Genomic DNA, 55580 nt, shown 5'->3' with positions numbered 1-55580 from the left:
TGCTCCCAGGCCCGGGCGGGCGGCTCGCCGAGCGAGGTTCCGCCGGCGGCGAGCAGTACCTCGCGGGTGAGGTCGTGCCGGGCGGCGACCTGTTCGGCGGTGCCCTCGAAGACGGTGACGGCCAGGCAGCCGGTGACGGTGGGGGCGCCGCCGATCTGCTCGGTCGTGGCGAGGTTGACCATGGTCTCGGCCTCGTCGGAGAGCCGGATCACCGTCGGGCCGGTGCCCTGCTGCTCGACGGCGCGCAGCGCGGCCGTCCCGGTGGCGAAGTCGGGGAAGCTCCACGCCTCGTAGGCCTTGACGGCGGGCAGCGGGTGGACCCGCAGGCGCACGGCGGTGATCACGCCGAGGGTGCCCTCGGAGCCGAGGAACAGCTGGCGCAGGTCGGGCCCGGCGGCGGAGGCGGGGGCCCGGCCGAGGTCGAGCGTCCCGGCGGGGGTGACCACGCGCAGGCCCCGGACCATCTCGTCGAAGCGCCCGTACCCGGCCGAGTCCTGGCCCGAGGAGCGGGTGGCGGCGAAGCCGCCGATGGTGGCGTAGCGGAAGCTCTGCGGGTAGTGGCCGAGCTCCCAGCCGTGTTCGGCGAGCAGCGCCTCCGCCGCGGGACCGGTGAGACCGGCGCCGAGGACGGCCTCGCCGGAGGTCTCGTCGAGGGCGAGCAGCTGGTCGAGGCGGCGCAGGTCGAGCGAGATGACAGCCTGGAAGGGGCCGCGCTCGGGGTCGAGCCCGCCGACGACGCTGGTGCCGCCGCCGAACGGGACGACGGCGATCCGGCGTTCGGCGCAGACGGCGAGGACGGCGGCGATCTCGGCCTCGTCGCCGGGCAGCACGACGGCGTCGGGGGCGTCCTGGGCCTCGCGGCTGCGGCGGCGCAGCAGGTCGGGGGTGGACTTACCGCCGGCCCGGGGCAGCCGGTCGGCGTCGGCGGCGCTGACGTGGGTCTCACCGACGGCGTCGGCCAGGGCCTTGAGGTCCTCGGCGGTGATCCGGGACGGACGCAGGACGACCTCGGCGGCGCTCGGCCCGGGGACGGCGTCGCCGGTGACGCCGAGGGCGGCGGCGAGCAGTCCCTTGATGTCCGCGGACAGTTCCTTGGCGAGGGCCGGGTCGCCCCAGGCGTTCCACTTCATCGGGGGGAGGGGCAGGGCGGCGTCGGCCGGTCCCGCTTGCGTCTCAGGTGCCATGCGTTACAGTTTCACACATCATGTCAAGTAGTAACGCCACGGCCGGAGAGCCGGTCAAGGCTGCGAAGCCCCGCAGCGCCGAGCCGCACGGCGCCGAGCCGCGCAGCACCGATGACGCGATCCTGGACGCCGCCGCCGACCTGGTCGTGCACCTCGGCGTGCGCCGCACCCAGCTGGCGGAGATCGCCCGCCGCGCCGGGGTCAGCCGCCCGACCGTCTACCGGCGCTGGCCGGACGTCCAGGCGGTGATCGGGGCGCTGCTCACCCGCGAGATCCTGGCCACCCTGGAGCGCGCCTCGTTGGCGGTGGACGGCCGGGAGGCCTTCGTGGACCGGGTGGTGGAGGTCGCCGTCCGGCTGCGCGACCACCCGGTGCTCGGCGCGCTGCTCCACTCCGACGACTCCGACCTGCTGCTCCAGTACGTCGTCGAGCGCCTCGGCGCCAGCCAGCGCGGCCTGCTGGAGGCGCTGCGCTCCGGCATCGAGCGGGGCCAGGCCGACGGCTCCGTCCGGGCCGGCGAGCCGACCGAACTGGCCGCCATGGTCCTGCTGATCGCCCAGTCCACCGTCCAGTCGCACCGCATGGTGGCCTCCCTGCTACCGGAGGCGGCCTGGCGGCGCGAACTGGCCCGAGCGCTGAACGGATACCTCGCACCATGACGCCCGAGGCCGGCCCGTACGCGGGAACCGCCCAGTTGAACGCCGTCCGCCGGCTGCGCCAGCTCGACGCGCTCGCCGACGATCCGCACATCGACCTGCTGGTGATCGGCGGCGGGGTGACCGGCGCCGGGGTGGCGCTGGACGCCGCCGCGCGCGGCCTGCGGACGGTACTCGTGGAGTCCCGCGACCTCGCCTTCGGCACCAGCCGCTGGAGTTCCAAGCTGGTGCACGGCGGCCTGCGCTACCTCGCCTCCGGGCGGGTCAAGGTGGCCCGGGAGAGCGCCGTCGAGCGCGGTGTGCTGATGACCCGCACCGCCCCGCACCTGGTCCGCGCGCTGCCCCAACTGGTGCCGTTGCTGCCCGACTTGCTGCGCCCGGGGCAGGCCTCGCTGATCCGCGCGGGCTTCCACGCGGGCGACGCCCTGCGGCTGAGCGCCGGCACGCCGGGCGCCCTGCTGCCGCGGATGCGCCGGATCGACGCGGCCCGGACCAGGCAACTGGCGCCGGCCGTCCGGACCGCCGGACTGCGCGGCGCCCTGGTCGCCCACGACGGCCAACTCGTCGACGACGCGCGGCTGGTGGTCGCCCTGGCGCGCACCGCCGCGCAGTACGGGGCGAGCGTGCTGACCCGGGTGCGGGCCGAGTCCGTCACCGGGACGTCGGCCCGGCTGGTCGACGCGCTGAGCGGGCAGACGCTGACCGTCACCGCGGGCGCGGTGATCAACGCCACCGGGGTGTGGGCCGGCGAGGTGGACACCTCGATCAAGCTGCGTCCCAGCCGCGGCACCCACCTGCTGGTGGACGCCGCGGTCCTGGGCCACCCGGCGGCCGCGCTCACCGTGCCGGTGCCCGGCTCCACCAGCCGCTTCGTGTTCGCGCTGCCGCAGCAGCTCGGCCGGGTCGCGATCGGCCTGACCGACGAGGACGCCCCCGGCCCCGTCCCGGACGAGCCGCAGCCCACCGAGGCCGAGCTGACCTTCCTCCTCGACACCGTCAACGCCGCCCTGGCCACCGCGCTGACCAGGGCGGACGTCCGCGGCGCCTACGCCGGGCTGCGCCCGTTGATCGACACCGGGGGCGGCAGCACCGCCGACATCTCCCGGGAGCACGCGGTGCTGGAGTCCCCGTCCGGGGTGGTCACCGTGGTCGGCGGCAAGCTCACCACCTACCGGCGGATGGCCGAGGACGCGGTGGACGCCGCCGTCCGGCTGCGCGGCCTGCCCGCCCGTACCTGCTGGACGGCCCGGCTGCCGCTGGTCGGTGCCCCCGGCCACCGGGACAGCCGCCCGCTGCCGATCCAGGGGGTGCCCGCCTCGTTGGTCGCCCGGCACGGCGGCCTGTCCCACGAGGTGCTGGCGGCGGGGGAGTCGGTGCCGGTGGCGGAGGGCATCGACGTGACCCGCGCGGAGGTCGCGTACGCGATCACCCACGAGGGCGCCCTGGACGCCGCCGACGTGCTGGACCGGCGGACCAGGATCGGGCTGGTGGCGGAGGACGCCGAGCGGGCCCGGAAGGCGGTCGAGGAGATCCTCGGGGACACCGCCGCGCGGTAGCGGGGCCGCCCCGGCTGCGGACGGAAGTGCGCCCGGGGGCCTCAGCGGGCGGTGAGTTCCGGCATCGGGTGCTCGGCGCCCGCGAACTCCAGCACGCAGGCCAGCGGGTGCTCCGCCCGGCCGGTCCGGTCCAGCCGGACGGCCAGCGGCCGTGGCGGCTCCTCGGCGAGCTGCCCGGACAGTGTCAGCGGGTAGCCGCCGTGGCCGTGGGTGCGGTGGAAGGCGCACTCCTTGCCGTCCACCAGCAGCTCGGTCTCGGTGATCCAGCCGGAGCGGACGTTGACGGTGACCGAGTGACCGTCCTGGTCGAGGTGGAAGCTGTACCGCTGGCGCATGGGAACCTCCCGCGGGGGCCTCGGAACGGGGACGGCCAGGGATCCACCGCCAGTGTATGAGGGCCGTACCCTCCCGGCGCCCCGGCCGGTACGGTGGCCGGGGCGCGGAGGGATCACGGCCGGGGGCGATCGGTTCCCTCCCCGGCCCCTGAGAAATCCCCGGGGCGGGGCCAGCCCGCAGGCGGATTCTCGTGATCTCTACAGTGTTGTAGATTCGTCCGCAGGGAGAGATCCGAGGAGGGCATTGTGGGAGTTTCGCTGGCCAAGGGCGGCAACGTCTCGCTGAGCAAGGAGGCGCCCGGTCTGAGCGCCGTGATCGTGGGTCTCGGCTGGGCCGTCCGCACCACCACCGGGGCCGACTACGACCTGGACGCCAGTGCGCTGCTCTGCAACGCGCTCGGCAAGGTCGTCTCGGACCAGCACTTCGTCTTCTTCAACAACCTCCGCAGCCCCGAGGGTTCGGTCGAGCACAGCGGCGACAACCTGACCGGTGGCGGCGACGGCGACGACGAGCAGATCAAGGTCGACCTGGACCGGGTGCCGGCCGACGTCGCCAAGGTGGTCTTCCCGGTGTCGATCTACGACGCCGACGCCCGGCTGCAGAACTTCGGGCAGGTCCGCAACGCCTTCATCCGGATCGTCAACCAGGCCAACGGCCAGGAGATCGCCCGCTACGATCTCACCGAGGACGCCTCCACCGAGACCGCGATGGTCTTCGGTGAGCTGTACCGCAACGGCGCCGAGTGGAAGTTCCGCGCGATAGGCCAGGGTTACGCCTCCGGTCTGCGTGGCATCGCCACCGACTACGGCGTCAACGTCTGATCCCTCCCCGAGGGTTGCGCCCGGGCGGGCCGGCTCAGCCGGCCCGCCCGGCGGCATGTCCGGAGGCGTGTCCGAGTGCGTGGCCGCCGAAGCCCGCGCCGGGGGCGAGCTGGCCCCGCCACCAGGCGTCCATCGCCGGTTCGTCCATCGCCGACCAGTCCGGCGCCGCGGTCACCTGCGCCCGGCCCAGCGTGCGGCCCAGGTCCACCAACTCCAGCCCGGCGGCGGTCCGTTCACGGTCGTACGCGGCCAGCAGCGGCGCCCAGGAGCCACCGCCCAGCCGCAGCCCGGCTTGCTCGAAGGCGTACGCGTCCTGTAGCGCCTTCACCGCGCCGCTGGTGTTGTGCGGGCGGACGATGGTCGCCGCGTCCCCGCCGATGAGCAGCCGTCCGGCCGTGCGGTGCGGGGCCGCCAGGTCGTAGACCGGCTGCAGCAGGGTCCGCTCGGGCGGAGTCAGCGCGATCACCCCGGCCCAGTACGGCGGCAGCTGCCGCTCGGCGAACTCCCGCATCCCGTCCAGCTGTTCTCCGGTGAGGGCGCCGGCCGCGACGGCGGTCGGGCCGTCCAGGCGCAGCCAGTCCGGGGTGGGCGCGTAGAAGACCCAGTTCACCTGGGTGCGTCCGGGGGTGAGCCCGGGGATCCGGTAGAGCACCACCTGGCCGCCGCCGTAGCAGACGGTGGCGCACTCCTCCTCCGGCCAGGCCGCGCCGCCGCCGGGCAGCCCGTCCAGCAGTGCGGAGTCGTAGCTGCCGCGCCAGCAGACGTACCCGGCGTACTCGGGCTCGGCCTGCGGGCAGACGGCGGCGCGCACCACGGAGCGGTAGCCGTCCGCACCGATCACCAGGTCGTACGGGGTGCGGGTGCCGTCGGCCTGCTCCGTCCAGGCGCCGTCCGGGTCGCCGCCGACCGCCGTCACGGTGGTGCCCAGCCGGTACTCCACCGCCGCCGGGGCCTTCTCGCGCAAGGCCTGCCAGAGCACCGCCCAGTGGTGGGAGTGGAACGGGAAGGGCTGCGCCCAGAGCAGCCGCCCGCGCCCGTACGGGCCGTCGCCCTCGCCGGCCGGCCCCCGGGTGACCCAGCGGCGCACGGTGAGCCGGTGGCGGCGGGTGTCCGGGGCGAGGTGGCCGGCGTCGACCAGTTCGGCGAAGCGGTCGTTGTGGGTGCAGATCCCCAGGCCGCGGTCCTCCAGCCGGCCCGGGCTGCGTTCCAGCACCACGACCCGCTCCGCACCGAGCCGGGCGGCCGCCCCGGCGAAGGCGCTTCCGGCGATGCTGCCGCCGACCACGACCACCGAGCCACCCCGCACGGTCGTCCCCTCTCCCGGGTCCCTGTTGCGTCTGCTGCGTGCCCCCGCGTGCCCCTGCGTGCCCGCGCATCTCGGCGTGTCCGGCGCTCTCGGCGTCCGTGCCGTCGGCGCGCGACGGCGGGTTCCGACAGGCGACGGCACGACGATACGCCGCCCGGCCGCGGTGTGCCGGGGCTTCTCCGACGGCCCTATGCAACTAGTTGCATAGCGCGTCGACCGTCGCCTACTCTGCGGTAACCATCCCCACTGGCCGCCCCCTCAGGAGACGTCGATGAGCTCGACCCCCGGCAGCAGCCGCTACCCGCACCTGCTCAGCCCGCTCGACCTGGGCTTCACCACCCTCCCCAACCGGGTGGTCATGGGCTCGATGCACGTCGGCCTGGAGGAGGCCCCCGGCGGCTACCAGCGGATGGCCGCCTTCTACGCCGAGCGCGCCCGCGGCGGCGTCGGCCTGATCGTCACCGGCGGCATCGCCCCCAACGAGGCCGGGCGCCCCTGGGAGGGCGGCGCCATGCTGACCACCGAGGCGGAGGCCGACGAGCACCGGGTGGTCACCGACGCCGTGCACGCCGCAGGCGGCAAGATCGCCCTGCAGATCCTGCACTTCGGCCGCTACGCCTACCACCGCGACCTGGTCGCCCCCAGCGCCCTCCAGGCCCCGATCAGCCCCTTCGTGCCCAACGAGCTCACCACCGAACAGGTCGAGCAGACCATCGAGGACTTCGCCCGCTGCGCCGAACTCGCCCGCCGGGCCGGCTACGACGGCGTCGAGATCATGGGCTCCGAGGGCTACCTGATCAACGAGTTCATCGTCGCCGCCACCAACCACCGCCAGGACGAGTGGGGCGGCGACTACGAGCGGCGGACGCGCTTCCCGGTGGAGATCGTCCGCCGGGTCCGCGAGCGGGTCGGCGAGGACTTCATCATCGTCTACCGGCTCTCCATGCTCGACCTCGTCCCCGGCGGCTCCACCCTCGACGAGGTGGTCCAGCTCGCCCAGGCCGTCGAGGCCGCCGGCGCGAGCATCATCAACACCGGCATCGGCTGGCACGAGGCCCGCATCCCCACCATCGCCACCTCGGTGCCGCGCGGCGCCTTCGCCTGGGTCACCCGGCGGGTGATGGGCCGGGTCGGCATCCCGCTGGTCACCACCAACCGCATCAACACCCCCGAGATCGCCGAGCAGTTGCTCGCCGACGGCTGCGCCGACCTGGTCTCGATGGCCCGCCCGCTGCTCGCCGACGCCGACTTCGTCGCCAAGGCGCGCGAGGACCGCGCCGACGCCATCAACACCTGCATCGGCTGCAACCAGGCCTGCCTGGACCACACCTTCAACCTCCAGATCACCTCCTGCCTGGTCAACCCGCGCGCCTGCCACGAGACCGAACTCGTCCTCGCCCCCACCAAGGTGCGCAAGTCCATCGGGGTCGTCGGCGCCGGCCCGGCCGGCCTCGCCTTCGCCGTCTCCGCCGCCGAACGCGGCCACACCGTCACGCTCTACGACGCCGCCGACACCATCGGCGGCCAGCTGAACATCGCCCGGCGGATCCCCGGCAAGGAGGAGTTCACCGAGACGCTGCGCTACTACCGCACCCGGCTGGCAGAGTTGGGCGTCACCCAGCGCCTCGGCGCCGTCCTGACCGCCGAACAGCTCGCCGCGGCCGAGCACGACGAGATCGTCCTCGCCACCGGCGTCACGCCCCGGACTCCCGCCGACATCCCCGGAATCGACCACCCCAGCGTGCTCGGCTACCTCGACGTGCTGCGCGACGGCGCGCCGGTCGGCGAGCGGGTCGCCATCCTCGGCGCGGGCGGGATCGGCTTCGACGTGGCCGAGTTCCTCACCGACCAGGGCGACCAGGCCAGCCTCAACCCGCCCGTGTTCCAGGCGAAGTGGGGCATCGACCCGGAGTACCGCGAGCGCGGCGGCCTGCGCGCCCCCGAGCGGCCGAAGCCCCCGCGCAGCGTCCACCTGCTGCAGCGCAAGACCGGCAAGGTCGGCGCCGGACTCGGCAAGACCACCGGCTGGATCCACCGCACCGAACTCAAGCACCGCGGCGTGGTGATGGTCGCCGGCGCCACGTACGACCTCATCGACGACGCCGGACTGCACTACACCGTCGACGGCGAACGCCAACTGCTGCCCGTGGACACCGTGGTGCTCTGTACCGGCCAGGAACCGCGCCGCGACCTCGCGGACGCGCTGCGCGAGCGCGGCCTGTCCGTGCACGTCATCGGCGGCGCGGACGTGGCCGCCGAACTGGACGCCAAGCGGGCCATCAAGCAGGGCACCGAACTGGCCGCGGCCATCTGACGTCGGGCAGTCGGGGGGCTACCCGGTGCGCCGGGTAGCCCGCTGACCTGCGAGGACGCCTGCCCGCGCGCCCCGCCCCGGCCCCGGTGGGACACTGGTTGCCTGTCCCTGCCCGACCACTCGACCGGGGGCCAGCATGTCCCTCCCGAGGCCACTCCACGCCCTCACCACCGCGGCCCTGGTCGCGGCGGCCGCCCTGGGCCCCGCGGGCACCGCAGGTGCCGTCGGCGGCGCGGCCGTACCGCCGCTACCGTCCGCCGACCAGCTGAAGTCGGCGCTGCTCACCGCGAACGACCTCGGCCCGGGCTACGCCGAGGCGCCCGCCACCCCCAGCCCCGGCCCGAGCGCCAACCCGACCCCCGTCACCGGCTGCGACGCGCTCAACGCCCTCATCAACATGCACGCCACTGCCCCCGATCCGGCGACCCCGCGCGCCGAAACCGAACTGGACGGCCCCGACGGCAACCCGATGGTCACCGAGGCCCTCGCCGCCGAGGACTCCGGCAAGCTCACCGCCGACGTCAACACCGTCGCCGACGCGCTGAAGACCTGCCACACCATCACCTTCGGCTCCGCCATCGGGGAGACGGTGACCTTCACCGTCACCCCCGTCACCCTCGGAGACCGCCCCGACGCCCCCGCCGCCCGCCTCGACGGCACCCTCGCCGGCGTCCAGCTCAACGCCTTCGTCGGCGTCGAACGCTTCGGCACCGTCGGCCTCGCCTACGGCTACTTCCAACGCCAGGGCGCCGACCCCCAGGCCGCCGCCATGCAGTACCGCAGCGCGGTCGCCAAGATCGAACGCACCCTCGGCACCACCGCCGGCAGCACCACCCCACCCACCGCCACCGCCACTGCCACCCAGGGCATGTCGGTCTGACCACCCCGGGACACCCAGCGGCCCCCGTCGAGCACACCGCTCGACGGGGGCCGCTGCGCGGTCGATTAGTACCAGCCGGTCCGGTGGACACCGTTGCTGCCGTGGGAGCTGGCCTGCGACTGGATGCCCGCGTCGTTGTCCATCGCGGACCAGATCGCGCCGCCCGAGTACGTGAAGGTGGAGTAGTCGGCGTCCTGGCCCGGGTGGTTCTGGATCGACACGGACTCACCGGCGACCGCGTTCCTGTCCCGCGCCCAGGCGGCCCGGCAGGACGGGCTGTAGCGCAGCTCCAGCGGACCGTCGGTGGAGACGGTGATGGCGTCGTTGGCACAGGTGGTGGTGGCCGGGTCCAGCCCGGTGCAGCTGCTCGCGTAGCAGCTGGTGGCGGCGGAGGCCGGGCCGGCCGCGAGCATCGCCCCGGACACAGCCAGGGCCAGGGTGGCGCCGATCGTGGCGGCCTTTCGGGTGATGGAACGCATGGAGTCCTCCGGGCGGTACGGGAGCGATGGATCAGCGCTCCCACTCTCGGGCTCCGAGTCACCGTCCCTCCACCGTCCCGGCTTCCCAGGGACGTCCCCCGCCCGTCCCGGGAAGCGGGGCGGCCGCACCCCCGTGGCGTCCGCCCCCGTACCGGCCTCCCCGTTTCCGGCCTCACGGCAGGAACTTGACCTCCGGGAACTTCGGGGACGGGCCGTCCAGGAGGGCGCCGCGGCGGTGCCGGAGGTGGCGGTCGAAGAAGGCGAGCGGGTAGGCCTGCTGGATGCGGGCCGAGCTGTCGGGGGGGCAGGGTGCCGACCTGCTGCTGGATCTGCTGCTCGGGGATGCCGAGCAGCTTGCCGACCTGGGGAAGCAGGACGGCGGCGTCCTCGTAGGAGCCGTGGACGACGCCGTCGGCCTGGATGTTGAGCCGCCAGCCGTGCAGGTGGTTCCAGAAGGTGACGGCGTCCGGGTTGCGGTCGCGGCCGAACTCGGCGGTCATCATCATGAACGGCCGGTCGAGGTCGGTGATGGTGATCGCCGCCATCGGGCCGTCGATGGCGAAGCCGGCCCGGACCCGGCGGTCGGCCATGATGACGGCGGCGGTGGCCGAACCGCCCTTGGACCAGCCGAACATGCCGACGTCGAGCGGGTCGGGGGCGCCGAGCAGGCCCTCGGGGAGAGTCTTGCCGTCGACGTCGGGGTTGTGTCCGGCGGCGAGTTCCTCGACGCAGTCCAGCACGAAGCGGGCGTCGGCGGCGCAGTCGTTCGGGCCGATCCGGGGGGCGCCCTCGATCCACGGGGTGAGCACGCGGCCGTCGGGGAACTCGGTGAAGGCGTCCCAGGTGTGGTCGACGGTGACCACGACGTAGCCGTGGCTGGCGAGTTCCTGGACGATGACGGTGTTGACGGCCCGGTGGGCGTGGGCACCGTGCGAGTAGACGATGACGGGCAGCCGGTGGCCGGGGCGGTGGACGGGCGCGCCAAGGCGGGCCGCGGTGAGCGGGGCAAGGGTGAGCGGGAGCCGGTAGCCGGCGTCGTCCAGGAAGGCCTTCAGGGCGCCGTCGCTCAGCCAGGGGGCGAGCGGGAGTTCGTCGGCCTTCCGGGCCGGGTACCAGACGGCGGCCATCAGCTCGCGGTACCGGCCGGCGCCGGCGAACGGGTCCGGCCGGGAGGTGTCGCGCAGGTGCAGGGCGACGGTGCCGACGCGGTGCGGGCCGGTGGGCTCGGGCAGGGTGAGCCGGCTCGGCGTGGGAGCGGGTGCCGGGGTGGGGGCGTCCGCCCGGGCGGTGGAGGCCAGGCCGAGCGGGGCGGCGGCGCCCAGGGCCACTGCGGTGCCCAGTACGCGACGGCGGGTCAGTCCGGTGGGGCCGGTGAACGGCGTGGTGTCCATGGCGAGGACGCTGTCACGCGCTGCCGGACGGCGGCATCGGCCCACCGATTGATCTCCCGCCCGCCCGCATCGGCCCACGGGTTTACATCCCCGGGCTGATGCGGCGTCAGGCATGGAAGCGACAGAGTGGGAAGTCGGCCGGGCCGACTTCCCACTCCTGGTGTTCCGCTTGTTCCGTGCGCGTTGTTCCGTGCGCGCCGGAGGTCCGGTCAGTTGAAGACCAGGACGTCGGTGCGCATCGGCAGCGAGCTGCCCCAGTCGATGTTGATCTTGAAGGTGACGACCCCGTTGCCCGGGGCGATGCTCGACACCTGGAAGGCGGCGGCGCCGACGAACCGGTGCCCGTTGGAGTCGATCTCGGAGGCGGTGATGACGACGGTCGAGTCGATCCCGATGACGTTCCACGGGATCTGGAGGTTGAAGGTCCCGTGCGACGGGGTCCAGGTCCACCAGGCCCGGTACACGGAGCCGACGTTGCCGCCGATCGCCGCGAGGTCCTGGCCGTGGCCGGTGGGCTCGGAGTGGCCCGCGATCTGCGGGATCTCGGAGGTGGAGGATTCGGCTGCGGTCATGGCGTCACTCCTTGCGCCGGGAGAGCCTCATGAGCTCTCCGGATGCTCCGAGTGTCGGTCCGTGTGCATACCGTAGGCAATCACTCGTGCGAGTGAACAGCGGCGCGTCCCCGGCGTGTCAGCGCCCGTTCCGCCTGCCCGCGTGCGCCGGTCCCGTTTCCGGCTCATTGCCTTGTCGGCCCGGTTTCTGGTTACGCCGGCTCGTACGTCGTCCGGCGGACCAGGGCGCGGGCCTGGGGGCCGTCCATCGGGTGGGCGAAGAGGTAGCCCTGGCCCAGGGGGCAGCCCATGGCGGCGAGCAGGTCGCGCTGGTCGGGGTGTTCGATGCCCTCGGCGATGACCTGGACGCCGAGGGTGTCGGCGATCCGGGTGATGCCCTCGACCAGGGCGTACTGCTGGGGGGAGAGGCCGAGGCCGTCGATGAAGGACTTGTCGATCTTCAGCAGGGAGATGGGGAACTCCCGCAGGTACGACAGCGAGGAGTAGCCGGTGCCGAAGTCGTCGATGGCGAGGCCGATGCCGAGGTCGCCGAGGGTGGCCATGTCGGCGCGCAGGCGGTCGTCGCGGCGCATCAGGACGGATTCGGTGAGTTCCAGGACGAGGGTGCGCGGGTCGATGCCGGAGGTGTCCAGGGCGTGGCGCACCACGTCGACGAAGCCGGCGTCGCGGAACTGGCGGGCGGAGACGTTGACGTTGACCCGCAGTGGGGGGCGGCCGGTGGCGGTGCGGGCGGCGGAGCTGGCGGCGTGCCAGGCGGCGGCCTCCTCGGCGGCGCGTTCCAGGACCCAGGCGCCGAGCGGGACGATCTGGCCGCTCTCCTCGGCGAGCGAGATGAACTCGTCGGGGAGCACCATGCCGCGCCGGTCGTGGGGCCAGCGGACGAGGGCTTCGAAGGCGACCAGGTCGCCGGTGCGCAGGTCGACGATCGGCTGGTAGTACAGCTGGAAGGCCGATTCGGCGATGGCGGAGTCCAGGTTCTCGTTCATCTCGTGCCGCTCGACCATCCCGGCCTGCAGGGCCGGCCGGTAGTGGCACCACTGGCGGCGGCCGGCTGCCTTCGCCGAGTAGAGCGCGAGGTCGGCGTGGGCGAGCAGTTCGGTGGAGTCCACGCTGTCCTCGGTGGTCGCGACGCCGATGCTGGCGCTGACCCGGACGGCGCCCGCGCTGAGCTTGAACGGTTCGGCGAACACTGAGAGCACGCCGGCCGCGATGGTGTCCACGTCGCCGGGGCAGTAGGCGTCCTCGACCAGGACGGCGAACTCGTCGCCGCCGAGCCGGGCTGCGGTGTCGGAGCTGCGCAGCGCGGTGGAGATCCGCAGCGAGACGGCGACCAGCAGTTCGTCGCCGACCGCGTGGCCCTGGGTGTCGTTGACCACCTTGAAGTCGTCCAGGTCGATGAACAGCACCCCGGTGACGGCCCCGCTGCGCTCGCCTCGGGAGAGCGCGTGGCCGACCCGGTCCTGGAACAGCACCCGGTTGGCGAGGCCGGTCAGCGAGTCGTGGAAGGCCCGGTGGGTCAGCTCGCGCTCCATCTGGCGCTGCTCGGTGACGTCGCGCAGGGTGAGCACCAGGCCGCCGACCGTCGGGTCGTCACGAAGGTCGGTGTAGCGGACCTCGGCCTCGATCGGGGTGTGGTCCAGGCGCAGCAGCCGCCAGTGCTCGCGCGGCTGGTCGCCGCGGGGCGGCTCGCCGGGGTCACGCATCCGGGCCAGCGCCTTGCCGACCTCCCGGCTGTCCTCGGGCGGGACGAGGTCGGTCAGCAGGGTGCCGTCCAGGCTTGGGTGGCCGAGCACCCGCTGGGCGGAGGAGGAGGCGTAGCGGATGCCGTCGTCGGCGTCGAGGATCAGGATGACGTCGCTGGCGTTCTGCACCAGGGTGCGGAAGTACAGCTCGCTGTTGCGCCGGGTGACCTCCTGGCTCAGCATCACGCGTTCGACGGCCAGCGCCGCCTGGGCGGCCAGGATCTCCAGCGAGCCCCAGAGGCTGGTGAGTTCCTGCTCGGTGCCGGTGACGACGAGCGAGCCGATCAGCGGGTCGCCGGAGGGGCGTTCGGCCAGCATGAGCGGGCAGACCAGGGCGGCGGGCATGCCGCCGAGCTGGCCGGGCAGGTCGACGGAGCCGGCGGGCAGCAGCCGGGTCTCGCGGTGGGCGGCGAGGCCGGCGAGGACCTCGTCCTCCTGCAGGGTGGGGAGGTGCGGAGTGGGGCGGTGCGGGGAGGCGCCCCCGGGGCCGCTGAGGCTCTTGGCCGGCTCCCCGGCCGGGCCTCCACCGTCCGTACGGTCGCCGGCCCGCCGGACGTGCAGCACCCCGGACTCCGCCACCGCCAGCAGGGCGACGTGCCCGCGCTCGGCCGGCATCAGGGTGGAGGCGGCGGCCTGGACGGCGTCCGCGACCTCCGCCACCGTGACGGCCGCGGTCAGCCGGGCGCCCGCCTGGCGCAGGGCCCGTTCCCGGGCCACCGCCTGCCGGCGGGCGACCACGACGACGGCCAGCCGGGCCAGCACCAGCAGGTACAGCAGGGCGGAGAAGGCGCCGATCACGCCGGCGTTGCTGGTGCTCCCGTCCAGCGAATCGATGATCAGCATGCCGGGCGCGATCAGCGAGGCGAGGGTCAGCAGGACGAGCCGGCCGGCCGAGAGGTCGGGCTGCTGGGTGGGGACGGGTCTGGTCAGTTCGACCATCGAGGGGTGCAGCGCGGCCGCACCCCAGGCGGTGTAGAACGCGGCCCAGCCGAGTTCCACGCCGGTGCCGATCCGCCAGTGCCCGTGCAGCTGGATCAGCCCGTAGAGGATGTCGGAGGTGAGCAGGCCGAGGGCGCCGACGGTGAGCAGTTGCAGCGAGCGGGAGTTGCCGCCGCGCGGGGTCAACAGCCGTAGCAGCAGGGCGAGGACGACCACGTCGCCGAGCGGGTAGGCGATCGAGACGGCCTTCTGCACCCAGGTGAGGTCCGGGTTCCGGGCGTACGGGAGGATCAGGTAGATCCAGGCGAGCAGTGCCAGGCCGAGCGTGATGATCAGGGCGTCCAGTAGCCCGGCGCGGTCCTGGCGGGCGGTGCGCCAGCGGATGAAGCCGAGCAGCCCGGCCGCGTACAGCAGGAACTGGGCGAGGTAGAAGCCGTCGGCGACGGACGGGAACGGGTTGTCCAGGTGCAGGATGTCGAGTTGCAGGGCCTGCACCGCCTCGCCGGTGGTGAAGCTGAGGTTGGCGAGTGCCAGCAGGTACCAGAACAGCGGGTGACGGGGTCGGTTGAGCCGGACGCCGACCACGACGGCGGCGACGCCGCCCAGGCCCATGCCCGTCCACCAGATGATCCGGAGGCCGGGGTCGGCGAAGTAGATGCCGGTGAACAGCACCATCCAGAGCAGGTAACAGACCATCAGGCGTTGTCGCCGGCGAGTCAACGAGGCTACCTCCTCCGCGGCACCACCCCGCCGGTCGGGCGGGGGAGTTCGGGCGAGGGCGGAACTGGTGTACGGGCCCCGCGGCCGGTTCGGCCCACGGGAGAGTGACGTCCGGCGGTCCGTGCGACGGACGTTGTCGGTGTCCCCTGAGTGCGTATAGTCGGAAATGTCGCACCTCCCAGCATTCTGCCGCTCAAGCACGAGGTCAAGCCGGTGGACGACGCAGCCGACAGCGCACTGGGCGCACGCACGGATGTGAACTCCGGGCGTCACGCCGTGGTAGCCAACGACGACGGTCAGTACGGGCTCTGGCCCGTGGAGCCCGGGGACCTGCCACTGCCCGCCGGGTGGCGGCAAGTTTACGGGCCGGCCGGGCGGGCCCGGTGCCGGGCCTGGGTGGAGCGGAACGCGTCCGCCCCGGCAGGGGGGTCCGCGCGCGCGGGGTCCGGCCGCGCCGGGTTCGTCCGTGCGGAGTATGCCCGCGCCGGGTTCGCGGAGACCGTGCACGGGCTGTTCCGGGCCCGGGCCGCCCACGACCCGACGGCGATCGCGGTGGTGGGGGAGGAGGCCACACTGAGCTACCGCGAACTGGACGCGCGCAGCGACCGGCTGGCCGCCGAACTGCGCGCCCGGGGGGTGGGGCCGGAGCAGGTGGTGCCGGTCTGCCTGGGGCGCGGGGTGGAGCTGGTGGTGGCCTGGCTGGGGGTGCTCAAGGCGGGCGGTGCGTTCCTGCCACTGGATCCGGCGCATCCGGAGCGGCGGCTCGCGGGGCTGGTGGCGGACAGCGGGGCGCGGGTGGCGGTCACGGACGGTCGCGGGTTCGACGGGGTGGAGCGGGTGGCGCCGGACGTCGCTGGAGCGGCACCGGACGTCCCCGGAGCGGCGCCGCCGGTGCCGGACGAAGCCGCCACGCCCGACGACCTCGCCTACCTGATCTACACCTCCGGCACCACCGGCCGCCCCAAGGGCGTCCCCGTCACGCACCGTTCGCTGGTGTTCACCCTCGACCGGGTCATCCACGCCTACCGCCTCGCTCCCGGCGAGCGGGTGCTCCAGCTGGCCGCGCTAGGTGCCGACACCGCGCTGGAGCAGGTGTTCTCGGCGCTGCTCGCCGGAGCGACGGTGGTGCTCGGCGGCCGCGACACCTGGGCGCCCACCGAGTTGGTCCACCGGCTGCCCCGGCTCGGCCTGGCCGTCGCCGACTTCACGCCCGCCTACTGGCACCACGTGCTGGACCTGCTGCCGCCCGGCGGCCCGGCCCCGGACGGGCTGCGGCTGGTGGTGGTCGGCGGGGACGTGGTGCACGCCGACGACTGCCGGGCCTGCGCGGACCGGCTGCCGGGCGTGCGGCTGCTCAACGCGTACGGGGTGACCGAGGCCGCCGTCACCTCCCTGCACGGCGAGGTCACCCCGGAGCTGCTGGACTCCCCGACCGCGCCGGTGCCGATCGGGCGGCCGCTGCCGGGGGTGCGGGTGCACGTGCTGGACGAGCGGCTGCGACCGGTGCGGCCCGGCGAGCGGGGCGAGATACACCTCGGCGGGCCCGGCCTCGCCCGCGGCTACTGGCGGCAGGCCGGGCTCACCGCCGAATCGTTCCGGCCCGATCCGTACGCGCCGCTGCCCGGCGAGCGGATGTACCGCACCGGGGACGCCGGGCGCTGGCGGACGGACGGGCAGTTGGAGATCCTCGGGCGCTTCGACGACCAGGTGAAGGTGCGCGGGCACCGGGTCGACCCGGCCGAAGTGGAGGCGGTGCTGGCCGCCCACCCGGCGGTGCGGCAGGCCCGGGTCGCGGCCGACGGCAGCGCGCCGGACGGCAGCCGGGTGCTCACCGCGTACTACACGCTCGGCGACCGGGCGGTGCCCCCCGAGGGGCTGCGGGGGTTCCTCGCGGAGCGGCTTCCGGAGTACCTCGTCCCGGCGGAGTTCGTGCCGCTGGAGGCCATGCCGCTCACGGCTGCGGGGAAGATCGACCGGCGCTCGCTGCCGCACGCCCCGGTCCGGACGGCGGGCCCGGCCTCTGCCCCGGCCGCCGTTGCTGCCGCCGCTGCCGGACCGAGCGCCGTGGAGGCCGCCGTCGGCCACCTCTGGGCGGAGCTGCTCGGCGCCGAACTCGTCGGTCCCGAGGACGACTTCTTCGCCCTCGGCGGCACCTCGCTGCTCGCCATGGAGATGCTCGCCCGGGCCCGGATGATGTTCGGCCTGGACGTCGGCCACGTCCGCACCCTCACCCGGGCGCTGCTGCGCTCGCCCGTCCTGCGCGACTTCACCGCCGCCCTACAGGCCGCCCGGGCCGGCGCCGCCCCGGGGGAGGCCGCCGTCGACTGGCACGCCGAGGCCCGACTCACCGAACCCGTCGGCCAGTCCTGGAGCCCGGCGCCGTCCCGGGCCGAGCCCGCCGAGATCCTGCTCACCGGCGCCACCGGCTTCTGCGGCGCCCACCTGCTGCACGTGCTGCTCGCCACCACCCGGGCGCGGATCCACTGCCTGGTCCGCGCGCCGGACGAGGAACACGCGCTGGAACGGCTACGCGCCACCCAACAGCGTTTCCTGCGGCACGACTTGGCGGACCACCGGGTGGTGCCGCTGGTCGGGGACCTCGCCGCCGAGCGGCTCGGGCTGGCGGAGCGCCGCTTCGACTGGCTGGCCGGGCACCTGGACGCGGTCTACCACCTCGGCGGGCTGGTCAACTTCCTCTACCCGTACCACCAGTTGCGCGCGCCCAACGTCGGCGGCACCCGGGAGTTGATCCGGCTCGCCGGGCACAGCCGGGGCGTGCCCGTGCACTACCTTTCCACCCTCGCCGTGCTGGCCGGGTTCGGCGCGGCCGGTGTCCGGGAGGTCACCGAACGCACCCCGCTCGCCCACCCCGAGCGGCTCGGCGTCGGCTACGTGGAGAGCAAGTGGGTCGCCGAGCAGCTGCTGCACAACGCGGCGGCGGGCGGGCTGCCGGTGACCGTGCTGCGCACCAACGACGTCACCGGGGACCTCGCGGCCGGGGTGATGAACACCGGGACCGAACTCTGCGCGCTGATCAAGTACTTTGCAGACAGCGGCAGTTACCCGGACGTCCAGCTGCCGCTGGACTTCGTGCCCGCCGACCGGTTCGCCCGCGCGGTCGCCCACATCGCCGCGCACGCACCCGCCGACGGCGAGGTCTATCACCTCACCTCGCCGGATCCGGCCGGGCTCCCCGAGCTGGCCGACCGGCTCCGGGCGCGCGGTCACCGGATCGACCGACTCCCGTACCACGACTGGGTGCGGCGGCTGGTCCGGTTCGCCGCCGGGCACCCGAACCACCCGATCACGCCGTTCGTCCCACTGTTCGTCGACCGGGCGCCCGGATCCGAACTGTCCATCAGCGAGCTGTACTTCCAGTCGGTGTTCCCGCGTTTCGACCGGCTCAACGCGGAGGCGGCGCTGGACGGCAGCGGGGTCGAACTGCCCGCCGTGGACGGCGCCCTGCTGGACCACTACCTGGCCCGGCTGGCCGACGAAGGGTTCCTGCGACCGTGACCGCGACGGCCTTCGACGCGCTGGACCTCGGACTCGCCCCCGCCGACGGCCCGGTGGCCTTCGGCGGAGCGCTCGGACCGGAGGAGCTGTCTGCGGCCTACCGGCGCGGGCTGTTCCCGCTGCCCGCGGCCGACGATTACGCGGGCGCCTACAACGAGGCGCTGTACGGGGATGCGGCGGAGGCGGGGGAGGTGGCCCTGCTGCCGGGCGGGGCGGACCCGTACGCGCTGGCCTGGTGGTCGCCGGACCCGCGCCCGGTGCTGCGGCCCGGCGCGGTCCGGCTGCCCCGCCGGCTCGCCCGGCGGCTGCGGGGTGCGGTCGAGTGGTGGACGACCGCGGACCAGGCCTTCGGCGAGGTCCTCACGGCCTGTGCCGATGGGCGCCAACCGGCTTGGCTCACAGAAGAGTTGATAGAAGCACTGGTCGAGCTGAATGCGCGGGGAACGGCCCACAGCGTCGAGGTGTGGGAGGACGGGGAGCTGATCGGCGGGGTCTTCGGGGTGGCCGTGGGGCCGGTGCTGAGCCTGGACTCGATGTTCCACCGGCGGCCGGACGCCGCCCGGGTCGCCGTCGCCGACCTCGGGGCCCGGTTCGCCACCGCGGGCGGGCGGCTGCTCGACGCCCAGTGGGACGGGCCGTACGTGCGCAGCCTCGGCGCGGTGCCGATGGAGCGCTCCCGCTACCTCGGCGAGCTCTCGGCGGCGGTGACGACGGACCCGCTGCCGGGTGATCGGCTGCCCGTGGCACGGCTATGCTGACCTGGGCCTTTCGCTCGGAGTGAGCTGTCTTCGACAAACTTATTCCTCGTCAGTAACATGACGCCGCGTGTTCAAACCCTCGATAGGCAGGGCCGCGCCCGCAGCCCTGCTCACCCTCATCCTCGCCGGAACGGCCGCGTGCGGGCCCACCGGCTCCGGCAGCACCGCCCCGCAGGCCGCCGTCGAACCGGCCGCCGCCACCAGCACCGCCGACACCGGCGCGACCACCGCCGGGGGCAGCCCGGCGGGCGGCGCGCCCGCCTCCGGCGCCCCGCGCGCCCGGGCCGGCACCCCCGCCTCCGGCCGTCCGACCCCGGTCGGCGGCAGCAGCGGCAACGTCACGGTCGCCCCGGCCGACGACCAGCAGGCCGCCATCGGCAGCCCCGGCAAGGACGGCGGCGCGGTCACGGCCGCGACCAAGGCGCTCCAACTCACCGCGTACGACCCGGGGAAGGGCACGGCCGTCCTGACGGCCTCGGGCCCGGGTACCGCGCCGACGGCGGCCCCGAGCGCCTCTCCGACCGCCGTCCCGAGCGCCGCGCCGACCACTGTTCCGAGCGCCGTCCCGGGCGCGACCGCGACCGCCGCCGCCGTCCAGCCCGGCCAGCTGATCGCCAGCCCGCCCACCGCCGCCGCACCGCAGGGCGCACTGGTCGCCGTCACCGGCGTCAACCCGGGCACGGGCAGCACCGTCAACCTGACCACCCGCCCGGCCACCCTCTCCGAACTCCTCGGCGGCACCGAGGCGGACGGCCAGGTGCCGATCGACGTGCACGGCATCAAGGTGACCCCGCTGGTCAAGGACCTCAAGGCCACCGCCGGCATCGACGGCAACGGCGTGAAGGCCGACGCCTCCGGCACCCTGGAGGTCGACGTCAAGGCCCCGGTCCCGCTGCCCCAGGGCGCGAGCCTGGACGCCTCCGGCTCCCTCCAGCTGCACCCGGCCGTCCACTTCGCCTACCACGGCGCCCAGGCCGGCAGCCCGCGCACCGCCTCCGTCGGCTTCGACCTGGGCGCCCAGGCGCACTGGAAGGTCACCGGCGACGTCGCCCGCAACACCGGCGCGGCCCCGGTCCGCGTCCCCTTCGCCAAGCTGCAGGCCAGCCCGGTGCTGACGGTCGCGGGCCTGCCCGTGGTGGTCAACCTCGGCCTCACCTGCTACCTGGAGGTAAGCGCCGACGGCCAGGTCCACCTGGAGACCGAGCAGGACGCCACCGGCACCTGGGCCGTGCGCGCCGACTACACCGGCGGCAAGGGCTGGACCCCGACCACCAGCGCGGACACCAAGGTCTCCCCGGTGCACGTCCGCCTCGGCGGCAAGGCCTCGGTGCGGGCCGCCCTCGGCGTCGAGGCCAGCGTCGGCCTGTACGACACCGTCGGCGTCGAGGCCACCGTCGCCCCCTACCTGAGCGCCAAGGCCGACGGCTCCCTCGCCGTCGATCTCCCCGGCAACACGCCGCAGCTCCAGGGAAGTTGGGCCCTGGTCGGCGGCGTCGACCTGAACGGCGCACTGACCGCCCACCTGAAGGTCTTCGGCACCCCGATCATCGAGGGCAAGCTCCCCCTCCCGCCCTTCCACAAGGAATGGCCGCTCCTCACCGGCTCGGCCACCCTCCCGGCCGCCCCGAAGCCCACCAAGAGCTGACCCCACCGGGAAGACCCCGACCGATCCGCTCGGCCGGGGTCTTCCCTTTGCCCGCCTCCGGCTTGCATGCTGGTGCCCGCGGGCAGCCTGACGGGGTGGGGATGGGCGGGCAGGGCGAGACGCACAACGAGATCAGCCACAACGAGGTCAGCAATTCGACGATCCGCAGCCTGATCCAGGCGAACAGGGTCGTTCAGGTGATCGTCAAAGGGCCGCTGGTGGTGCTGACGGTGGTGATGGCCCTGGTCACGGCCGGGGCGACGTACCTGGTGCTGAAGGCCGGCGGGGACACCGGGCCGCAGCTCAGCGCGCGCTACGAACTGGGCGACCCGGCCGTCGACATCCCGACGATCGTGCCCGGCACGCTCTCGCCGACCGACTTCCCGGCCTCGGTCACCGACTGCGTGCCCGCCCGGGCGTGGCTGCACGGGCGGGGCGGCGTCGACGTGGGCGCCTCCCGGCTGGTGGTCGAGGCGGCCGGCGGCAAGGGGCACGTCGTCGCCATCGAGTCGCTGCGGGCCGTGGTCGTCGCGACCGCTCCGGATCCGCTGACCGGTACGACCGCCCACTGCCACCACGAAGGAGTCGGGAGCAAGGTGGACCTCGGCGTCGACCTGGACTCCCCTGGTCGCGAGGCCTTGATCGGGTCGAACGACGGAAGCCTGTCCTACGCGCCGTTCTTCAGCGGCAAGTACCTCTATCTGGAGGACCAGAAGCCCGAGTTGATCAACCTGTCCGTCATCTCGGCCCGGAAGACCTACGACTACGTCCTCGCTGTCGAGGGCACGGTGGACGGCAAGCGCCGGACGTGGACGCTGAAGGACGGTGACCGGCCGTTCCGGGTCACCGGATCCAGTGACGACTACGGGGTCGACCTGCGCAGCGCCGGCCACAGCTGGGCGACCGACTACCGGCGGCGCATCGGTGGGCCGGCCCGCTGCAATCCGTGCCAGAACGACGACCACAGCATCATTCCGGGCACCACGGTGCCCGGTGCGCCCACCGACCCGGCGCCGGACCCGACGGCCGCTACCGCGACCCGGCCGGGCACCCAGCCGGCGCCGCCGGCCCTGGCCCCCGACGACGCGGAGTCCGTCGCGCTCGCCTGGGCGGTCACGGCCAACAGCTCCGACGTCAAGCGGGACGGCACCGAACCGGCTGTGCTGCCCAGGCTGCGGAAGTACCTGACCCCGGCCTTCGCCGCCTCGACCGCCACGACCGGAGGTCTGCCGGGAGCCGGTCGCACGGCTTGGCCTGCGGAGGCGATCCGGCACCAGGCGAGGTCGGAGGTGACCGGCGTCCTGGTCACCCCGACCGATCCGCACGCCGGTCCTGACACGCTTCGGCAGGAGGTCGTGAAGGTGCACGCCAGTGTCGGGGTCAGCTACCACGCGGACGACGGATGGTCCTGGTCCGGCGACGGCCCGTACGACGGGGACCTGGTGCTCCGGCGCCAGTCCGGTGGCGGCTACCTGGTGGACGCCTTCCAACCCGGATGGAGTCAACGTCCTTAGCCCTTCGTGCCGGTGGGCCGGGGTGGGGCGGGACGGTGGGTCAGTCCTCGATCGCCTGGTAGAGGGTGGTCCAGAAGTCGTGGATCAGCCGCGCCGAGTTCGGCACGGACATCCCGGTCTGGGTGAGCAGGAGGCCGACCAGGCCGTGCTGCGGATCGGCGTAGGTCGAGGTGCCGCTGCCGCCGTCCCAGCCGAACTGGCCGATGGGGGCGTAGTCGCCGCGGTAGGTGCGGACCGCCATGCCGAAGCCCCACCCGCCGTGCTGGCCCTGGCCGTAGGAGCGGTGGACGTTGTCGCCTGCCAGGGCGCGGCGGGCGGCGGTCTGCTCGGGCGTCATGCGGTTGGTGGTCATCAGCCGGACGGCGGGCCGGGACAGGATCCGCTCGCCCGCGTGGGTGCCGTGGTTCAGCAGCATCCGGAAGTAGGCGTGGTAGTCGTCGACGGTGGAGGCCAGCCCGCCACCGCCGCCGGGGAACGCCGGGGGCTTGCTCCAGCGCCCGGTCGCGGGCTCGTCCCACACGGTGAACGCCCCGGTCTGCGGGTCGGGGGCGTAGAGGGGCGGCAGCCGGTCGATCTTGTCGGCGGGCACGTGGAAGCCGGTGTCGGCCATGCCCAGCGGGTCGAAGATCCGCTCGCGCAGGAAGGACTCGAACGGCTGCCCCGTGACCCGTGCGACGAGCGCGCCGAGGAGGTCGCTGGCGATGTGGTACTGCCACTGCTCGCCGGGCTGGTGCATCAGTGGAAGGGCGCCGAGGCGGCGGAGCCACTCGTCCGGTTCGGGCATCGGCGTCGGCAGGTCGGGGGTGAGCCCTTGCTCGAAGACCGCGTTCATGATCGGGGTGCCCAGCGAGGTCAGATCCATGCCGAGCCCGAAGGTGCTGGTCAGTACGTCCCGTACGGTGATCGGCCGCTTGGCCGGCACGGTGTCGTCCAACGGGCCGTCGATCCGCTTCAGTACCCGCCGGTCGGCGAGCTCCGGCAGCCACTGCTCCACCGGGTCGTCCAGCCGCAGCTCGCACTCGTCCAGCAGGACCATCGCGGCCGCCACCGAGACCGGCTTGGACGTCGAGGCCATCCGGAAGATCGTGTCCCGGCCCATCGGCGCACCGCCGTCGTGGCTCATCGTCCCGACCGCTTCGACGTGCGTCTCGTCGCCGCGGCCGACCAGGGCGACGACCCCCGGGATCCGACCGGAGTCCACGTGCCGCGTCAGCACGTCGCGCACCTTGCGCAGGCCTGCCTCGGTGAAGCCGCCGTTGCTGGTTCCCATTCTGGATCTCCCCCTGAGTGAGTGTTCGGGAATCTCTGAACGCTTTCGAAGCTACATTGCGTTCAGTGAATCGTCAACGCCGATGGGGTGCTCTAAACCCTTTTTGCTACTGGGAAGTTGGCTATGTATTGCAATGACTATGGTGCTGAATGCAATGGGCGGCGCGGGCAGAACATTGCAATGGGCTGGAGGTGAACGCATACTGCCGACTGTGGAGTGCGCGGATCGGATCGGAAGGGGAGGGGCCGAGGCGATGCCCGGAGACAGGCTTACCGGCGAGGACCGTCGGCTGATCGCGGAGGGGCTGGCGGAGGGGCTCGGTTTCGCCGGGATCGGCCGACGGCTCGGGCGGCCCGCCTCGACCGTCATGCGGGAGGTCGCCCGCAACGGCGGGGCCGGGGGGTACCGGGCGAACCGGGCCGAGGAGGCCGCCCGGCACCGTGCGCGGCGCCGGAGGCGGGACCGGCCCCTGGCGCCGGGCGTTCCCGAGGGCGGCGACGGCGGCGAAGGCGGCGGCGACGGGCGGGACCCCGGGGAGGTGCAGGAGTTCACGGCGTTCTTCACGCTCCTGCTCGAACAGCAGGGGCTGCCCAGGATGGCCGCCAGGGTGCTGGTCTGCCTGTACGTCACCGATTCGGGTGCCGTCACCGCCGCCGACCTGGTCCGGCGGCTGCGGGTCAGCCCGGCGTCCGTCTCCTCCGCCGTCGGCTTCCTCGAACAACAGGGCATGGTCCGGCGCGAGCGGACGCCCGGTGAGCGCCGTGAGCGCTACGTCATGGACGACGACATCTGGCGGCGCTCCACCCTCGCCGCGCTGCGGATGAACGACGCTCTGATCACGGCCTCACGGCGCGGCGAGGCGGTCCTCGGCGCCGCGACTCCGGCGGGCGCCCGCTTCGGGGCCTCCGCGGAGTTCCTCCTGATCATGGGCGAGGCCCTCCGGCAGGCGATGGACCGGTGGCAGCGGCGAACGGCCTCCGACGAGCCGAGCGGGACCTCCGGCGAGGCGGACGGGATCGCCGGCTGACCGGCCGGGACCGGCCCGGGCCCGGTCAGATCCAGTTCCGGTCGCGGGCCGCCAGGGCGGCCTGGAAGCGGTTCGGTGCGTCGAGCCGGCGCATCAGGGCCGCCACGTGGCCGCGGTAGGTGCGCAGCGACATGTCCAGGGCGCGGGCGCCGGCCTCGTCCTTGTCGACGCGGGCCATGGTCCGCAGAACCGCCCGTTCGATCTCGTTCGGCGGTTCCTCGCCGACGCCGCAGGACCGCTCCCAGTGGTGCTCGAACAGGGACAGCAGGTGTGACAGCAGGCCGGGGTGGCGGATGATCAGGGCACCCCTGGTGATGTCGTGGGGGTGGGTGGCCACCAGGGCGGTTCTTCGGTCGAAGATCACCATGCGTTCCAGTGGGTCGGCCGTGCCGCGCACCTGGGCGCCCTGCTCGGCGAGTTCGGCGGCGAAGCGGTTGATCCGCCGGCTGTCGAGTGCGCTGTGGTGCAGGATGGTCCGCATCCGCAGTCCGCGCCGCAGGTACTTCAGGTCGGAGCTGCGGACGGAGTCGAGGGCGGCGGCGATGATCGGCCCCGGGTGGGTGGTCAGCCGCTCCTCGCGGGCGAAGAACGACAGCTCGTCCACGCACGCGACCACTTGGTCGATCCCTTCGACCTGCTGCAGGTCGCGGGCCGGCCCCCGCTGCCCGGCGTGCTGGTCCTCCAGCAGGCGGTCCACCAGGTGGCGTGTGGAGACGACCTGCCGGATCTCGTCCTGGAGCCCGTCGAGCCGGCGGCGGGCCAGTCCTTCGACGGCTGCCCGCGGGTCGACGCCGGTGAACGCGGACCGGCCGTCCGAGGCGGTCAGCAGGCCCAGCTCGAGGAGCCGGGCGACGGCGGCCCTGGTGCTGTCCTGGTCGAGTCCGCAGCCGAGCGAGATCGCCGGGAGCCCGATGCGGGGTGAGCGCAGGACCAGCCGGTAGACCGATTCCTCCTGCTTGTCCACGCCCAGTACCGCCAATGCGTTGCCTTCCATGCGACCCCCGGAGACGTCGAAGTGAAAGCGACGGCCCGGGTCGGGCCGCCGCTCGACAGAGATCGTGCAACGGCTGCCGGGGGCTCCCCAGGGGTCCTCCGCCCCGACCGGGCGGGACCAACGTCCCATGGCTGCAGGAAGTTGCGCCCGGCAGGTGCAGGCAGTGGCGCCGGGAACGGGGTCCGGGCCCGCCCGGGCGCCAGTAGGTTTGTTCGTGTCCGCAGCGACAAAGCCGCTGCCAATCCGTGCAGTTGCCCGTCCCGGGGGCCGGTCCGGGAGTGAGTCGCCGGGGCGGGAGGGGGTTCCGGCGGCCTGCGGCCTCGGGGGTGAACCCCGGCTCTCCGGGCTGGCCCGACCGGCCATAGGTCAGGCCTATGGGCTGATAGGTCGACCGCCCCTACCGATGGCGGCCCGTGCTGCGAAGGGTGGACGGACAAAGCCATCGATCCGTTCGAAACCGGGACCAAGGGTCCTGGAGCTCACACAGGAGAAAGAGCCGGCAGTGAAGTGGAAATGTGCAAGGCGTACGGCAGCCGCCGTGCTGGCGACCGGAGTTCTGACGGGCGGCGGGCTCGCGCCGTCGGTGGCCGCCGCGGCGGACGGCGGCGCCGGTGGTACCGGTGGTGACGGGGGGACCGTCATCACGGCGGCGGATGTCATCGGGCCGGGCGACTACATCCGGTTCAGCGACAAGAAGGGCGACGGCCTCATCGGCGGCCTGATCAAGGCGACGACCGCTGACGGCGGCGTCCTGTTCGTGTACTGCCTCGACAGCGGGGCCGACCTGGTGCCGGGCTCGGCCTACCGCGAGGCGGGCCGGTCCGACGTGCCCACGCTGAAGGGCAACCCCGATGCGGGGAAGGTCTCCTGGATCCTGCAGCACGGGTACCCGGCGGTCACCGAGGGCGAGCTCGGCGAGCTGGTCGGCGGCAAGCTCTCCAAGGCGCATGCGGCCGGCGCGACCCAGGCCGCCATCTGGCGCATCACCAACCATGTCACGGGGGTCCCGTTCGACCCGGTCGGCGCCAAGGTCGCCGACTACCTCGCGGCGCACGCGGTCGACGAGCCCGAGCCGGGCGCTTCGCTCTCCCTCGCTCCCGGCGCGGTGGCCGGGGAGGCCGGGCAGGTACTCGGCCCGATCGGGATCACCTCCACGGGTGACCCGGTGGGCGCGTCACTCGATCCCGCGGCGGCCGCGGCGGGCGTGGTGCTGACCGACCGGGAGGGGAAGGTCCTCTCCGACGGCAGCGGAAAGCTGACCCAGCCGGCGAAGAACGGTGACGCGCTCTTCGTGAAGGCCCCGGCCGGGTCGTCGGCGGGCAGCGCGACCGTCACGGCGACGGCGTCGGTCCCGGCGCCGGCGGGCCGGGCGATGGTCGGCCGTGACAGCCAGGCGATCCTTCTGGCGAGCGCTGACACCAGGATCGCCACCACCGCGACCGCGAAGGCGAGTTGGACGGCTGCTGGCGCCTCTCCGTCGCCCACCGCCACCCCGACCGGCACGGCGAGTCCGACCGCGCCGCCGAGCCCGTCGGCCGCGCCGACCGCAACGGGCGAGCCGATCGCAACGGGCGAGCCGACCGCAACGGGCGAGCCGACCACCCCGGGTGGCTCCGCCTCCCCGAGCGGCTCGGCGAGCCCGAACCCGAACCCGGCCCCGAACCCGACCCCGGGTGACACGTCGAGCCCGTCGGCCGTGCCGAACCCGGGCGCAGAGCCCTCCGGTGGCACCGGGGGTGCGCTGGCCTCCACCGGGGCCGGGAGCGGCGTCCGGATCGCCGCCGGCGCCGGCGTGGGGCTGCTCCTGGCCGGCGGTGTCCTGGTCCTGCTCCACGAGCGGCGCCGTCGCCGCCGCAGCGGAGCCTGAGCCGAGCGCGGACAGGAGTGCCGTGGCCGGTGGGGGCCGCGGACGGGGGAGCCGTGCACGGGTGAGGAGTGGGAAGTCGGTGTGGCCGACTTCCCACTCCTCGGTGTTTCACGGGCCGGCCGTCGGACGAGAAGTCGGCTGCTGTGGTGAGCGGTTGTGGTGGTGCGACCAGGCGAGCAGCGCGAGGACGAGCGCGAAGGGCAGGAGCGTGCAGAGCATCGCACTGCCCGGGCCATGGCGGGGTTCAGGTGGCATCGGGGACGGCGTCGGTGAGGTCGAGTTCGGCCCAGACGGTCTTGGCGTTGGGGTGGCGGGGGATGGTGCCCCAGCGGTCGCAGAGGGCGTCGATGAGGGTGAGGCCGCGTCCGGACTGGGCGTTGGGGGTGTGGACGGTGGGGAGGACGGGGAGCCTGTCGCCCCTGGGGTCGCTGATCTCGATGCGCAGGGTGGTGCCCCGGCGCGCGGTGGTGGTGAGGGTGAGGTGCAGCTCGAACCCGCGCCCCGAGACGCGTCCGTGCGTGATCGCGTTCGCGGCGAGCTCCGCGACGACGAGGAGGGCAGAGTGGAACGGCTCGGTGTGCGTCGAGTTCAGCCCCCAGGCGGTGAGTTGACGTCTGGCGATGCGTCGGCAGGTGGCCGCGCCCTTGGGGGTGGCGGGGAGGACGGTGACGTGGGGGCGGGGTCTGTCGAGGGGGATTTCGGTCGTCATGGGTAGAAGCGTGACGGGGCGGACGTACGCTGACCATGCATTCGGCGAGCACTGAGAGTACTTGTACGGGTGCGGAGGGTTGGCTTGTCGGGTCGGCCGGGATCCATCGATCGAAAGGGTGGGTGATTGCGGTGGGTGGCGTCGAGCGCACGGTCTTCGACGGCGAGACGGCGGAGAACTCGGACGGGGTCGCGGAGTTCTACGGCGCGGTGGGGAAGCTGATCAAGCTGTTCCGCGAGCGGGCGGGGATCACCCAGCGGGAGCTGGGTCGGCTGACGGGATACAGCGAGGACCAGATCGGCGCGATGGAGCGGGGGCTGAGGACGGCCAGGATCGAGTTCCTGGAGATGGCCGACGACCTGCTGAACGCGGGGGGTGTGCTGAGGGTCATCGCGGACGACGTGATGAAGGCCAAGGTGCGGATGAGTGAGCGGCACCCGGCCTTCAACAAGGCCTTCACGGCGGAGGAGGCCAAGGCCAGGGAGATTCACGGCTACAGCACCCTGCTCATTCCGGGGTTGTTGCAGACCGAGGCACATGCCCGAGCGCTCTACGAGATGCGTAGGCCGTGGCTCTCCGTCGAGCAGATCGACCAGTGGGTTGCGGCGCGGCTCGCGCGGCAGGAGATCCTGACGCGGTGGCCGTTGCCGACCATGAGCTGGGTGCTGGACGAAAGCATTCTCCGTCGGCCAGTCGGAGGTTGGGATGTGCATCGAGAACAGCTCGAACGGTTGCTGAAGGCGGCTGAGATCCGCGGCTTGGAGCTGCAGATCATGCCGCTCGACACGCCGGAGAATGCAGGCATGGGTGGAGCGTTCACGCTCCTCACTCCGCCGGGGCGGCCGCAGATCGCGTACGTCGAGGTGCAGCACGTGAATCGGCTGATCACGGACCCGGAGGAAGTCCGTATCATGGCCGCACGGTACGGCACCCTCAGGGGGCAGGCGCTCAACATGAGGGAGTCCTTGGCCTTGATCGAGATGATCCTGGGAGAGCGGTAGAAATGGCCGAGCTGGCGTGGTTCAAGAGCAGCTACAGCAGCAACGAGGGTGCGGAGTGCGTCGAGGTCGCTGCGACGCCCGGCACCGTCCACGTGCGTGACTCCAAGGACAAGAGTGGCCCGCAGTTGGCCTTCGACCCGGCTGCCTGGGAGGCGTTCGTTTCGTTCGCCGCCACCGCCGAGGTCTGATCCAGTCCTCCCCTCAACGGCCCACCGCCTCCCCGGCGGCGGGCCGTTGGCGTACCGCCGGGCTGGATGCCCTACCCTTCCGCCATGCTGTCTGTGGTGGTGGCCCCCTGGGAGGGCGATGCCGAGCCGGTGTTCCTGCGCGCGCCGGACGAACTGCACGATGCCGCGAGCACGATGAAGGTGGCCGTGCTCGCCGCGCTGGTGCGCGGTGGGACGAACCTGGACGCCGAGGTGCCGGTGGTGAACCGCTTCGAGTCCGTCGTGGGCGGGGAGTTCGGCAACGATCCCGGCTGGGACAGCGATCCGCTGCCCTGGGAGCTGCTCGGCACCCACGTACCGCTCCGCCTGCTCGCCGAGCGGATGATCACCCACTCCTCCAACCTCGCCACCAACCTCTGCCTGGCCCGTACCGACCAGCGCGCGATCGCCGAGGTGTGGCGTCGGGCGGGGGCGTCCCGCAGCAGTACGCCGCGCGGGATCGAGGACTACCCGGCGCGCGAAGCGGGCGTGTACAACCGGGTGAGCGCCCGCGACCTGGTCCGTCTCCTCCACTCGCTCGCCGACGAACCCGAACTGCTTGCCCTCCTCGAACGCAACGAGTTCCGGGTGGACCTCGCCGCGGGCCTCCCACCGGGCACCCGGATCGCGTTCAAGAACGGCTGGGTGCCCGGCGCCCGGCACTGCGTCGGCCTGGTCCATCCACGGGACTGCCCGCCCTACCTCGTCGCCGTCTGCTACACCGGCCCGCTCGCCGACGGCACCGACCGCACCGACCCGGCGGCCCGCCTGCTGGCCCGCGTCTCGGCGGCGGTCTGGGAGCGGCGCAGGGCCATCAGCCCGCGTTGAACGGCAGCGGGGCCCCGGCCCGTGGCGGGGCCCCGTCCGCGGGCCTCAGTACGGCTTGACCAGCACGTGGGCGGCGCCCGGGATGCCGACCTTCAGTAGCGCGTCCTCCTCCGCAGTGGTTGGCGTGCCGGTCTCCTGCTTGAGGACGGCGCGGGACAGCGACTGCACCCACATGGCGCGCGGGCGGCGGCGGGCCTCCCAGGCGGTGAGTGCGGCCGGGACGTCCTCGGCGGCGTCCAGGCTCTCCGCCAGGACGAGGGCGTCCTCGACGGCCATCGCTGCGCCCTGGGCGAGGTGGGGGGTGGAGGCGTGGGCGGCGTCGCCGGCCAGGACGATGCGGCCGACGTGCCAGGGCTCCTCGACGGTGACCTGGGAGATCCGGGAGTAGACCACCGCGGTCGGGTCGGTGACCTGGGCGAGGGCCTCGGCGATGGGGCCGCCGAAGCCGGCCAGGCGTTCCCGCAGCTGCTCGTGGGCGGTGGACGGGTCCGGGCGGAAGTCCTCGGCCTCGGCGAACACCGCGCCCAGGTACATGAGTTCCGCGCTGATCGGGGTGAGCAGCGCCTTGGCCCTGAGGTTGCCGGCCGACATCACCACGCCCTGGACCTCGGGCGAACGCGGCAGGGTGACGCGCCAGTTGGCGAAGCCGGTGTACTCGGGGGCGTACGTGTCGCCGTACAGGTGCCGACGCAGCGGGGAGCCGATGCCGTCGAAGCCGACGACCAGGTCGTAGCGGCCGTGGTGGCCGTCGCCGAGGGTGACGTCGACCCCGGTGCCGTCGTCCTTCACCGAGGCGATGGTGGTGCCGAAGCGCAGCACGGCACCGGCCGAGGTGGCGGCGTCGGCCAGCACCCGGGCCAGGGCGGGGCGGGGTATGCCGTTGTTGGAGGGGGCGTCGCCCATCCGGGGCTGGGGGATCCGGGCGACGGTGGTGCCGGCCGGGTCGCAGATGGTCAGCACCTCCCATTCGAAGCCGGCGGCGAGGCACTCGTCGAGCACGCCGATCTCGCGCATCACGTGGAGGGCGTTGGACGGCTGGATGATGCCGACGCCGAGGGCCTCCAGCCGGTCGCGCAGTTCGGCGACCTCGACCTGGTGGCCGCGCCGGGCGAGGGCGGTGGCGAGGGTGAGGCCGCCGATGCCGCCGCCGTGGACGAGGACGCGAAGGGGGGTGGTCATGTAGCGCTCCGGGGGAGGTTCAGCCGACGGGGGCGGCGGCGAGGTCCATCAGGTGGTCGACCAGGGCGAGCAGCAGGTCGCGGCCGAAGCCGCGCTCGCGGACGTCGCCGATCAGCATCGGGACCTGCGGGTCGAGGTCGAGGGCGGCCCGGATCTCGTCCGGGGTGCGGGTGTTGTGGTTGTGGAAGCAGTTGATCGCGACGACGAACGGGATGCCCCGGCTCTCGAAGAAGTCGATCGAGGCGAAGCTGGTGTCCAGCCGCCGGGTGTCGGCGATGACGATCCCGCCGAGGGCGCCGTTGACCAGGTCGTTCCACATGAACCAGAAACGTTCCTGCCCGGGGGTGCCGAACAGGTAGACCACCAGCTCGGGGCTGACGGTGATCCGGCCGAAGTCCAGGGCGACGGTGGTGGTGTCCTTCTGGTCGACGCCGGCCAGGTCGTCGACGCCGACGCTGGCCGTGGTCAGGTACTCCTCGGTGCGCAGCGGGGTGACCTCGCTGACCGAGCCGACCAGGGTGGTCTTGCCGACGCCGAAGCCGCCGGCGATGAGGATCTTGACCGCGGCGGGGGCGGCAACGGGGGTGGCGGAGTGGGGTGTTGCCATGGCTTAGAGCCTCCGGAGTCCTTCACGTACGGCCGTGAGCAGGCCGAGGTCCACGTCCCCGGCGGCACGGGCCACCGAGAGCGGGGCCCGGGCCTTCAGCAGGCCCTGGGCGACGAGGTCGCCCAGCAGGATCTTGGTGACCGAGACCGGGAGGTCCAGGCCGGCCGCGACCTCGGCGACGGCCGCCGGGCGGCGGCAGCGGTCGAGGATCAGCCGGTGCTCGGGCTGGAGGCCGCGGGCACCGGCGCGACTGCCCCGCGCCAGGGCCGCGTCGGCCTCGTCCTCGGCCGTGGTGAGCACGGTGATGAGGGTGAGGTCGTCGCGCTCGGGCGCGGTCCGGCCGCGGGTGATGGTGTACGGGCGGACCATGACGCCGGTCTCGTCCTCGGCGTCGGGTTCCTCCAGTTCGCTCCAGTGCGGCACCCGGCCGCGCGCCCAGGCGTCGTCGCCCTCGTCGCGGTACGGGCCCACCCCGGTCAGCTCCGGCTCCGGGCGGCGAAGGCGTCGAAGGACGCGGGGGCACCCTCGGCGCGGGCCGGGGTGGTGAGCTTCTGGCCGACCTGCTGGACGAGGGTGTGCATCGCGACGGACATCACCTCGGCGTCCACCTCCTGGGAGGCGACCACGGCCAGGTGGGTGCCCTGGGCGGCGGCGATGACGAACAGCCAGCACTCGGCGAGCTCGACGATGACCTGGTGGACCGGCCCGCCGTCGAAGAGCTGGCCGACGCCCCGGGCGAGCGACTGCTGACCGGTGGCCACGGCGGCGAGGCGCTCGGCGTCGGCCCGCTCGATGGTGCGGGAGTGACTGACCACGAGGCCGTCGTCGGAGAGCAGGACGGCGTTGCGGGTCCCGGGCACCGAGTCGACGAGTCCGTCCAGCAGCCAGTCCAGATCCTGGTGGGTGGCGATCGTGCGGTTCATGACTGGTCATCCGTTCGTGTGGTTCGGGGTTCCGCGGCCGGCAGGGCCCAGGGGGAGGGCGCGGACGCGGAGGCGGGGGGACCGGCGGGCAGTGCGGGGGGAGCCGGCGGGGTGGCGGCCGGGGGCAGCGGGTGCTCGCCGCTGTCCTGGGCGCGGGCGGCACGGGACTGGCGCTGGAAGGCACCGATGGCGGCGCCGGAGCGCCGGACCGGCCGCTGGACGGGGTCGGCGGCCGCGTTGGCGTCCGCCGGGCCGGCGGGCTGCCCGGCGACCGGGTCGACCCACTGCGGGCGGGTCGGCGGCGGCACCCGCAGCTCGGCGGCCAGGCTGGCCTGCCGGACGCGCTGTGGCAGCGGCGGCTGCCCGCCCTCGACCGGGCTCACCGGTACGGCGGAGGGGTACTCCCGCCCGCGGCGCCGCTCGGCCAGCCGGTAGTGGTCGGCCGGGCGGTACTGCTCGTCGGCGTACGGGGCCTCGGCCTCGGTGACCCGGGCGTAGGCGATGTCCGGGTAGGCCGGGGCCTCCGGCGCGGGGGTGGCGGCGGGTGCGCCGCCGTGGGCCTCGGCCGGGGTGGCGGCGTAGCCGGGCGGCGGGTCGGCGGGGGAGTTGTGCTGGATCGGCTGCTCGGCGGGGCCGGGCTGGTAGGGCTGCGGGGGCGACTGCTCGTACGGCTGCTCGTACGACTGCTCGTACGGCTGGGCCGGGACCGGCTGCGCCGGGAACGCCGGTTCCGGGAATCCCGGTTCCTGGAACACCGCGGCCACGCACTGGGCGTGCGCGGCCTGCCCGGCCGGCCCGAGCGCCTGCCCCGCCGGTACGACCGCCCCGGCGGGCCCGACCGCCCCGAAGGAGTCCACCGGCGCCATCGGCGGCCCGACCGGCTGGTGCGTCTCGTCGGCGGCGGAGCGCAGCGCCCGGCGCGAGCGGCGGACCAGCGGGATGGGCTCGACCGGCGCGGCGTCCGGCAGCCCGGTGTCGCCGTCGATGACCAGCTCGTCCGGGACGAGCACGACCACCCGGGTGCCGCCGAAGGCCGACGGCCGGAACTCGATCTTCAGTCCGGTCAGCGCGGCCAGCCGGGCGACCACGTAGAAGCCGAGCCGGATGTCGTCGGCCCGGGCCAGTACGTCGGTGCGCGGCGGGCGGCTCATCAGTTCGTTCGCGGCGTCGTACTGTTCCGGGTCCATGCCGAGACCGCGGTCCTCGATCTCGACGGCGAGCCCGCGGCCGACCATGGCGGCCCGGACCTCCACCGGGGTCGGCGGCTTGGAGAAGGTGGTGGCGTTCTCCATCAGTTCGGCGAGCACGTGGGCGACCGGCCCGACGGCCCGCTCGGAGAGCCACGGGTGACCCTCGACGTCGATCATGATCCGGCGGTAGTCCTGCACCTCGCCCTGGGCGGAGCGCAGCACGTCCAGCAGCGGTACGGGCTTGCGCCAGCGCCGCTGCGGTTGGCCGCCGGCCATGATGACGAGGTTCTCCTCGTAGCGGCGCAGGCGGGCGGTGAGGTGGTCGAGGTCGAACAGGCCCTCCAGGACCTCCGGGTCCTCGTGCTTGCGCTCCAGCTCGTCGAGCTTGCGCAGCTGGCGGCCGATCAGCAACTGGGTGCGGCGGGCGATGCGCTGGAGGAGGCGTTCGAAGCCCCGGTGCTGGGCGGCCTGCCGGACGGCGGCCTCCAGGGCGGCGGAGCGGGCCAGGTTGAGGGCCTGGCCGAGGCGGGCGAGTTCGTCGGTGCCGTTGCCGTGTTCGCCGGTGGTGACGGCGCGGCTCTCGGCCTCGGCGTCGACCTGCTCGCCGCGGCCGAGGCGGTCGACCACCGCGGGCAGGGTGCGTTCCATCTCCTCGGCCTGGGTCTGGAGGTCCTTGATCCGGCGGCGCAGCGAGCGGCTGATCCGCCAGGAGGCGATGACGACGGCGACGACGGCGATCAGGCCGACGACCGCGGTGAGCACCACGCGGGTGAGCAGGCTGAGGATGGTCCCCTTGCCGACCTCGACGATGGCGCTGGTGCGGGCCTCGATGTTCTTGACCAGCTGCGGGTTGAGCTGGTCGACGGCCTGGCGCCACTGGTCCTGGGCGGCGGGCAGTTTGACGGTGCCGTTGGAGTCGGCGGCGACCGGTCGGGTGAGCTGCTGCTCGACGGCGGCCTTGGCCTGCCAGGCGGGGCTGTTCATCAGGTCGTGCCAGCCGGCCGCCTCGGCCTCGGGGATGTACGGGAGGACCTGGACGGTGAACAGGTGGTCCTGGGCGCCGATCAGCTGCTGGACCTGCTGGTAGTCGGCGGTGCTGAGCCGCCCGGTGGTCCAGCCGCGGGCCAGCAGGGCGTCCTCGCGGGCCAGCATCTCCTTGGCCCAGAAGGTGTTGACCAGGGTCTTGGACACCCAGGTGACCTCGCCCGCGTCGACGTGGCTGAGCGCGGTGAACAGCCGCAGGTCGACGGCGATCAGGTCGGTGTAGTAGGTGAAGACGGTCTGCTGGTCGACCGAGCCCTTGTCGACGGCGGCGCGTTCCTCGGCGAGCTTGCCCATGGCCTGCCGGGCTTCGGCGACGGCGCTGCGGACGTCGTTCGGGGCGTCGTCGGCGGTCTCGCCGGACAGGGCCTGGAACTGGCGGACCGCGTCGTCGGTCAACTGCCGCTGGTGGCGCAGTTGGTCGGTGTTGCCGCCGGGCCGGGCGAGCGCGTCGGCGCTGAGCCGGCGCTCCTCCTGGAGGTTGTAGTAGACGATGTTGGACGGCTGGCCGGCCTTCTGGGCGAGCATGCCCTGGGCGGCCTGGCGCTGGAAGTCGAAGACGGTCTCACCGCTGGTGACCGCCCAGAGGGCGACCAGGGCGAGGCTGGGGACGACGGCCAGGACGAGTAGTGCCGCCCGCAGGGACAGGCGCGGACGCCTGCGGGGGGCCTTCGGCGTCGGGGGCCGCCGATTCGCACGCGCGCGCAGAGCAGACTCCTTGGGGCTGGCGGCCGGCCGGTGAGGGGCGGGCCGTCCGGGCACGGGCTTTTGACGAAGCGATACTAGTCATATCGTGTGATTGGAGTGAAAGCCCGTTCGCCGCCTGGGCGGTGCTTGTGCACCAGGCGGACACAATGTCACTCGCACGTTGACCGTTCGTGATCGAAGCGGCCTGCTCCGGCCGTGCCTGACACAGTGTCGGGGCGGCCCGAGACCACTGGATGGCCGCTGTGTGAAGACTGTGTGACGCCCCCTCCGGGGATCCCTCCGGAGGAGGCGTACGGAAGACGCGCCTCAGCGGTTCAGCAGTTGTGCGCGCGTCGATTCCAGCTCCTCCGCCAGCACCCGCCCGGCCGCCGCCGGGTCGCCCTCGTGCAGCACCCGGACCAGCTCCGCATGCGCGTCGTAGCCGTGGTCCGGATCGCCCTCGCGCAGCCCGAACAGGCCGACCAGTTCGACCAGGTGCTCCCGCAGGATCGGGGCGAACTGGGCGAACAGGTCGTCCAGGACGGGGTTGTGGGCGGCGGCCACGATCGCCGTGTGCAGCGCGATGTCGGCGTCCACGAAGGCCGAGTCGTCCGCCCCGCCCGCGGCCCGGCGCGCGGCCAGCGCGGCGTCCATGGCGGTGAGGTCCGCCGCCGTGCGGCGCTCGGCGGCCAGCCGGGCGGCCTGCACCTCGACCATCGTCCGCACCTCGTAGATGTGCGCCAGCTCGGCGGCCCGCAGCCGGGTCGCCCAGTCCCCGGCGGTCGGGCGGTCGGACGTCACGAACACCCCGGAGCCCTGCCGGGCGTGCACCATCCCGGCCGCGGCGAGGGTGCGCAGCGCCTCCCGGACGGTCGAGCGGCCGACGCCCAGCTCCTTGGCGAGCGCCACCTCGCCGGGCAGCTTGCCGCCGACCGGCCACTCGCCGGCCCGGATCCGCTCCTCGATCAGTGCGGCGGCCTGTTCGGCGAGGGGGGAGGGGCGGAGCGGGGCCATCGTCGTCACCTGTCGGGTTGTCTGAGGACTTGGATCGTGGTTAGTCTACCCGGCATGCAGCCGTGGAGCGTTCTCCTTCTTGGTGGCCGCAGCGGGGCGTGACCTGACCGGCACCCCGCTGCGGGGCGCCGTCCTGCCGGTCTCCGGTCACCAGTCGAGGACACCCAGAGACCCCATGCGATACCCGACCCTGCACGCCCCCGCCGGGCCCGTCCCGGCCGACGCCCCCGCCTGGAACCCCCAGCGCGGCGGCGCCATGCCCTCCCACCGCTACCGCCCCGCCCACGAGCGGGTCCACGTCCCCGCCCTGCTGCGCCGCTGGCCCGGCCGTCGGATCGAGCGGGCCCCGCTGTGGGTGCCGGTCGACCTGCGCGACGGCAACCAGGCGCTCGCCGAGCCGATGGACCCGGCGCGCAAGCAGCGGATGTTCGACCTCTTCCTGGCCATGGGCTTCAAGGAGATCGAGGTCGGCTACCCCTCCGCCAGCCGCACCGACTTCGAGTTCGTCCGCCGGCTCGCCGAGCACCCGGACGCCCTGCCGGAGGACGTCACGGTCGTCGTCTTCACCGCCGCCCGGGCCGACCTCATCGACCGCACCTTCGAGGCGGTCCGCGGCCTGCCGCGGGTCGTCGTCCACCTCTACACCGCCACCGCCCCGCTCTGGCGCGACCTCGTCCTCGGCAAGGACCGGGACGAACTGCGGGCGCTGATCACCGAGGCGGCCGAGCGGATGGCCCGGCACGGCGAGGGGCGGGACGGCCTGCGGTTCCAGTTCTCGCCCGAGGTGTTCAACCTGACCGAGCCGGACTACGCGCTGGAGGTCTGCAACGGCCTGAGCGCACTGTGGGACGCGAGCCCCGACCGGCCCGTCATCCACAACCTGCCGGCCACCGTGGAGATCGCCACCCCGAACGTCTACGCCGACCAGATCGAGTACCTGGACCGGCACCTGGACCGCCGCGACGGCGTGATCCTCTCCGTCCACCCGCACAACGACCGGGGCACCGGCGTTGCCTGCGCCGAACTGGCCGTACTGGCGGGCGCCCAGCGGGTCGAGGGCTGCCTGTTCGGCAACGGCGAACGCACCGGCAACGTCGACCTGGTGACCCTGGCGCTCAACCTCCACACCCAGGGGGTCGACCCGATGCTCGACCTCTCCGACATCGACGGGATCCGCCGCACCGTCGAGCACTGCAACCGGCTGCCCGTGCACGAGCGCCACCCCTACGCCGGGGACCTCGTCCACACCGCCTTCTCCGGCACCCACCAGGACGCCATCAAGAAGGGCCTCGCCCGGCACGCGCGGGCCGCCGCCGAACTCGGGCTGCCCGAGCGGGAGACGCCCTGGTCCGTCCCGTACCTGCCGATCGACCCGGCCGACCTCGGGCGTGACTACGAGGCGGTGATCCGGGTCAACAGCCAGTCCGGCAAGGGCGGGATCGCCTACCTGCTGCAGACCGGGGCCGGGCTGGAACTGCCCCGGCGGCTCCAGATCGAGTTCGCCCGGGTGGTCCAGGAGGCGACGGACGACAGCGGGCGGGAGGTGACCGGCGAGGAGCTGTACGAGCTGTTCCGCTCCGAGTACCTGGACGCGGGCGCCGCCCGGGCCTGGCGGGTCGGCGAGGACTGGGCCGAGGTGGACGGCCGCCGGGGCGGCGGCGCCGGCCCGGTGGACGCGGTCGCGGACGCGGTGGGCGTCGAGATCCTCTCCTTCACCGAACACAAGGTCGCCGGCAGCCCCGACGCCGTCGCCTACCTGGAGGCCCGGGCCGGCGGCCGGGTGGTCTGGGGGGCCGGGCGCGACGCCTCGGTGCTCACGGCAGGCGTACGGGCGGTGCTCAGCGCCGCCGACCGGGCCCACCGGCTGCGGGGCGGCGGGCCGTTGTAGTGCGGAGCGTCCCTGGGACGACCGGCGGCCCCCGGGCCCGGGGGCCGTCCCCGGGCCCGCGCCGTCCCAGGGACGGGACGCGCTAGCGGGACGCCGTCGGCGGCTCCTACGGTCTGTCAGCGGTGGCCGGTCGCGGCCGACGAGCCGTTCGGTGCCGCCGCTTCCCGCTCCGCGCGCTCCCGCGCTCCGCGCTCAGTCAGTCAGTGAGGAACCGTCATGAAACGCATCCCGGCAATCGTCGCCGCGATGTTCGCCGCGCTTCTCGCGGCGGTGCTCGTCGCCCCCGCCGCCCAGGCCGCCGGCTGGCCGCTCGTCCGCAACGGTGACCACGGCGACAATGTGACCACGGTCCAGTACCTGCTGAACGCCCACGGCGCCGGTCTCGGCGTCGACGGTGACTTCGGCTCCGGCACGGAGACCAAGGTCAAGAACTTCCAGAGCGCCAACGGCCTCAACCCGGTGGACGGCATCGTCGGCTCCGACACCTGGTCCAAGCTGATCGTCACCGTCCGCAAGGGTGACAACAACGACGCCGTCAAGGCGCTCCAGGTCCAGCTGAACGCCCACGGCGCCGGCCTGGCGGTCGACGGCGCCTTCGGCGACGGCACCGACGGCAAGGTCCGCGCCTTCCAGCAGTCCGCCGGCCTGAACCCGGTCGACGGCATCGTCGGCCCGGCCACCTGGGCCGCCCTGCTCGGCGGTGGCGGCAGCACCGGTGGCGGCGGTGGCGGTGGCGACACCCTCACCCAGTCGCAGGCCGCGTCGATGTTCTCGGCGGCCGGCATCACCTGGTCCTCCTCGGGCAACTGCTCCGACCGCACCAACAGCAGCTGCACCTCCTTCGACGGCCTGCGCCGCGCCTCGGCGACCGGCGCCATCAACTTCAAGAACGCCAGCGGCTGCGCGCTGAACATCACCGGTGGCACCGAGACCGGCCACGCCAGCGGCACCTACAGCCACGGCACCGGCTACAAGCTGGACTTCGCCATGTCGAGCTGCGTCACCAACTACATCCACGGCACCTTCTCCCACACCGGCACCCGCGGTGACGGCGCCGACCTGTGGACCGCCGCCTCCGGCAACATCTACGCCAACGAGGGCAGCCACTGGGACGTCACCTTCATGAACTGACGCCCGCAGAGCGCACCCTGTGAGGGGCAGGGCCACCGGAGGTCTTCCGGTGGCCCTGCCCCGTCGCGTTCACGGCGGTGATCGGGGCCGCCGGCCGGGCCCCGCGTCCCGGTCAGCGGGTGCGGGCCGGCTCCTGTTACTGCGCGTCGTCGGCCTGAGCAGCCCCGCCGCCCACGGCCAGGCCGAGCGGATCGCCCGCCTGGGCTGCCGCCCCGACGCGGTGGGGCCGCTCGCCGGCTCCCTCGCCCGCCGCTCCGACGTCGCCCACGTGGGCATCGCCTCCGGCGGGTCGGAGATCAACTGCATCATCCGCTCACCGGCCGGCACCGGCCGCGACGACGTCCTGCTGCGTCATCCACCCGGCCCTCGCCTGACGCCGCACCGGCCTGACGCGGACACGTCCCGGGTCAAGATCCGCTCGGTCACGGGTCTGTCCCAGCGGGCGACGGCCGTGCCGGGGCGGCGGGGGAGCCGTGAGAACCGGTGTGCCGCCTGGGCTGGGGCCGTATGGCGGGGATAAGGAGCCCGACGTGCGCGCTCCTTCGTGTAACAGCACTGTCTTGGCGGCCGGTTGGGCGGAACGGTTCGCCCGGTGCGGTTGTCCTGCTCACCAGAAACCCGGCCACTACCACCCGAACCTGAGGAAGACATGATGCGCGTTCAGAAGCTGACCCTCGCCACCCTGGTCGTTGCCGCCGGTCTCTCTCTGACGGCCTGCCAGAACGACGACCTCGACAGCGGAACGGCGGCGAACACGCCGACCGCCGCGCCGACCGCCGGCGCCGTGCCCACCAAGGCCGCCCCGGCCGGCTCGGCCCCCAGCGGGAAGGCCACGACCGGAGGGAGCGGTTCGACCGACAGCGGCAAGGCGGGCGGCAAGTGCCGGACCGACGACCTCACCATCTCGGCCGCCGACCGCACCATCGACGGCGATGCCACCCGCACCGTGGTGGTCGAGCTGAAGAACAAGAGCGGCCACGACTGCTCGATCAGCGGGTACGCCGGTGTCGACCTGAAGACCAACGCGGGCTCGATGTCGGCGGAGCGTTCCGGCGAGCCGGTCGTCCCGGGCGTCCTCAAGAACGGGAAGTCGACCTTCTTCGGCATCAGCTACCCGGCGAACAACACGGGTGGCACCGGCCTGCGCCTCACCGGCCTCGTGGTGACCCCGCCGGACGAGACCAAGTCCGTCACCCTCCAGTGGCCGGGCGCCGCCTCACTGCCCGCCACCGACACCCCCGGCAACCCGGTGAAGGTCGGCCCGATCGGCAGCGCCGGGCAGGGCGGCCAGTGATCGGCGCGAGCCGGGCAGGGCGGCCAGTGATCGGCGCGAGCCGGATTCAGCTCACCGACCCGCCGCCGGGGGGCGGCGGGTCGGTGCCGGGCGCCCGCTACTTCACGTAGGCGGTCCACTGCTGGTTCGACGAGCCGACCGACAGCTCGGTGGTGACCCGCTGGTCCTGCCCGTTGGCCTGGAGGACGTAGTCCAGGTACTTCACGCTGGCGATGGCGGTGGCGTCCACGCTCGGCTCGACGATCCACCGCTGGCCGAGGTCGTTCTGGTCGCAGGTCTGCTGGGTGACGGTCTTGCCGGGGCCGTTGGCCACGAGGCACTTGCCGTAGTGGGTGCCCTTGATGGTGAAGGTGCCGTTGCCGAGCGGGGTGAGGGTCCAGACCTGGTAGGTCAGGCTGGGGTCGCGGGTCCAGACGTCGTTTCCGAGGTACTCGTCCAGGTCGGTGACGTCGCTCTGGACCTGGAGGGAAGCGGTGACCGGGACGGCGGCCGTGGCCGGGGTGCCGTTGAGGGCGGCGATGCCGCTGAAGGAGGCGGCGGCCACGAGGGTCGCGACGGCCTTCTGGGTGATGCGCACTGCTTCTCCTAGCTGGAAGGGCCGGCGGGCCCGGCTGGGCTCGCCCGGCGCGAAGCTAGGGGGGTGAGGGAGGTCGTTTGTGGACGACTCGATGAGGGTAGGCCAACCGGTTCAGACGTTTCGCCGGTTCGGCGCAGTCATACCGGTCGCGAGGGTGAGGAAGGACTTCCAGGCGGCAGGGGTGAAGGCGAGGTGGGGGCCGCTCTTGTCCTTGGAGTCACGGACCAGGACGGCGGCGGTGGTCTCGGCGACCTCGACGCACTGGGCCTCTTCGTTGGTGCTGTAGCTGCTCTTGAACCAGTCCGGACGCGGCCTCACCCTCATCGACGCCCTCTGCGACCACTGGGGCACCATCCCCCGCCACCCCAACGCCAAGGCCGTCTGGGCCGAACTCGACCTCACCGACGCCGTCCCCGATGCCACCTGAACCCCGCCATAGCGACGGGCGGGCCGTGCTCCGCGCCCTCCTCCCGTTCGCCCTCCTCCTCGCCCTCCTCGCCTGGGCCTACCCCCTCACCGCTGCCAGGCCCAACCGCCCGACCCCGCAACCCACTTCATTCACCACCCGGTGAAACACCGAGGGGTGGGAAGTCGGCCACACCGACTTCCCGCCCCTCGCTCCACCCCATTCCCTACCGCGCGGTGTGGTAGGCCTCCAGCCGCTCGGCCAACTCCTTCGGGTGGCCGAGCATCGGCAGGTGGTCGCCGGGCATCTCGTCCGGCTGGATGCCGAGCCGTTCGACCGTCACCCGCCGCATGAACTCCACGGGGAAGAACCGGTCGCCGGCCGACAGCAGAGCCCTGGTCGGCACGTCCGGCCACGAGGTCAGCGGCCACGGTTCGCCGAACGGGGCTGCTGACTGCAGCCGTTGGTGTTCGGCCAGCAGTTCGGAGGCGAGGGGTGCCGGGGTGTCGTGGAGGTAGAGCGAGCGCGGTTCCTCCTCGGTGCCCTCGGGGACGCCCCGGCGCCGGTCGGCTTCCTGTCGTGCGGGCCCGTATCCGGTGTTGTCCCACCAGAGGCCCGGTGTCTCGCCCGGGGCCGGGACCTGCGCCTGGAGCATGACCAGCAGGTCCACCGGCAGCCGGTCGCACACCAGCGGGCCGGTGAATCCACCGAACGAGTGGGCGACCACGACCAGTTCGGTACGGCCGCCGATCGCCTCGACCACGGTGTCCGCGTACTCGGCGAGCCCGGCCGCCTCGTCGTCGCACGGCAGGTCCGGCGCGACCACCGCGTGGCCCCGGTCGCGCAACTCGGCGGCCAGCGGCCCCCAGTACCACGCGTCCGCCGCCGCGCCGTGGATCAGTACGTACGTCGCCACCGTGCCCACCTCCGTCATCGGGAACCCGCCACCCTCCGGCGGCACTTCACCCGCCGCACCGTACTCGGCCGCGCGGACGACCGGCCGCACCGACGCGTGGGTTCACCGGCCCGGTCGACGGTTCGCGGGTGCACCCGACTCCCCTCCTCCGGCGCCTCGGGGGCGGAGGTCTAGGCTGGCGCGGTGACTGATGAGCAGGAGCGGGAGCAGCCGTCGGGAGTGTGGGCCACGGCGGTGGGGGTGGCCCGGGTGCGGGCGCTGGAGACCGAACGCGCGGACGCGTTGTTCCGCGATCCGCTGGCGCGGGCCTTCGCCGCCGCCGGCGGCCTCTGGCCCGGCTCGCCGCCCCCCGCCGACGAGGCCGCGCACCGGCGGCGGCTGGCCGTGTCGTACTCCATCGTCATCAGGACGAAGTTCCTCGACGACCTGGTGCGTGAGGCCTCCGCGTCCGGAGTCCGGCAGGTCGTGCTGCTCGGCGCGGGCATGGACAGCCGGGCCTTCCGGCTGGACTGGCCCGAGGGCACCCGGCTGTTCGAGGTCGACACCGCCGTGCCACTGGACTTCAAGGCGTCGGTGCTGCGCCAGGAGCGGGCCGTCGCGCGCTGCGAGCGGATCACCGTCCCGGTGGACCTGCGCGAGGACTGGCCGGGCGCGCTGGCCGCCGCGGGCCACGACCCGGCCGCGCCGACCGTGTGGATCGCCGAAGGGCTGCTGATCTACCTGCCCGAGGACGCGGTGGAGCTGCTGCTGGCCCGGATCGGCGCGCAGTCGGCGGCGGGCAGCCGGATGGGGCTGACGCTGGGCTCGCGCGGCGTGCTCGAGCGCTTCGGCGCGGACGCCGTGCCGGGATCGGCGGCGTCCATGTGGGTCTCGGAGATGCCCGACGACCCGGTGCACTGGCTGGCCGGGCACGGCTGGGAGGCCGAGAGCCACACTCTGCGCGAGTGCGGTGCCGCCTACGGTCGCCCGATCAGCACCCCGCCGCAGCGCGAGGAGCGGCCCGGCGGGCTGATCTCGGCGGTCCGCCGGTAGACCGCCTCCCGGTTCCCCGGACGGTGAACCGGGGCGCCGGAGCGGCGGGGTGGCGTTCGGGAGGGAGATCGGGGAGGCTCGGGCGCATGGTCTCGGTGGTGCAGAACGTGGCGATCGACTGTGCGAACGCCTATGAGCTGGCGCAGTTCTGGAGCAGGGTGACCGGCCGTCCGCTGGGCCCGGACGACAAGCCGGGGGACGAGGAGGTCGCGGTGACGCTCGCGGAGGGAGGCCCGGTCCTCTACTTCGCCCAGGTGCCCGAGCCCAAGACGGTCAAGAACCGGCTCCACCTCTGCCTGCGCCCGGAGGACTCGCGCGAGCAGGAGGTGGAACGACTCCTGGACCTCGGCGCCACCCTCGTTGCCGACCACCGGCAGCCTGACGGCGGAGGCTGGGCCGTCCTCACCGACCCCGAGGGCAACGAGTTCTGCGTTCTGCGCAGCACGGCCGAACGCGCCGCCACGGAGGCCTGACGTCCTGCGGCCCGCCGCAAGGGCGCCAGGTCGTCGACCAGCATCCCGATCAGCTCCTGGGTGTCCTGGCGGCGATCGGCTTCGTCCCGACGGGTGCCTTCGGCGACGACGTCGGCACGACCAGCCCGCCTGCGGTGACCGGTACCGCTCCCAGCGACCTGCCGGGGGTGACTCAGGCCCGCTGACCGCCTCGGGTCCGCGGCGGTGGTCGTGCGGTCGGGCGCGGGACGGCCCTTGTGCGGCTACAGCCGGAGTGTCGCCAGTTCCGCCGCCGAGAGTGCCAGCCCCGCTGCGGCGGCCGAGTCGCGGACGGACGCCGGGCGGCGGGCGCCGGGGATCGGCAGGACGGTGGGGGACTGGGCCAGGTGCCAGGCGAGGCAGACCTGCTGGGGGCTGACGCCCCGTGAGCCGGCGAGGGCGTGGAACGGGGTGTCCGTGCCCGGTCCGCTCACGCCCGGGTCGTCGACGGCGCTGCGGGAGATTCCGCCGAGCGGGCTCCAGGGGAGGAAGGCCAGGCCGAGGTCGGTGCACAGGTCGAGGGTGTCGCGGGTGGCTTGGTGCGCCGGGGAGAAGCGGTTCTGCACGGCGACCAGGCGCGGGCCGAGGATCTCCCGGGCGGTGCGGATCTGCGCACAGTCCACGTTGGAGAGGCCGACCAGCCGGATGGTGCCCGCGTCGGCCAGGTCGCGCAGCGCGCCGACCGAGTCGGCGAACGGCACGGCCGGGTCGGGCTTGTGCAGCTGGTAGAGGCCGATGGCCTCGACACCGAGCCGGGCGGCCGAGGCCCGGGCGGCCCGGCGCAGGTGGCGCGGGTCGCCGTCGACCGTCCAGCCACCGTCCCCGGGGCGGCCCCGGCCGCCCTTGGTCGCCACCAGGACGCCGTCCGCCGAGCCGCCGTACGCAGCCAGCGCGCGGGCGATCAGCCGCTCGTTGTGGCCGACTTCGCCGGCGTGCCAGTGGTAGGAGTCGGCGGTGTCGATCAGCGTCACCCCCGCGTCGAGCGCGGCGTGGACCGTGGCGATCGCCTGCTCCTCGTCGGGCCGGCCCTCGACGGACAGCGGCATCGCGCCGAGACCGATGGCGCCGACGGTGACGTCACCGATCCTACGGGTGGCCGGAGTCGTCTGAACGGCGGTCATGCGTGCGCCTCCTTGACGGCCTGCGGCAGCCAGTCGCCGATGTGGGAGAAACGGAAGCCCTGCCGGGCCGACCGGCCGGTGTCCATCGCGTAGCAGCGGTCGAAGGAGAACGGCGAGAGCGGCTCGCGGGCACCGCTGGCCGTCAACAGCGGCTCGGCGCCGACCACCTGCCCGACGACCTCGCACAACTGCCCTACGTCCAGCGCTCCTTCGGAGGCCGCGTTGACCGGCCCGGTGAAGTCCGCCAGCGCGGCCCAGGCCAGGAAGCGGGCGATCTCCGGCGCGTGGACGAAGGACGCGGGCTGCGGTGCCGGGTGGACGGCCACCGGCAGCCCGGCGCGGATCCGCTCCACGTAGTGGGCCAGCCGCCCGGTGAAGTCCGCGCCGCCGAGGACGTGGGCGGTACGGACGGTGACGAGGTCGAAGGCTGCCTGCCGGGTGAGCAGGGCCTCCGCCTGGCGCTTGCCCTCGGCGTACCAGTCATTCCTGAACTCCTTCTCCGACCAGGGGAGTTGCAGGTCAATCCGCTCGGCGGAGAGGTCCAGCGCCGGTTCCGCGAGCGCCGGTCCGCCGGGCCGCCCGAGGTGGGCGTAGACCTCGACGGTGGAGGTGAGCAGGTAGCGCGGGGTGCGGTCGGCGAACACCCGGGCGGCGATGGCGGCCTGGACGGGCGTGTAGCAGACCTGGTCCACGACGGCGTCGAAGCGCCGGTCGGCGAGCGCGGTGTGCAGCGCGGCCTCGTCGTCGCGGTCGGCGCGCAGGTGGGTCACCCCGGGCGGGGCGGGCGCCGAACCGCGGTTGACCACGGTCACCGCCGCACCCGCGTCGCGGAGCTCCTCGACCAGCCGCCTCCCGAAGTGGCGGCTCCCGCCGATCACGCACACGTCCATGCCGTCGATCCCTTTCCTGCCGTGCCCTGTCGCGCCTTGCCGCGCCCCGCCCCGCCGCGCCGTGTCGTGCGGTTCGGTTCGGTGATCAGTCTGTCCGGCTCTGGACAACAGCAGTAGTGTCGGGGTCGAAGGATCGTCGTTAGGAGAACTGTTGATCGACGTCCAGCGCCTCGCGGTGCTGCGGGAAGTCGCCCGCCGAGGCAGCTTCAACCAGGCGGCCCAGGCGTTGCACTGCACGCCCTCGGCCGTCTCCCAGCAGGTCGCCGCCCTCGAACGCGGCCTCGGCGCGCCCGTGGTGGAGCGCTCCACCCGGGGCGTCTCCCTCACCGACGCGGGCCGACTGCTGGTCGAGGCCGCCGACGCGATCGCCGCCGAACTCGCCGACACCCAGCAGCGCATCACCCGGCTGACCGCCGAGCGGACCGCCCTGACCATCGCCACCTTCGCCAGCGGCGGCCGGCGCCTGCTGCCCGCGGCCCTGGCCGGCTTCACCGCCGAGCACCCCGAGGTGGAACTGACCATCCTGGAGGCGGAACCCGAGGAGAGCCTGCCCGCCGTCCGCGAAGGACGCGCCGACCTGGCCCTCGCCTACCACCTCGAAGGCCCCCCACCCGTCCGCCCCGGCGACCGCTCCGGCCTGGACTGGACCGCCCTCGGCGAGGACCCGCTGCGCGTCGTCCTGCCCGTCCACCACCCGGCCGCACTCCGCCACCACGACCGTCCCGAGGCGCCCCACCTGGCCGAACTCGCCGACCAGCGCTGGATCCTGGGCTGCCGCAAGTCCGCCGGCCAGCTCGCCCGGTACGCCGCCCTGGCCGGCGTCGAACTGCGGATCTGCTGCACCGCGACGGACTACGAGTTCGCCCAGTCCCTGGTTCGCGCCGGGATCGGCATCGCCCTGATCCCCGAGATCGGCCTCGCCCCGCACCCACAGCTGGTCGCCCTCCCGCTGGCCGAACCCAGCCCGCGCCGCCACCTCGGTCTGGCCCTCTCCCGCCGCCGCCGCGGGCCCGTCGCACGGCTGGCGGAGGGCCTGGCCGCCCGACTGGCGGAGGGAGGGCAAGCGGACGGGGAGCACGGGGAGCGGGCCGTCACCGTACGGCTCTGAGCGACGCGACACCTCCCGAAGGGTCCCGGGCCCGAGTGCCGGGGGGACGGCAGCCGCCGGTCCCGGGCCCGAATGCGCTGGCCGGGCCTCCCGTCCGCGGGCCAGAATGCCCGTCATGCAGCCGATCACCGAACACATCGAGCACATGGCGGCCCGACTCGCCGACGTACCGGGCGTGGTGGGGGTGATGCTCGGCGGGAGTCGGGCGCGGGGTGAGCACCGGCCGGGGTCGGACTGGGACCTCGGCGTCTACTACCGCGGTGAGCTCGACCTGGCCGCCCTGGGGGAGTTGGCCGGCCCCGGGGTGGAGGTGGCCGGGCCAGGGGGGTGGGGGCCCTGGGTGAACGGCGGGGCGTGGTTGCGGGTCGACGGCGTCGCGGTGGACTGGATCCTGCGGGACCTCGACCGGGTCGAGCGGGTGTGGGCGGACTGCCGCGAAGGTCGCTACGAGGTGGGGGTGCAGGCCGGGCACCCGCTGGGTTTCTGGTCGCCCTGCTATCCGGGCGAGGTCGCGCTCGGGCGCGTACTCGCCGACCCGGCAGGGGAGTTGGCCGCTCTCCGGGCCGAGGTCGCGGACTATCCCGAGCCGTTGCGCGAAGCCCTGACGGCCGGGGCGTGGGAGGCGGAGTTCCTGGTCGGCGTCGCGGCGAAGGGTGCTGCGCGTGGCGATGTCCTCTACGTCTCGCTCTGCCTCTCCCGGGCGGTGGGCGTGCTGGTGCAGGCGCTGTACGCGCGGGACCGGCGCTGGTGCCTCAACGAGAAGGGGGCCCTCGCGGTGGCGGAGCAACTCGCCGACGTGCCGGCGGACTTCGGTACCAGGGTGCGAGGGCTCCTGGGCGCCGTCGGGGAGACGCCCGAGGCGCTGACCGCGACGGTGGGCCGGGCGCGGCAGCTGGTCGGGGAGGTGATGGCGGTCCTACACGGATGACGAGCGCGGATGACGAACCGGTGAGCGCACGCGTCCCCGCCACTCTCAACGTATAGCGCACGGGGGGCCTTGCCGCAAGGCCCCGGTCGTGCCGCAGAATCTCCAACTCCAGGGCGGCCCCTGGGGGAACGGGAGAATGACGAGATGCGAGTGGTGCTGTCCACCTACGGTTCGCGCGGCGACGTCCAGCCGTTGGCGGGGCTCGCGGTGAAGCTGCGGGAACTCGGCGCGCAGGTGCGGGTGTGCGCCCCGCCGGACGAGGAGTTCGCGCGGCGGCTGGCCGTGGCCGGGGTCGAGCTGGTGCCGGTGGGGGATCCGGTGCGGAAGCTGGTGAGCGGCGCGCCGCCGGCGCCCGGGGACTTCCCCCGGCGGGTGGCCGCGCTGGTCGCGCGGTTCCACGAAGCCGTCGCGGCGGTGGCCGAACCGGGCGGTGCGGTGGTGGCGACCGGGCTGTTCCCGGCCGTGGCGGGGGCGCAGGCCGCGGCTGAGACGGTCGGCGCCCGCTTCGCGTGCGTCGCCCTCCAGCCGACCATGCTGCCATCCCCGCACCACCCGCCGTTCGAGTACCCCAGCCAGCCGTACGCGTCGGGGCTGACCGGCAACCGGGAGCTGTGGCAGGACAACGTCCGGACCATGAACGCGCTGTTCGGCGAGCAGGTCAACGCCCACCGGGCCTCGGTCGGCCTGGCCACCGTGGACAATGTGCGCGACCACGTCCTCACCGACCGGCCCTGGCTGGCGACCGACCGACTCCTCGATCCCTGGCGGCAGTTCGCCGGGAGCGAGGTCGTGCAGACCGGCGCCTGGCTGCTGCCGGACCACCGCCCGCTGCCCGCCGGACTGTCGGCCTTCCTGGACGTGGGCGAGCCCCCGGTGTACGTGGGCTTCGGCAGCATGCCGCTGCGCGGCGCGCCCGACGCCGCCCGCGTGGTGGTCGAGGCCGCCCGGGGCCGGGGGCGGCGGGTCGTGCTCGCCCGGGGCTGGGCGGAGCTGGCCCCGGCCGACGGTGGGGCGGACTGCTTCGCGGTCGACGAGGTCAACCAGCAGGCGCTGTTCCCCCGGGTCGCCGCGATCGTCCACCACGGTGGCGCGGGCACCACCACCGCCGCCGCCCTGGCCGGCACCCCGCAGGTGGTGGTGCCGCAGATCGTCGACCAGCCCTACTGGGCCGGTCGGGTGGCCGAGTTGGGCATCGGCGCCGCCCATGACGGGCCGGTCCCGACGGTCGGGACGCTGTCCGCCGCGCTCGGGCAGGCCCTGGCCCCGGAGGTCGGCGCGCGGGCGGCGGCCGTCGCGGGGGAGATCCGCACCGACGGGGCCGAGGTGGCGGCGAAACTGCTGCTGGGCTGACGACGCGGAGAGGGGCCGTACACCCCGCCCACCACCGGTTGGAGCGGCGGAGCGGCTGGAACACCGGTGGGAGTGGGAAGTCGGCCCTACCGACTTCCCACTCCCACTCCTTTCCTCGAAGCCCTCAAAGCACCCGCCGCGCGGCGCAGGGCGAGGTGGGCCAACCATGCCAGGCCGAAGGTGAAGGGGGCGGCGGTGTCATCGCTCGGACCGGGAACGAAGGTGCACACCACCACGACGGCCGACGGCAGCCAGCCACCAAGCAGCCGCCGGGCGACTGCCGTGTCCGGCATGATCCTGGAGACCTGCGGGACGAGGAGCCCGAGCATCGCCGTCGGGATCGTCAAGCCGGTGTGCTTCACCGCCTCGAACACCGTGAAGGCGAGCAGGAACAGCCCGATCCCGCCCCAACCGCACCGCGCCGCCATTCGAGCCCCCCCGGATCGTCACCCGGCCACGGAACCACACGGCGGGGTGGCGGCGCGTCAGACCACAGGTGTAGTCGGGCGGGATCAGCGGGTCAGGAACTGCTCACCCGAGTCGGGGACCCTGGCGCCGGCCTGGTCGAAGTACTCCCAGAGCTTCGCCGTCTTGCCCTCCGGGCGGGCCACCACGGCCTCGCGCATCGGTGAGTCGGCGACGGTGACGATCTGCGGCTCGGTCGTGCTGCCGTCCGTCCAGGTCACCTTCACCCGGGCGATGTCCGGGCCGAGGGTGAGCCCGATGATCTCCCCGGGCGCCACCGTGTCGCCCTTGCCCCGGGCGCCGAGCAGGCCGCCGGCGATGTACGTGCCGTCGCGCGGGTCGAGCTTGCCCGGTGAGGGCGTGGTGCCGGTGGAGTCGTGGCTCAGTCGAGTGCCGTCCACCGTGAAATAGGTGTTGGCGATATCGGACTTGGGATCGTAGTACTGGTCGACGAACTCCTTGGTCGGCTTGGTGAGCGCCGAGTCGTACGGGCTGCGCTCCTGCCACACCGCCAGCGCCTGCTCGAACGCCCGGTCCTTGGGCGCCGTCGGCCACACGGCCCGCCACAGCTTCCACTGCTTGCCGTCGGGCGTGGTGCCCTCCCCGACCACCACCCGCACCGGGGCGAACGGGTCCCGCGCCGCCGGGGTCGCCGCCGCGCCCGGGGTGGCCGACGGCGGGCCGCCGGTGCCCGCGCCGTGGCCCGTACCCGCGGCGACCAGCGGCTGGGAGGCCGCGGGCACCGGGCGCAGCTCGGAGAGCGCCCCGCCCGCCAGCACCACCGCGGAGGCCAGCGCCAGCGCGCCCACCACCGTCCGGCGACGGCGCCGGATCCGCCGTCCGCCCGCCATGATGTCCGCCACCGGCACCGGGCCGATCCGCGCGGTCGACGCCGCCTCGGCCAGACCCAGCCCGACCCACAGATCGGTGTCCTTGTCCGCTTCCGCGTTCCCCATGGTCATACCGCCCCTCCGATCTCGGTCCTGTCCTTCAGTTCCACCAGCGCCGACACCTGCCGCAACCGCCCGATGCCCTTCGCCGCGTGACTGCGCACCGCGCCCGCCGAGCAGCCCATCGCCACCGCGGTCTGGCTGTCGCTGAGGTCCTCCCAGTAGCGCAGCACCACCGCCTCGCGCTGGCGCGGCGGCAGTGTGGCGAGCGCCGCCAGCAGTGCCCCGCGCTGGTCGGAGCGGGCGAAGCCGTCCTCCGTCCCCGCCGCGTCGGGCAGCGCGTCGACCAGCAGCTCCGGCGGCCGGCGGCGCCAGCGGCGGGCGTGCTCGTTCACCAGGATCCGCCGCACGTAGGCGTACGGATCGTCCGCCCGGCGCACCTTCGGCCAGGCCGCGCACGCCTTCTCCGCCGTGGACTGCACCAGGTCCTCCGCCGCGTACTGCTCCCCGGCGAGCAGGAACGCCGTCCGCACCAGCCGTGGCCAGACCACCACGATGAACGACTGGAACTCCTCGTCCCGCACGCTCTTCGGTTCTCCCATGAGCACCTCCTCACCCACCCAGAGCCCACCCGGGGCCGGAAGCGCTTACTTACCCTCCGTCCGCTCGCTCGCCGTCGGACCGGGCGGGAACCGGCCGCGCCACACCCCCGCCCCGAAATGGCTCGCGCCCGACCAGTGGCGATGGCTAGCATCCGCCGAATGATCCTCTCCCATGACGACTCCGGTACCGGACCCGCCGTTCTCCTGCTCCACTCCTCGGTGTGCGACCGACGGATGTGGGACCACCAGCGGCAGGCCCTGCTCGACGCTGGTCACCGCGTCATCCGCTGCGACTTCCGCGGCTACGGCAAGACCCCGCATCCCGACGAGCCGTACGGCGCCGCGGCCGACGTGCTCGCCCTGCTCGACCACCTCGGTGTCGAACGCACCGCCCTGGTCGGCGCCTCCTACGGCGGCCGGATCGCCCTCACCGCGGCGGCCCTGCGCCCGCAGGCGGTCACCGCGCTGGCCCTGCTCTGCGCGGGCCGGCCCGGCCACGAACCCACCGAGGCCATGCGGGCCTTCGGCGCCGAGGAGGACGCGCTGCTGGAGGTCGGCGACATCGACGGAGCCGTCGAGCTCAACGTCCGCACCTGGCTCGGCCCCGAGGCCGGCGAACCGGCCCGGGAGCTCGTCCGCCGCATGCAGCGTCACAACTTCGACGTGCAGCTGGCACTGACCGGTGGTCCGCGGCAGGAGGAGGTCGACCTCACCCGGGTCACCGCCCCCACCCTCGCCGTCTCCGGCGCCCATGACCTCCCGGACTTCCAGCAGATCGCCGCCGCCCTCCCGGACGTCCTCCCCGACGCCCGCCACCTGGCCCTGCCCTGGGCCGGCCACCTGCCGAACCTGGAGCGCCCGGCCGAGGTGACGGCCCTCCTGCTGGACTTCCTGCGCGAGGCGGCCTAGCCAGTCCGCTGCCCGCCGCCGGGGTGCGCCGCCCGCCGGTGGTGGGCGGCGCCCGTGCCCCCGGCGACTATCGGCCACGGGACGGAAAGGCCGGACTCGAACGTGTGTCGGGCGCCATCATGGGTGGGTGCACTTCACCTCGGAGACCAGCTCGGACGGCGTCGTGGAACGCCGCTTCGTCCTCGACGGCGTTCCCGGCCTGCTCTGGCAGCCGGACGGGCCGGGCCTCGGCGGCCGGCCGCTGGTGCTGTTGGGGCACGGCGGCGGGCAGGACAAACTGGGGCCGCGGGAGCGGGCCCGGCGGTGTGCGGCGCGGAACGGGTGGGCGGCGGTGGCGATCGACGCCCCCGGGCACGGCGAGCGGGTGCGCACCGCGCAGGACGAGCGGTTCGCCACCGAGATCGGGCAGTTGCTGGCGGCCGGGCGGCCGATCAGCGCCTGGGTGGCCCGGCACACTGCGGCGCTCGCGGAGCGGGCCGTACCGGAGTGGCGGGCGGTGCTGGACGCGCTTGAGGGTATGGCCGGGGAGCGGTTCGGGCCGGTGGGCTACTGGGGGTTGTCGCTCGGGACGGTGATCGGCATCCCGCTCGCGGCGGTCGAACCGCGCATCGTGGCCGCGGTGTTCGGGCTGGCGGGCCACGCCTCGCTGGTGGAGCCGGCCGGGCGGGTGACGGTGCCGGTGGAGTTCGTCCTCCAGTGGGACGACGAACTCCAGCCGCGCGAGGGCGCGTTGGCGTTGTACGGCGCGCTGGGATCGGGGGAGCGGTCGCTGCACGCCAACCCCGGGGGGCACCTCGCGGTGCCGGAGTTCGAGGTGGCGGCCTCGGAGGGCTTCCTGCGCCGGCACCTCGACGGTGCGGTGCCGGTGGCCGGCTGACGCCGGGGGCGTGGAGCCCGTCGCCGGATCCGTGTGCTTCCGCCCCCGATCCGTGCACGCTTCCGTCACATCGACCCCGTTCTTCGCGGCCTGCCCGCGGCTTCCCCCGGCTTTGCGTGTCCGTATTGCCGGGATGAATGGAATTTGTTGAGGATTGCTTGACGTGGTCATATTCCGGCGCTTGTTTCCGGTGAGTAAAACTTCGCAAAGAATTGCTCTGCCCGACGACCTGTCCGGGCGCCATTTTCAACAGAATGTTGCAGCTCAGTGGCCTGATGGTCACCCGGTGTCGATTTGACGTGACGCGTCGTGTCCGCCCCATTCCGCAATCCACAGGGGTACGGTTCCCAACGAATCGCCGAACGGGCTCCCGAGCAATCTCCTGAGCCCCCTCGGCCGTACCGGGGAATTGGTGCGCCGTATGGGACAACAAAAGGGTGGGGAAGGGGTTTCGGCAGGGGCTCCGGTGGCTGTCCGTCCGTCACTCGTCAGATTGGCCGTCGAAGGCCTGCGCGGGGTCGCCCAGTTCGATTTCATGCTGTCCGCCGCGTGCGGACTCTTCTTCGTCTCCGCACTGTTCGCCGCCGCCGTCGCCGCCGTCGCCGCCGTCGCCGCGGTGGTCACGGCGGAGACCGGGGCGCTCGCCGGGCTGACGGGCTGCGTCGGCAGTGCCACCGGACTGCTCTCGGCCTGGGCCTTCGGCGCCCCGGCCGGGGCCGTGGGGGCGGGGGTCGCTCGGCTGGAGCGCGGCCCGCGCGGTGCCCGGCGCGGCGGCGGCCACCGTGCTGACCCCGGCGCTCGGCGCGATCACCGCGCCGTTCGGCGGCCACGCCTTCACCCGGCCGTTCGTCCTGACCGCCATGCTGTTCCCGGCGGCGGTGCCGGCGCAGCCCTAATCCGGTATTCCGTCGGCCAACTCCTCTGCATTCCTTCTGACTTGCGTTTCGTCGGATTCCCGGAAAGGAGAAGTGGTTCCCGTGAACCTCTCCCCGCGTGAGATGGACAAGCTCTACATCTACGTCGTGGCCGATCTGGCCCGCAAACGCCGCGGCCGCGGCGTCAAGCTCAACTACAGTGAGGCCTGCGCACTGATCAGCGAGGCCATCATGGAGGGCGCCCGGGACGGCCGCACCGTCGCCGAATGCATGGAGATCGGCAAGCAGGTCGTCAGCAACGCCGAGGTCATGCCCGGTGTTCGCGAGATGCTGCCGCTGCTCCAGGTCGAGGCCGCGTTCCTGGACGGCACCAAGCTGGTCTCCTGCCACGACCCGGTCGGTGCCTGACCGATGACCGCACGTCAGCCCGTCACGGTCGTGCTGGCCGGCGGGCACGAGAGCGACGGCGGGCGCCGGCTCGCCGCCTTGGCCGAGGACGGCTCACCCGCCGGAACAGCCGTGCACGCGGTGGCGGCCCCCGGCCGACCGCTCGCCGAAGCCGTCCGGTCCGCCCTGGCGGCCGACGACGCACCGGTGTGCGTCGTCCCGATGACCCTCGGCCGCGACCCGAAACTGATCGCCGACACCGCCCGTACCCTGCGCTGGCTCGCCGCCGGCCAGGGCCGGGGGCGGCTCGCCCTCACCGCGCCCTTCGGCGCCGCCGAGCACCTGATCGGCTGGCTCCGCGCCGCCGCCGCCTCCGCAGGTGGCGAGGATGCCGTCCTCGTCACCGCCCCGGCGGCCGGGCCCTTCGAGGACGCCGAACTGTTCCGGATCGCCCGGCTGGTCCGCCAGTACGGGCGGCACCGCTGGGTCGAGGTGGCCTTCGCGGGCGGCGACCCCGACCCGGCCGGGGGCGCGGAACGTTGCCGCCTGCTCGGTGCGGCGCGGGTCACGG

At 73.7% G+C, this 55580-nt stretch carries 51 protein-coding genes and 2 pseudogenes (2 of these 53 only partly in view); 29 read left to right on the top strand and 24 right to left on the bottom strand.

The window, feature by feature from the left end; all coding sequences use genetic code 11:
- Positions 1-1184 carry the 5' portion of an FAD-binding oxidoreductase gene (locus tag ACZ7BZ_RS07380; RefSeq protein WP_470357529.1) on the bottom strand. 439 nt of this gene lie to the left of the window's left edge, so only the first 1184 of its 1623 coding nucleotides appear in the window; the start codon lies at positions 1182-1184; its stop codon lies off the left edge, out of view.
- A gap of 20 nt (positions 1185-1204) precedes the next feature.
- Between ACZ7BZ_RS07380 and ACZ7BZ_RS07375 the strand changes: the two genes are divergently transcribed.
- Positions 1205-1843, top strand: a complete 639-nt coding sequence (locus ACZ7BZ_RS07375; protein WP_470357528.1) for a TetR/AcrR family transcriptional regulator — start codon at positions 1205-1207, stop codon at positions 1841-1843.
- On the top strand, positions 1840-3396 hold the full coding sequence (locus tag ACZ7BZ_RS07370) for a glycerol-3-phosphate dehydrogenase/oxidase (protein ID WP_470357527.1): 1557 nt from the start codon (positions 1840-1842) through the stop codon (positions 3394-3396). The genes ACZ7BZ_RS07375 and ACZ7BZ_RS07370 overlap by 4 nt, the downstream gene beginning before the upstream one ends.
- A 41-nt stretch (positions 3397-3437) precedes the next feature.
- Here ACZ7BZ_RS07370 and ACZ7BZ_RS07365 read toward each other — a convergent pair whose 3' ends face one another.
- The gene (locus ACZ7BZ_RS07365) at positions 3438-3731 is read right to left on the bottom strand and encodes a hypothetical protein (protein WP_470357526.1); all 294 of its coding nucleotides are present in this window, start codon (positions 3729-3731) and stop codon (positions 3438-3440) included.
- A 246-nt stretch (positions 3732-3977) separates the two neighbouring features.
- Here ACZ7BZ_RS07365 and ACZ7BZ_RS07360 point away from each other — a divergent pair, with 246 nt between their 5' ends.
- Entirely contained in the window at positions 3978-4553 is a 576-nt protein-coding gene (locus tag ACZ7BZ_RS07360) for a TerD family protein (RefSeq protein WP_380451482.1), read from the top strand.
- A gap of 34 nt (positions 4554-4587) precedes the next feature.
- Here ACZ7BZ_RS07360 and ACZ7BZ_RS07355 read toward each other — a convergent pair whose 3' ends face one another.
- Positions 4588-5859, bottom strand: coding sequence for a Rossmann-fold NAD(P)-binding domain-containing protein (locus ACZ7BZ_RS07355; protein WP_470357525.1), 1272 nt, complete (start codon positions 5857-5859; stop codon positions 4588-4590).
- A gap of 271 nt (positions 5860-6130) precedes the next feature.
- Between ACZ7BZ_RS07355 and ACZ7BZ_RS07350 the strand changes: the two genes are divergently transcribed.
- Positions 6131-8173, top strand: a complete 2043-nt coding sequence (locus ACZ7BZ_RS07350; RefSeq protein ID WP_470357524.1) for an oxidoreductase — start codon at positions 6131-6133, stop codon at positions 8171-8173.
- Positions 8174-8309: 136 nt separating this feature from the next.
- A complete protein-coding gene (locus ACZ7BZ_RS07345; RefSeq protein ID WP_470357523.1) occupies positions 8310-9053 on the top strand; it encodes a hypothetical protein in 744 nt (247 codons plus the stop codon).
- A gap of 65 nt (positions 9054-9118) precedes the next feature.
- On the opposite strand, the gene ACZ7BZ_RS07340 is transcribed toward ACZ7BZ_RS07345, so the two are convergent.
- The 4 genes and pseudogenes from ACZ7BZ_RS07340 to ACZ7BZ_RS07325 all read right to left on the bottom strand — a co-directional run bounded on the left by ACZ7BZ_RS07340 (position 9119) and on the right by ACZ7BZ_RS07325 (position 14896).
- The gene (locus ACZ7BZ_RS07340; protein WP_470357522.1) at positions 9119-9532 is read right to left on the bottom strand and encodes a DUF2690 domain-containing protein; all 414 of its coding nucleotides are present in this window, start codon (positions 9530-9532) and stop codon (positions 9119-9121) included.
- Positions 9533-10434: 902 nt separating this feature from the next.
- A pseudogene (locus ACZ7BZ_RS07335) lies at positions 10435-10923 on the bottom strand (acetylhydrolase); the annotation flags it as partial.
- Between the two features lie 209 nt (positions 10924-11132).
- Entirely contained in the window at positions 11133-11495 is a 363-nt protein-coding gene (locus ACZ7BZ_RS07330) for a hypothetical protein (RefSeq protein WP_470357521.1), read from the bottom strand.
- A gap of 191 nt (positions 11496-11686) precedes the next feature.
- The gene (locus ACZ7BZ_RS07325; RefSeq protein ID WP_470357520.1) at positions 11687-14896 is read right to left on the bottom strand and encodes a putative bifunctional diguanylate cyclase/phosphodiesterase; all 3210 of its coding nucleotides are present in this window, start codon (positions 14894-14896) and stop codon (positions 11687-11689) included.
- Between the two features lie 150 nt (positions 14897-15046).
- Between ACZ7BZ_RS07325 and ACZ7BZ_RS07320 the strand changes: the two are divergent.
- From ACZ7BZ_RS07320 to ACZ7BZ_RS07300, 5 genes and pseudogenes are all read left to right on the top strand, one after another.
- A pseudogene (locus ACZ7BZ_RS07320) lies at positions 15047-15286 on the top strand (MbtH family NRPS accessory protein); the annotation flags it as partial.
- Between the two features lie 111 nt (positions 15287-15397).
- The gene (locus ACZ7BZ_RS07315; protein ID WP_470357553.1) at positions 15398-18412 is read left to right on the top strand and encodes an amino acid adenylation domain-containing protein; all 3015 of its coding nucleotides are present in this window, start codon (positions 15398-15400) and stop codon (positions 18410-18412) included.
- Positions 18409-19170, top strand: a complete 762-nt coding sequence (locus ACZ7BZ_RS07310; protein WP_470357519.1) for a leucyl/phenylalanyl-tRNA--protein transferase — start codon at positions 18409-18411, stop codon at positions 19168-19170. The genes ACZ7BZ_RS07315 and ACZ7BZ_RS07310 overlap by 4 nt, the downstream gene beginning before the upstream one ends.
- A gap of 67 nt (positions 19171-19237) precedes the next feature.
- Positions 19238-20815, top strand: a complete 1578-nt coding sequence (locus ACZ7BZ_RS07305; protein WP_470357518.1) for a hypothetical protein — start codon at positions 19238-19240, stop codon at positions 20813-20815.
- 101 nt (positions 20816-20916) lie between these two features.
- Complete coding sequence (locus ACZ7BZ_RS07300; protein WP_470357517.1) at positions 20917-22329, top strand: hypothetical protein; 1413 nt, start codon at positions 20917-20919, stop codon at positions 22327-22329.
- Between the two features lie 40 nt (positions 22330-22369).
- Here the strand turns inward: ACZ7BZ_RS07300 and ACZ7BZ_RS07295 are convergent, their stop codons facing one another.
- Entirely contained in the window at positions 22370-23599 is a 1230-nt protein-coding gene (locus ACZ7BZ_RS07295) for a serine hydrolase domain-containing protein (protein WP_470357516.1), read from the bottom strand.
- A 253-nt stretch (positions 23600-23852) separates the two neighbouring features.
- Between ACZ7BZ_RS07295 and ACZ7BZ_RS07290 the strand changes: the two genes are divergently transcribed.
- A complete protein-coding gene (locus ACZ7BZ_RS07290; protein WP_470357515.1) occupies positions 23853-24626 on the top strand; it encodes a GbsR/MarR family transcriptional regulator in 774 nt (257 codons plus the stop codon).
- Between the two features lie 25 nt (positions 24627-24651).
- Here ACZ7BZ_RS07290 and ACZ7BZ_RS07285 read toward each other — a convergent pair whose 3' ends face one another.
- Positions 24652-25620 (bottom strand): helix-turn-helix transcriptional regulator, encoded by a 969-nt coding sequence (locus ACZ7BZ_RS07285; protein ID WP_470357514.1) that lies wholly within the window; start codon positions 25618-25620, stop codon positions 24652-24654.
- 538 nt (positions 25621-26158) lie between these two features.
- Here ACZ7BZ_RS07285 and ACZ7BZ_RS07280 point away from each other — a divergent pair.
- Complete coding sequence (locus ACZ7BZ_RS07280) at positions 26159-27487, top strand: thioester domain-containing protein (protein WP_470357513.1); 1329 nt, start codon at positions 26159-26161, stop codon at positions 27485-27487.
- Between the two features lie 244 nt (positions 27488-27731).
- Here ACZ7BZ_RS07280 and ACZ7BZ_RS07275 read toward each other — a convergent pair whose 3' ends face one another.
- Entirely contained in the window at positions 27732-28196 is a 465-nt protein-coding gene (locus ACZ7BZ_RS07275; protein ID WP_470357512.1) for an ATP-binding protein, read from the bottom strand.
- 131 nt (positions 28197-28327) lie between these two features.
- Between ACZ7BZ_RS07275 and ACZ7BZ_RS07270 the strand changes: the two genes are divergently transcribed.
- From ACZ7BZ_RS07270 to ACZ7BZ_RS07260, 3 genes are all read left to right on the top strand, one after another.
- A complete protein-coding gene (locus tag ACZ7BZ_RS07270; RefSeq protein ID WP_470357511.1) occupies positions 28328-29197 on the top strand; it encodes a helix-turn-helix domain-containing protein in 870 nt (289 codons plus the stop codon).
- A gap of 2 nt (positions 29198-29199) precedes the next feature.
- Entirely contained in the window at positions 29200-29385 is a 186-nt protein-coding gene (locus ACZ7BZ_RS07265; protein ID WP_470357510.1) for a DUF397 domain-containing protein, read from the top strand.
- 84 nt (positions 29386-29469) lie between these two features.
- Positions 29470-30231: a serine hydrolase gene (locus tag ACZ7BZ_RS07260; RefSeq protein ID WP_470357509.1), complete on the top strand. Its 762-nt coding sequence runs from the start codon at positions 29470-29472 to the stop codon at positions 30229-30231.
- Between the two features lie 45 nt (positions 30232-30276).
- Here the strand turns inward: ACZ7BZ_RS07260 and ACZ7BZ_RS07255 are convergent, their stop codons facing one another.
- The 6 genes from ACZ7BZ_RS07255 to ACZ7BZ_RS07230 all read right to left on the bottom strand — a co-directional run bounded on the left by ACZ7BZ_RS07255 (position 30277) and on the right by ACZ7BZ_RS07230 (position 36872).
- Entirely contained in the window at positions 30277-31410 is a 1134-nt protein-coding gene (locus tag ACZ7BZ_RS07255; RefSeq protein ID WP_470357508.1) for an FAD-dependent monooxygenase, read from the bottom strand.
- A gap of 19 nt (positions 31411-31429) precedes the next feature.
- Positions 31430-32017: a GTP-binding protein gene (locus ACZ7BZ_RS07250; protein WP_470357507.1), complete on the bottom strand. Its 588-nt coding sequence runs from the start codon at positions 32015-32017 to the stop codon at positions 31430-31432.
- Positions 32018-32020: 3 nt separating this feature from the next.
- Positions 32021-32386 carry a DUF742 domain-containing protein gene (locus ACZ7BZ_RS07245; protein ID WP_380451653.1) on the bottom strand — a complete coding sequence of 122 codons (366 nt, stop codon included), beginning with the start codon at positions 32384-32386 and terminating at the stop codon, positions 32021-32023.
- A 107-nt stretch (positions 32387-32493) separates the two neighbouring features.
- A complete protein-coding gene (locus ACZ7BZ_RS07240; RefSeq protein ID WP_470357506.1) occupies positions 32494-32940 on the bottom strand; it encodes a roadblock/LC7 domain-containing protein in 447 nt (148 codons plus the stop codon).
- Positions 32937-35933: a sensor histidine kinase gene (locus ACZ7BZ_RS07235; RefSeq protein WP_470357505.1), complete on the bottom strand. Its 2997-nt coding sequence runs from the start codon at positions 35931-35933 to the stop codon at positions 32937-32939. The genes ACZ7BZ_RS07240 and ACZ7BZ_RS07235 overlap by 4 nt, the downstream gene beginning before the upstream one ends.
- A 252-nt stretch (positions 35934-36185) precedes the next feature.
- The gene (locus ACZ7BZ_RS07230) at positions 36186-36872 is read right to left on the bottom strand and encodes a FadR/GntR family transcriptional regulator (RefSeq protein WP_470357504.1); all 687 of its coding nucleotides are present in this window, start codon (positions 36870-36872) and stop codon (positions 36186-36188) included.
- Positions 36873-37047: 175 nt separating this feature from the next.
- Here ACZ7BZ_RS07230 and ACZ7BZ_RS07225 point away from each other — a divergent pair, with 175 nt between their 5' ends.
- The 3 genes from ACZ7BZ_RS07225 to ACZ7BZ_RS07215 all read left to right on the top strand — a co-directional run bounded on the left by ACZ7BZ_RS07225 (position 37048) and on the right by ACZ7BZ_RS07215 (position 41185).
- Positions 37048-38760, top strand: coding sequence for a 2-isopropylmalate synthase (locus ACZ7BZ_RS07225; RefSeq protein WP_470357503.1), 1713 nt, complete (start codon positions 37048-37050; stop codon positions 38758-38760).
- A gap of 216 nt (positions 38761-38976) precedes the next feature.
- Entirely contained in the window at positions 38977-39891 is a 915-nt protein-coding gene (locus ACZ7BZ_RS07220) for a peptidoglycan-binding domain-containing protein (RefSeq protein WP_380451531.1), read from the top strand.
- A gap of 652 nt (positions 39892-40543) precedes the next feature.
- A complete protein-coding gene (locus ACZ7BZ_RS07215; protein WP_380451533.1) occupies positions 40544-41185 on the top strand; it encodes a DUF4232 domain-containing protein in 642 nt (213 codons plus the stop codon).
- Positions 41186-41282: 97 nt separating this feature from the next.
- Here ACZ7BZ_RS07215 and ACZ7BZ_RS07210 read toward each other — a convergent pair whose 3' ends face one another.
- A complete protein-coding gene (locus tag ACZ7BZ_RS07210; protein ID WP_470357502.1) occupies positions 41283-41762 on the bottom strand; it encodes an RICIN domain-containing protein in 480 nt (159 codons plus the stop codon).
- A 111-nt stretch (positions 41763-41873) separates the two neighbouring features.
- Positions 41874-42080 carry a DUF397 domain-containing protein gene (locus tag ACZ7BZ_RS07205; RefSeq protein WP_470357501.1) on the bottom strand — a complete coding sequence of 69 codons (207 nt, stop codon included), beginning with the start codon at positions 42078-42080 and terminating at the stop codon, positions 41874-41876.
- On the opposite strand from ACZ7BZ_RS07205, the gene ACZ7BZ_RS07200 reads away from it, so the two are divergent.
- Positions 42055-42189, top strand: coding sequence for a hypothetical protein (locus ACZ7BZ_RS07200; protein WP_470357500.1), 135 nt, complete (start codon positions 42055-42057; stop codon positions 42187-42189). The two genes, ACZ7BZ_RS07205 and ACZ7BZ_RS07200, sit on opposite strands and share 26 nt — an antisense overlap.
- A 205-nt stretch (positions 42190-42394) precedes the next feature.
- Here the strand turns inward: ACZ7BZ_RS07200 and ACZ7BZ_RS07195 are convergent, their stop codons facing one another.
- The gene (locus tag ACZ7BZ_RS07195; RefSeq protein WP_470357499.1) at positions 42395-43102 is read right to left on the bottom strand and encodes an alpha/beta fold hydrolase; all 708 of its coding nucleotides are present in this window, start codon (positions 43100-43102) and stop codon (positions 42395-42397) included.
- Positions 43103-43303: 201 nt separating this feature from the next.
- Between ACZ7BZ_RS07195 and ACZ7BZ_RS07190 the strand changes: the two genes are divergently transcribed.
- Both ACZ7BZ_RS07190 and ACZ7BZ_RS07185 read left to right on the top strand, forming a co-directional pair.
- Positions 43304-44116 carry a class I SAM-dependent methyltransferase gene (locus ACZ7BZ_RS07190; protein ID WP_470357552.1) on the top strand — a complete coding sequence of 271 codons (813 nt, stop codon included), beginning with the start codon at positions 43304-43306 and terminating at the stop codon, positions 44114-44116.
- Positions 44117-44202: 86 nt separating this feature from the next.
- Entirely contained in the window at positions 44203-44589 is a 387-nt protein-coding gene (locus ACZ7BZ_RS07185) for a VOC family protein (protein ID WP_470357498.1), read from the top strand.
- Between the two features lie 242 nt (positions 44590-44831).
- On the opposite strand, the gene ACZ7BZ_RS07180 is transcribed toward ACZ7BZ_RS07185, so the two are convergent.
- A complete protein-coding gene (locus ACZ7BZ_RS07180) occupies positions 44832-45728 on the bottom strand; it encodes an aldo/keto reductase (protein WP_470357497.1) in 897 nt (298 codons plus the stop codon).
- Positions 45725-46618 carry an NAD-dependent epimerase/dehydratase family protein gene (locus ACZ7BZ_RS07175; RefSeq protein ID WP_470357496.1) on the bottom strand — a complete coding sequence of 298 codons (894 nt, stop codon included), beginning with the start codon at positions 46616-46618 and terminating at the stop codon, positions 45725-45727. Before ACZ7BZ_RS07175 ends, ACZ7BZ_RS07180 begins: the two co-directional genes overlap by 4 nt.
- A 151-nt stretch (positions 46619-46769) precedes the next feature.
- On the opposite strand from ACZ7BZ_RS07175, the gene ACZ7BZ_RS07170 reads away from it, so the two are divergent.
- The 3 genes from ACZ7BZ_RS07170 to ACZ7BZ_RS07160 all read left to right on the top strand — a co-directional run bounded on the left by ACZ7BZ_RS07170 (position 46770) and on the right by ACZ7BZ_RS07160 (position 50004).
- Positions 46770-47726, top strand: a complete 957-nt coding sequence (locus ACZ7BZ_RS07170; protein WP_470357495.1) for a LysR family transcriptional regulator — start codon at positions 46770-46772, stop codon at positions 47724-47726.
- 106 nt (positions 47727-47832) lie between these two features.
- Positions 47833-48654, top strand: coding sequence for a nucleotidyltransferase domain-containing protein (locus ACZ7BZ_RS07165; protein ID WP_470357494.1), 822 nt, complete (start codon positions 47833-47835; stop codon positions 48652-48654).
- 144 nt (positions 48655-48798) lie between these two features.
- Entirely contained in the window at positions 48799-50004 is a 1206-nt protein-coding gene (locus ACZ7BZ_RS07160) for a glycosyltransferase (protein ID WP_470357493.1), read from the top strand.
- An 86-nt stretch (positions 50005-50090) separates the two neighbouring features.
- Here ACZ7BZ_RS07160 and ACZ7BZ_RS07155 read toward each other — a convergent pair whose 3' ends face one another.
- The 3 genes from ACZ7BZ_RS07155 to ACZ7BZ_RS07145 all read right to left on the bottom strand — a co-directional run bounded on the left by ACZ7BZ_RS07155 (position 50091) and on the right by ACZ7BZ_RS07145 (position 51961).
- Positions 50091-50432 (bottom strand): hypothetical protein, encoded by a 342-nt coding sequence (locus tag ACZ7BZ_RS07155; RefSeq protein ID WP_470357492.1) that lies wholly within the window; start codon positions 50430-50432, stop codon positions 50091-50093.
- A gap of 84 nt (positions 50433-50516) precedes the next feature.
- A complete protein-coding gene (locus ACZ7BZ_RS07150) occupies positions 50517-51431 on the bottom strand; it encodes a hypothetical protein (RefSeq protein ID WP_470357491.1) in 915 nt (304 codons plus the stop codon).
- Positions 51428-51961 (bottom strand): SigE family RNA polymerase sigma factor, encoded by a 534-nt coding sequence (locus ACZ7BZ_RS07145; protein WP_470357490.1) that lies wholly within the window; start codon positions 51959-51961, stop codon positions 51428-51430. The genes ACZ7BZ_RS07150 and ACZ7BZ_RS07145 overlap by 4 nt, the downstream gene beginning before the upstream one ends.
- Before the next feature lie 159 nt (positions 51962-52120).
- Here ACZ7BZ_RS07145 and ACZ7BZ_RS07140 point away from each other — a divergent pair, with 159 nt between their 5' ends.
- The 5 genes from ACZ7BZ_RS07140 to ACZ7BZ_RS07120 form a co-directional block, all read left to right on the top strand.
- On the top strand, positions 52121-52870 hold the full coding sequence (locus ACZ7BZ_RS07140) for an alpha/beta fold hydrolase (protein ID WP_470357489.1): 750 nt from the start codon (positions 52121-52123) through the stop codon (positions 52868-52870).
- A 127-nt stretch (positions 52871-52997) separates the two neighbouring features.
- Positions 52998-53747 carry an alpha/beta hydrolase family protein gene (locus ACZ7BZ_RS07135; protein ID WP_470357488.1) on the top strand — a complete coding sequence of 250 codons (750 nt, stop codon included), beginning with the start codon at positions 52998-53000 and terminating at the stop codon, positions 53745-53747.
- 758 nt (positions 53748-54505) lie between these two features.
- Entirely contained in the window at positions 54506-54643 is a 138-nt protein-coding gene (locus ACZ7BZ_RS07130) for a hypothetical protein (RefSeq protein WP_470357487.1), read from the top strand.
- 81 nt (positions 54644-54724) lie between these two features.
- Positions 54725-55030 (top strand): urease subunit gamma, encoded by a 306-nt coding sequence (locus ACZ7BZ_RS07125; RefSeq protein ID WP_470357486.1) that lies wholly within the window; start codon positions 54725-54727, stop codon positions 55028-55030.
- 3 nt (positions 55031-55033) lie between these two features.
- A protein-coding gene (locus ACZ7BZ_RS07120; RefSeq protein WP_470357485.1) for a sirohydrochlorin chelatase crosses the window boundary here: on the top strand, positions 55034-55580 show its 5' portion. Its footprint extends 320 nt past the window's final position; only the first 547 of its 867 coding nucleotides appear in the window; the start codon lies at positions 55034-55036; its stop codon lies off the right edge, out of view.

The organism is Kitasatospora sp. NPDC036934 (assembly GCF_055608425.1).
This window is presented reverse-complemented; position numbering and strand designations above follow the sequence as displayed.

Coding starts and splice junctions, on each gene's coding strand:
- ACZ7BZ_RS07375 (WP_470357528.1), top strand. CDS start 1,205: ATGTCAAGTAGTAACGCCACGGCCGGAGAGCCGGTCAAGGCTGCGAAG.
- ACZ7BZ_RS07370 (WP_470357527.1), top strand. CDS start 1,840: ATGACGCCCGAGGCCGGCCCGTACGCGGGAACCGCCCAGTTGAACGCC.
- ACZ7BZ_RS07365 (WP_470357526.1), bottom strand. CDS start 3,731: ATGCGCCAGCGGTACAGCTTCCACCTCGACCAGGACGGTCACTCGGTC.
- ACZ7BZ_RS07350 (WP_470357524.1), top strand. CDS start 6,131: ATGAGCTCGACCCCCGGCAGCAGCCGCTACCCGCACCTGCTCAGCCCG.
- ACZ7BZ_RS07345 (WP_470357523.1), top strand. CDS start 8,310: ATGTCCCTCCCGAGGCCACTCCACGCCCTCACCACCGCGGCCCTGGTC.
- ACZ7BZ_RS07340 (WP_470357522.1), bottom strand. CDS start 9,532: ATGCGTTCCATCACCCGAAAGGCCGCCACGATCGGCGCCACCCTGGCC.
- ACZ7BZ_RS07330 (WP_470357521.1), bottom strand. CDS start 11,495: ATGACCGCAGCCGAATCCTCCACCTCCGAGATCCCGCAGATCGCGGGC.
- ACZ7BZ_RS07300 (WP_470357517.1), top strand. CDS start 20,917: ATGGGCGGGCAGGGCGAGACGCACAACGAGATCAGCCACAACGAGGTC.
- ACZ7BZ_RS07295 (WP_470357516.1), bottom strand. CDS start 23,599: ATGGGAACCAGCAACGGCGGCTTCACCGAGGCAGGCCTGCGCAAGGTG.
- ACZ7BZ_RS07290 (WP_470357515.1), top strand. CDS start 23,853: ATGCCCGGAGACAGGCTTACCGGCGAGGACCGTCGGCTGATCGCGGAG.
- ACZ7BZ_RS07285 (WP_470357514.1), bottom strand. CDS start 25,620: ATGGAAGGCAACGCATTGGCGGTACTGGGCGTGGACAAGCAGGAGGAA.
- ACZ7BZ_RS07275 (WP_470357512.1), bottom strand. CDS start 28,196: ATGACGACCGAAATCCCCCTCGACAGACCCCGCCCCCACGTCACCGTC.
- ACZ7BZ_RS07265 (WP_470357510.1), top strand. CDS start 29,200: ATGGCCGAGCTGGCGTGGTTCAAGAGCAGCTACAGCAGCAACGAGGGT.
- ACZ7BZ_RS07260 (WP_470357509.1), top strand. CDS start 29,470: ATGCTGTCTGTGGTGGTGGCCCCCTGGGAGGGCGATGCCGAGCCGGTG.
- ACZ7BZ_RS07255 (WP_470357508.1), bottom strand. CDS start 31,410: ATGACCACCCCCCTTCGCGTCCTCGTCCACGGCGGCGGCATCGGCGGC.
- ACZ7BZ_RS07250 (WP_470357507.1), bottom strand. CDS start 32,017: ATGGCAACACCCCACTCCGCCACCCCCGTTGCCGCCCCCGCCGCGGTC.
- ACZ7BZ_RS07245 (WP_380451653.1), bottom strand. CDS start 32,386: ATGGTCCGCCCGTACACCATCACCCGCGGCCGGACCGCGCCCGAGCGC.
- ACZ7BZ_RS07240 (WP_470357506.1), bottom strand. CDS start 32,940: ATGAACCGCACGATCGCCACCCACCAGGATCTGGACTGGCTGCTGGAC.
- ACZ7BZ_RS07230 (WP_470357504.1), bottom strand. CDS start 36,872: ATGGCCCCGCTCCGCCCCTCCCCCCTCGCCGAACAGGCCGCCGCACTG.
- ACZ7BZ_RS07225 (WP_470357503.1), top strand. CDS start 37,048: ATGCGATACCCGACCCTGCACGCCCCCGCCGGGCCCGTCCCGGCCGAC.
- ACZ7BZ_RS07220 (WP_380451531.1), top strand. CDS start 38,977: ATGAAACGCATCCCGGCAATCGTCGCCGCGATGTTCGCCGCGCTTCTC.
- ACZ7BZ_RS07215 (WP_380451533.1), top strand. CDS start 40,544: ATGCGCGTTCAGAAGCTGACCCTCGCCACCCTGGTCGTTGCCGCCGGT.
- ACZ7BZ_RS07195 (WP_470357499.1), bottom strand. CDS start 43,102: ATGACGGAGGTGGGCACGGTGGCGACGTACGTACTGATCCACGGCGCG.
- ACZ7BZ_RS07185 (WP_470357498.1), top strand. CDS start 44,203: ATGGTCTCGGTGGTGCAGAACGTGGCGATCGACTGTGCGAACGCCTAT.
- ACZ7BZ_RS07180 (WP_470357497.1), bottom strand. CDS start 45,728: ATGACCGCCGTTCAGACGACTCCGGCCACCCGTAGGATCGGTGACGTC.
- ACZ7BZ_RS07175 (WP_470357496.1), bottom strand. CDS start 46,618: ATGGACGTGTGCGTGATCGGCGGGAGCCGCCACTTCGGGAGGCGGCTG.
- ACZ7BZ_RS07165 (WP_470357494.1), top strand. CDS start 47,833: ATGCCCGTCATGCAGCCGATCACCGAACACATCGAGCACATGGCGGCC.
- ACZ7BZ_RS07160 (WP_470357493.1), top strand. CDS start 48,799: ATGCGAGTGGTGCTGTCCACCTACGGTTCGCGCGGCGACGTCCAGCCG.
- ACZ7BZ_RS07155 (WP_470357492.1), bottom strand. CDS start 50,432: ATGGCGGCGCGGTGCGGTTGGGGCGGGATCGGGCTGTTCCTGCTCGCC.
- ACZ7BZ_RS07150 (WP_470357491.1), bottom strand. CDS start 51,431: ATGACCATGGGGAACGCGGAAGCGGACAAGGACACCGATCTGTGGGTC.
- ACZ7BZ_RS07145 (WP_470357490.1), bottom strand. CDS start 51,961: ATGGGAGAACCGAAGAGCGTGCGGGACGAGGAGTTCCAGTCGTTCATC.
- ACZ7BZ_RS07140 (WP_470357489.1), top strand. CDS start 52,121: ATGATCCTCTCCCATGACGACTCCGGTACCGGACCCGCCGTTCTCCTG.